General features: G+C 66.1%; 49 protein-coding genes (1 of these 49 running past the window's edge). 21 read left to right on the forward strand and 28 right to left on the reverse strand.

Annotated features, from left to right (window positions below; all coding sequences use genetic code 11):
- Positions 1-122 precede the first annotated feature (122 nt).
- From pssA to PVZ72_RS14875, 4 genes are all read right to left on the reverse strand, one after another.
- A complete protein-coding gene (gene pssA, locus PVZ72_RS14860) occupies positions 123-977 on the reverse strand; it encodes a CDP-diacylglycerol--serine O-phosphatidyltransferase (RefSeq protein WP_271653739.1) in 855 nt (284 codons plus the stop codon).
- Positions 978-1,141: 164 nt separating this feature from the next.
- Positions 1,142-2,158, reverse strand: coding sequence for a ketol-acid reductoisomerase (ilvC, locus tag PVZ72_RS14865; RefSeq protein WP_273862350.1), 1,017 nt, complete (start codon positions 2,156-2,158; stop codon positions 1,142-1,144).
- 26 nt (positions 2,159-2,184) lie between these two features.
- The gene (gene ilvN, locus PVZ72_RS14870) at positions 2,185-2,676 is read right to left on the reverse strand and encodes an acetolactate synthase small subunit (RefSeq protein ID WP_007159690.1); all 492 of its coding nucleotides are present in this window, start codon (positions 2,674-2,676) and stop codon (positions 2,185-2,187) included.
- 2 nt (positions 2,677-2,678) lie between these two features.
- The gene (locus PVZ72_RS14875; RefSeq protein ID WP_133861908.1) at positions 2,679-4,403 is read right to left on the reverse strand and encodes an acetolactate synthase 3 large subunit; all 1,725 of its coding nucleotides are present in this window, start codon (positions 4,401-4,403) and stop codon (positions 2,679-2,681) included.
- A 398-nt stretch (positions 4,404-4,801) separates the two neighbouring features.
- On the opposite strand from PVZ72_RS14875, the gene PVZ72_RS14880 reads away from it, so the two are divergent.
- On the forward strand, positions 4,802-5,266 hold the full coding sequence (locus tag PVZ72_RS14880; RefSeq protein WP_133861909.1) for a DUF4124 domain-containing protein: 465 nt from the start codon (positions 4,802-4,804) through the stop codon (positions 5,264-5,266).
- A gap of 1 nt (position 5,267) precedes the next feature.
- Here the strand turns inward: PVZ72_RS14880 and PVZ72_RS14885 are convergent, their stop codons facing one another.
- Genes PVZ72_RS14885 through mrcB form a run of 3 tightly spaced genes read right to left on the reverse strand, consistent with a single transcriptional unit; the run spans position 5,268 to position 8,721 of the window.
- Positions 5,268-5,594: a YqcC family protein gene (locus tag PVZ72_RS14885; RefSeq protein ID WP_133861910.1), complete on the reverse strand. Its 327-nt coding sequence runs from the start codon at positions 5,592-5,594 to the stop codon at positions 5,268-5,270.
- Complete coding sequence (locus PVZ72_RS14890) at positions 5,594-6,343, reverse strand: tetratricopeptide repeat protein (protein WP_273862456.1); 750 nt, start codon at positions 6,341-6,343, stop codon at positions 5,594-5,596. The genes PVZ72_RS14885 and PVZ72_RS14890 overlap by 1 nt, the downstream gene beginning before the upstream one ends.
- Before the next feature lie 35 nt (positions 6,344-6,378).
- Positions 6,379-8,721, reverse strand: a complete 2,343-nt coding sequence (gene mrcB / locus PVZ72_RS14895; RefSeq protein WP_273862351.1) for a penicillin-binding protein 1B — start codon at positions 8,719-8,721, stop codon at positions 6,379-6,381.
- Between the two features lie 153 nt (positions 8,722-8,874).
- Here mrcB and PVZ72_RS14900 point away from each other — a divergent pair, with 153 nt between their 5' ends.
- Both PVZ72_RS14900 and PVZ72_RS14905 read left to right on the forward strand, forming a co-directional pair.
- Entirely contained in the window at positions 8,875-10,422 is a 1,548-nt protein-coding gene (locus tag PVZ72_RS14900; RefSeq protein WP_273862352.1) for a bifunctional aminoglycoside phosphotransferase/ATP-binding protein, read from the forward strand.
- Positions 10,423-10,552: 130 nt separating this feature from the next.
- Entirely contained in the window at positions 10,553-11,365 is an 813-nt protein-coding gene (locus tag PVZ72_RS14905; protein ID WP_273862353.1) for a cyclic nucleotide-binding domain-containing protein, read from the forward strand.
- A 177-nt stretch (positions 11,366-11,542) separates the two neighbouring features.
- Here the strand turns inward: PVZ72_RS14905 and deoA are convergent, their stop codons facing one another.
- The 6 genes from deoA to PVZ72_RS14935 form a co-directional block, all read right to left on the reverse strand.
- Positions 11,543-12,853, reverse strand: coding sequence for a thymidine phosphorylase (deoA, locus tag PVZ72_RS14910; protein ID WP_273862354.1), 1,311 nt, complete (start codon positions 12,851-12,853; stop codon positions 11,543-11,545).
- An 11-nt stretch (positions 12,854-12,864) separates the two neighbouring features.
- The gene (locus PVZ72_RS14915) at positions 12,865-13,278 is read right to left on the reverse strand and encodes a cytidine deaminase (protein ID WP_273862355.1); all 414 of its coding nucleotides are present in this window, start codon (positions 13,276-13,278) and stop codon (positions 12,865-12,867) included.
- A gap of 13 nt (positions 13,279-13,291) precedes the next feature.
- Positions 13,292-14,227 carry a nucleoside-specific channel-forming protein Tsx gene (locus tag PVZ72_RS14920; protein ID WP_252977211.1) on the reverse strand — a complete coding sequence of 312 codons (936 nt, stop codon included), beginning with the start codon at positions 14,225-14,227 and terminating at the stop codon, positions 13,292-13,294.
- 151 nt (positions 14,228-14,378) lie between these two features.
- Entirely contained in the window at positions 14,379-15,641 is a 1,263-nt protein-coding gene (locus PVZ72_RS14925) for a NupC/NupG family nucleoside CNT transporter (protein ID WP_187980479.1), read from the reverse strand.
- A gap of 105 nt (positions 15,642-15,746) precedes the next feature.
- Positions 15,747-16,454 carry a DNA/RNA nuclease SfsA gene (gene sfsA, locus PVZ72_RS14930; protein ID WP_187980480.1) on the reverse strand — a complete coding sequence of 236 codons (708 nt, stop codon included), beginning with the start codon at positions 16,452-16,454 and terminating at the stop codon, positions 15,747-15,749.
- Positions 16,451-17,626: a pyridoxal phosphate-dependent aminotransferase gene (locus PVZ72_RS14935; RefSeq protein ID WP_273862356.1), complete on the reverse strand. Its 1,176-nt coding sequence runs from the start codon at positions 17,624-17,626 to the stop codon at positions 16,451-16,453. The genes sfsA and PVZ72_RS14935 overlap by 4 nt, the downstream gene beginning before the upstream one ends.
- Before the next feature lie 291 nt (positions 17,627-17,917).
- On the opposite strand from PVZ72_RS14935, the gene dksA reads away from it, so the two are divergent.
- On the forward strand, positions 17,918-18,361 hold the full coding sequence (gene dksA, locus PVZ72_RS14940) for an RNA polymerase-binding protein DksA (protein WP_007159704.1): 444 nt from the start codon (positions 17,918-17,920) through the stop codon (positions 18,359-18,361).
- A gap of 84 nt (positions 18,362-18,445) precedes the next feature.
- The gene (gene gluQRS / locus PVZ72_RS14945) at positions 18,446-19,336 is read left to right on the forward strand and encodes a tRNA glutamyl-Q(34) synthetase GluQRS (RefSeq protein WP_187980482.1); all 891 of its coding nucleotides are present in this window, start codon (positions 18,446-18,448) and stop codon (positions 19,334-19,336) included.
- Here the strand turns inward: gluQRS and PVZ72_RS14950 are convergent.
- A complete protein-coding gene (locus PVZ72_RS14950; RefSeq protein ID WP_273862357.1) occupies positions 19,333-19,749 on the reverse strand; it encodes a VOC family protein in 417 nt (138 codons plus the stop codon). The genes gluQRS and PVZ72_RS14950 overlap by 4 nt on opposite strands.
- Before the next feature lie 104 nt (positions 19,750-19,853).
- Between PVZ72_RS14950 and PVZ72_RS14955 the strand changes: the two genes are divergently transcribed.
- The 9 genes from PVZ72_RS14955 to acs all read left to right on the forward strand — a co-directional run bounded on the left by PVZ72_RS14955 (position 19,854) and on the right by acs (position 32,783).
- Positions 19,854-20,030, forward strand: a complete 177-nt coding sequence (locus PVZ72_RS14955; RefSeq protein WP_007159707.1) for a hypothetical protein — start codon at positions 19,854-19,856, stop codon at positions 20,028-20,030.
- A complete protein-coding gene (locus PVZ72_RS14960) occupies positions 20,014-22,962 on the forward strand; it encodes a sensor histidine kinase (protein WP_133861921.1) in 2,949 nt (982 codons plus the stop codon). The genes PVZ72_RS14955 and PVZ72_RS14960 overlap by 17 nt, the downstream gene beginning before the upstream one ends.
- A 115-nt stretch (positions 22,963-23,077) precedes the next feature.
- Positions 23,078-24,493 carry a sigma-54-dependent transcriptional regulator gene (locus PVZ72_RS14965; RefSeq protein ID WP_133861922.1) on the forward strand — a complete coding sequence of 472 codons (1,416 nt, stop codon included), beginning with the start codon at positions 23,078-23,080 and terminating at the stop codon, positions 24,491-24,493.
- Between the two features lie 698 nt (positions 24,494-25,191).
- Positions 25,192-26,583, forward strand: coding sequence for a polynucleotide adenylyltransferase PcnB (locus tag PVZ72_RS14970; RefSeq protein ID WP_273862358.1), 1,392 nt, complete (start codon positions 25,192-25,194; stop codon positions 26,581-26,583).
- Complete coding sequence (gene folK / locus PVZ72_RS14975) at positions 26,580-27,083, forward strand: 2-amino-4-hydroxy-6-hydroxymethyldihydropteridine diphosphokinase (protein ID WP_187980486.1); 504 nt, start codon at positions 26,580-26,582, stop codon at positions 27,081-27,083. The genes PVZ72_RS14970 and folK overlap by 4 nt, the downstream gene beginning before the upstream one ends.
- Before the next feature lie 129 nt (positions 27,084-27,212).
- Complete coding sequence (gene panB, locus PVZ72_RS14980; protein ID WP_273862359.1) at positions 27,213-28,013, forward strand: 3-methyl-2-oxobutanoate hydroxymethyltransferase; 801 nt, start codon at positions 27,213-27,215, stop codon at positions 28,011-28,013.
- Positions 28,010-28,867 carry a pantoate--beta-alanine ligase gene (gene panC, locus PVZ72_RS14985; protein ID WP_187980488.1) on the forward strand — a complete coding sequence of 286 codons (858 nt, stop codon included), beginning with the start codon at positions 28,010-28,012 and terminating at the stop codon, positions 28,865-28,867. The genes panB and panC overlap by 4 nt, the downstream gene beginning before the upstream one ends.
- 181 nt (positions 28,868-29,048) lie before the next feature.
- Positions 29,049-30,713: a glucose-6-phosphate isomerase gene (gene pgi / locus PVZ72_RS14990; protein WP_133861927.1), complete on the forward strand. Its 1,665-nt coding sequence runs from the start codon at positions 29,049-29,051 to the stop codon at positions 30,711-30,713.
- Positions 30,714-30,839: 126 nt separating this feature from the next.
- Positions 30,840-32,783, forward strand: coding sequence for an acetate--CoA ligase (gene acs, locus PVZ72_RS14995; RefSeq protein WP_273862360.1), 1,944 nt, complete (start codon positions 30,840-30,842; stop codon positions 32,781-32,783).
- Between the two features lie 53 nt (positions 32,784-32,836).
- On the opposite strand, the gene PVZ72_RS15000 is transcribed toward acs, so the two are convergent.
- Both PVZ72_RS15000 and PVZ72_RS15005 read right to left on the reverse strand, forming a co-directional pair.
- Positions 32,837-33,289: a PA2169 family four-helix-bundle protein gene (locus tag PVZ72_RS15000; protein WP_133861929.1), complete on the reverse strand. Its 453-nt coding sequence runs from the start codon at positions 33,287-33,289 to the stop codon at positions 32,837-32,839.
- 77 nt (positions 33,290-33,366) lie between these two features.
- The gene (locus PVZ72_RS15005; protein ID WP_017640375.1) at positions 33,367-33,726 is read right to left on the reverse strand and encodes a BON domain-containing protein; all 360 of its coding nucleotides are present in this window, start codon (positions 33,724-33,726) and stop codon (positions 33,367-33,369) included.
- 367 nt (positions 33,727-34,093) lie between these two features.
- On the opposite strand from PVZ72_RS15005, the gene PVZ72_RS15010 reads away from it, so the two are divergent.
- The 3 genes from PVZ72_RS15010 (at position 34,094) to PVZ72_RS15020 (ending at position 39,339) form a co-directional block, all read left to right on the forward strand.
- Complete coding sequence (locus tag PVZ72_RS15010) at positions 34,094-37,600, forward strand: bifunctional diguanylate cyclase/phosphodiesterase (protein ID WP_273862361.1); 3,507 nt, start codon at positions 34,094-34,096, stop codon at positions 37,598-37,600.
- Between the two features lie 87 nt (positions 37,601-37,687).
- The gene (locus PVZ72_RS15015) at positions 37,688-37,879 is read left to right on the forward strand and encodes a hypothetical protein (protein WP_273862362.1); all 192 of its coding nucleotides are present in this window, start codon (positions 37,688-37,690) and stop codon (positions 37,877-37,879) included.
- A 200-nt stretch (positions 37,880-38,079) separates the two neighbouring features.
- Positions 38,080-39,339 (forward strand): cation:proton antiporter, encoded by a 1,260-nt coding sequence (locus PVZ72_RS15020; RefSeq protein ID WP_133861932.1) that lies wholly within the window; start codon positions 38,080-38,082, stop codon positions 39,337-39,339.
- A gap of 54 nt (positions 39,340-39,393) precedes the next feature.
- On the opposite strand, the gene speD is transcribed toward PVZ72_RS15020, so the two are convergent.
- Together speD and PVZ72_RS15030 are read right to left on the reverse strand one after the other, a co-directional pair.
- Positions 39,394-40,188, reverse strand: coding sequence for an adenosylmethionine decarboxylase (gene speD / locus PVZ72_RS15025; protein WP_007159721.1), 795 nt, complete (start codon positions 40,186-40,188; stop codon positions 39,394-39,396).
- 265 nt (positions 40,189-40,453) lie between these two features.
- Positions 40,454-40,876 carry an OsmC family protein gene (locus PVZ72_RS15030; RefSeq protein ID WP_158891526.1) on the reverse strand — a complete coding sequence of 141 codons (423 nt, stop codon included), beginning with the start codon at positions 40,874-40,876 and terminating at the stop codon, positions 40,454-40,456.
- A gap of 209 nt (positions 40,877-41,085) precedes the next feature.
- On the opposite strand from PVZ72_RS15030, the gene crp reads away from it, so the two are divergent.
- Positions 41,086-41,730 (forward strand): cAMP-activated global transcriptional regulator CRP, encoded by a 645-nt coding sequence (crp, locus tag PVZ72_RS15035; protein ID WP_017640369.1) that lies wholly within the window; start codon positions 41,086-41,088, stop codon positions 41,728-41,730.
- A 58-nt stretch (positions 41,731-41,788) separates the two neighbouring features.
- Here the strand turns inward: crp and PVZ72_RS15040 are convergent, their stop codons facing one another.
- The 7 genes from PVZ72_RS15040 to rpe form a co-directional block, all read right to left on the reverse strand.
- Positions 41,789-43,570 carry a BCCT family transporter gene (locus PVZ72_RS15040; protein WP_273862363.1) on the reverse strand — a complete coding sequence of 594 codons (1,782 nt, stop codon included), beginning with the start codon at positions 43,568-43,570 and terminating at the stop codon, positions 41,789-41,791.
- 270 nt (positions 43,571-43,840) lie between these two features.
- Complete coding sequence (gene trpC / locus PVZ72_RS15045) at positions 43,841-44,668, reverse strand: indole-3-glycerol phosphate synthase TrpC (RefSeq protein WP_187980491.1); 828 nt, start codon at positions 44,666-44,668, stop codon at positions 43,841-43,843.
- A complete protein-coding gene (gene trpD / locus PVZ72_RS15050; RefSeq protein ID WP_187980492.1) occupies positions 44,665-45,714 on the reverse strand; it encodes an anthranilate phosphoribosyltransferase in 1,050 nt (349 codons plus the stop codon). Before trpD ends, trpC begins: the two co-directional genes overlap by 4 nt.
- On the reverse strand, positions 45,715-46,308 hold the full coding sequence (locus tag PVZ72_RS15055; RefSeq protein WP_158891520.1) for an anthranilate synthase component II: 594 nt from the start codon (positions 46,306-46,308) through the stop codon (positions 45,715-45,717).
- A 10-nt stretch (positions 46,309-46,318) separates the two neighbouring features.
- Positions 46,319-47,797, reverse strand: coding sequence for an anthranilate synthase component I (gene trpE, locus PVZ72_RS15060; protein ID WP_273805779.1), 1,479 nt, complete (start codon positions 47,795-47,797; stop codon positions 46,319-46,321).
- A 243-nt stretch (positions 47,798-48,040) separates the two neighbouring features.
- Positions 48,041-48,721 carry a phosphoglycolate phosphatase gene (locus tag PVZ72_RS15065; protein ID WP_187980499.1) on the reverse strand — a complete coding sequence of 227 codons (681 nt, stop codon included), beginning with the start codon at positions 48,719-48,721 and terminating at the stop codon, positions 48,041-48,043.
- A complete protein-coding gene (rpe, locus tag PVZ72_RS15070) occupies positions 48,718-49,395 on the reverse strand; it encodes a ribulose-phosphate 3-epimerase (protein WP_273862364.1) in 678 nt (225 codons plus the stop codon). Before rpe ends, PVZ72_RS15065 begins: the two co-directional genes overlap by 4 nt.
- A gap of 137 nt (positions 49,396-49,532) precedes the next feature.
- On the opposite strand from rpe, the gene PVZ72_RS15075 reads away from it, so the two are divergent.
- The gene (locus tag PVZ72_RS15075; protein ID WP_273862365.1) at positions 49,533-50,543 is read left to right on the forward strand and encodes a DUF3530 family protein; all 1,011 of its coding nucleotides are present in this window, start codon (positions 49,533-49,535) and stop codon (positions 50,541-50,543) included.
- Here PVZ72_RS15075 and PVZ72_RS15080 read toward each other — a convergent pair.
- From PVZ72_RS15080 to PVZ72_RS15090, 3 genes are read right to left on the reverse strand one after another with little or no spacing between them, the layout of a single operon-like run.
- Entirely contained in the window at positions 50,518-51,282 is a 765-nt protein-coding gene (locus PVZ72_RS15080) for a DnaJ domain-containing protein (RefSeq protein WP_273862366.1), read from the reverse strand. The two genes, PVZ72_RS15075 and PVZ72_RS15080, sit on opposite strands and share 26 nt — an antisense overlap.
- The gene (murU, locus tag PVZ72_RS15085) at positions 51,279-51,944 is read right to left on the reverse strand and encodes an N-acetylmuramate alpha-1-phosphate uridylyltransferase MurU (RefSeq protein ID WP_273862367.1); all 666 of its coding nucleotides are present in this window, start codon (positions 51,942-51,944) and stop codon (positions 51,279-51,281) included. The genes PVZ72_RS15080 and murU overlap by 4 nt, the downstream gene beginning before the upstream one ends.
- Positions 51,941-52,963, reverse strand: coding sequence for an aminoglycoside phosphotransferase family protein (locus PVZ72_RS15090; protein ID WP_273862368.1), 1,023 nt, complete (start codon positions 52,961-52,963; stop codon positions 51,941-51,943). The genes murU and PVZ72_RS15090 overlap by 4 nt, the downstream gene beginning before the upstream one ends.
- Before the next feature lie 119 nt (positions 52,964-53,082).
- Between PVZ72_RS15090 and PVZ72_RS15095 the strand changes: the two genes are divergently transcribed.
- Together PVZ72_RS15095 and PVZ72_RS15100 are read left to right on the forward strand one after the other, a co-directional pair.
- Complete coding sequence (locus tag PVZ72_RS15095; RefSeq protein WP_187980504.1) at positions 53,083-55,887, forward strand: LPS-assembly protein LptD; 2,805 nt, start codon at positions 53,083-53,085, stop codon at positions 55,885-55,887.
- Positions 55,868-56,912, forward strand: partial view of a peptidylprolyl isomerase gene (locus PVZ72_RS15100; protein ID WP_187981267.1) — the 5' portion only. Its footprint extends 251 nt past the window's final position; only the first 1,045 of its 1,296 coding nucleotides appear in the window; its start codon is at positions 55,868-55,870; the stop codon falls past the right edge of the window. Before PVZ72_RS15095 ends, PVZ72_RS15100 begins: the two co-directional genes overlap by 20 nt.

Below are 56,912 nucleotides of genomic sequence, written 5' to 3' on the forward strand. Positions count from 1 at the left end.
GAAGTGGGGCGCATTATAGGGGAGTTTCAGGACAGGTCAACAGGTTATTTTCACAAAGGCCAAAAAAGAAAGGGGGGGGCTGCTTACGCAGCCCCCCCCTTTCCTATAGACCTCTCGTGCGGCTAGCCGCGGCCGACACGGCGATTGCGCCAGAGGGTGGTGAAGGGGCCGGAGACGGCATAGGCCAGGAAGCCCAGCAGCAGCACGCGCGGCGGGTCGGTGAAGACCACGGCGAAGACCAGCACGGCGATCAGGATGACCACGAAGGGCACCCGCCCTTTCAGGCCTAGGGTCTTGAAGCTCCAGTACTTGAAGTTGCTGACCATGAGCATGCCAGCCGCGGCGACCATCAGGGCTACCAGCAGGGACAGCTTGGAGCCCTGGATGCCGAAGTCACTGAAGCACCAGACGGTACCGGCCACCAAGGCAGCCGCGGAAGGACTGGCCAGGCCGATGAAGTAGCGCTTGTCCACCGAACCGATCTGGGTATTGAAGCGCGCCAGACGCAAGGCGGCGCCTGCCACATAGATGAAGGCAACGGCCCAGCCGACATTACCCAGGCCGCTCAGGGCCCACTGGAAGGCCAGGATCGCCGGCGCGACGCCGAAGGCGACCATGTCGGAAAGCGAATCGTACTGCTCGCCGAAGGCGCTCTGGGTGTTGGTCATGCGGGCGACCCGGCCATCCAGGCCATCGAGCACCATGGCAATGAAGATGGCGGCGGCGGCGGCGGAGAAGCCGGCGGAAGCGATCTCGTACTGCCCCTGGATGAAGGCGGTCTGAGCCGCGACACCCTTGATGATCGAATAGAGACCGGCAAAGAGGGCCGCAGTGGTGAAGAGGTTGGGCAGCAGGTACACGCCACGGCGTCTGATCTTGCGACCCTGGGCGTCCTGCGTCTCCTCGATGTGCTCATCCACGGGGATGAGGCCATCGGTGGTGGTATTGGACGGGGTTTCTTCGGGACGCTCGCTCATGGATTTTCCTTGGGCATTACCTGACGGGTTGGACTGACCTCTTGAGGATAGGGTTCAGCCTAACCTCTCATGCTAAGGCATTGCCGGGGTCGTGGGCAGTGCAATAAAAAACGCGGCCGAGGCCGCGTCTTTACCGTTCGTTACAGGGCTGGCGCCCTGCTCGATCAGTTCTTGGTCTTGTCGACGATCTTGTTCGACGCGATCCAGGGCATCATGGCACGCAGCTTCTCGCCGACCTGCTCGATCGGGTGAGCCGCGTTGTTGCGACGGTAGGCGGTCATGGAAGCGTAGTTGGAGGCACCCTCGGCCACGAACATCTTGGCGTACTCGCCATTCTGGATGCGCTTGAGCGCATTCTTCATGGCGGCGCGCGACTCGGCGTTGATCACCTCGGGGCCGGTCACGTACTCGCCGTACTCGGCGTTGTTGGAGATCGAGTAGTTCATGTTGGCGATGCCGCCTTCGTACATGAGGTCGACGATCAGCTTCAGTTCGTGCAGGCACTCGAAGTAGGCCATTTCCGGCGCGTAGCCGGCTTCGACCAGGGTTTCGAAACCGGCCTTGACCAGCTCGACCGCACCACCGCACAGCACGGCCTGCTCACCGAACAGGTCGGTTTCGGTCTCGTCCTTGAAGGTGGTTTCGATGATGCCGGTACGGCCGCCGCCGACGCCACAGGCGTAGGACAGGGCGACGTTCTTGGCATTGCCGGAAGCGTCCTGGTGGACGGCGACCAGATCAGGGATGCCGCCGCCCTTGACGAACTCGGAACGCACGGTGTGACCCGGGGCCTTGGGCGCGATCATGATGACGTCCAGGTCAACGCGGGGCACGACCTGGTTGTAGTGGATGGCGAAACCGTGGGCGAAGGCCAGGGTGGCGCCCTGCTTCAGGTTCGGCTCGACTTCGTCCTTGTACAGCTTGGACTGGAATTCGTCGGGGGTCAGGATCATGACCACGTCGGCGGAGGCGACCGCGTCCTTGACCGGCTTGACGGTCAGGCCATGGGCCTCGGCCTTGGCCACGGTGGCCGAGCCGCTGCGCAGGCCGACGACGACGTCGACGCCGGAGTCCTTCAGGTTGCAGGCGTGGGCGTGGCCCTGGGAGCCGTAGCCGATGATGGCGACCTTCTTGCCCTGGATGATGGAAAGGTCACAGTCTTTGTCGTAGTAAACGCGCATTGCAGGTTCTCCTGGAAAAGGGGGTATCAGATGCTCAGGGCTTTGTCGCCACGGGAAATTCCGGTCACGCCGCTACGCACCACCTCGAGGATGGACGCGGCGCCGATCGCCTGGATGAAGCTGTCGATCTTCTCGCTGGTGCCCGCCAGCTGAATGGTATACACGCTGCTGCCGACATCGACGATCTGGCCGCGAAAGATATCGGTGGTGCGCTTGACCTCGGCGCGCTGGGCGCCGGTGGCCTTGACCTTGATCAGCAGGAGTTCGCGCTCGATGTGGGCGCTCTCGGACAGGTTGACCAGCTTCACCACCTCGATGAGCTTGTTGAGGTTCTTGGTGATCTGCTCGACCGTCTCTTCCTGGCCGATGGTGGTCAGGGTCAGGCGCGACAGGGTCGGATCTTCGGTCGCGGCGACTGTGAGGCTTTCGATGTTGTAGTTGCGCTGGGAAAACAGGCCGACCACGCGGGATAGGGCGCCGGGCTCGTTTTCCAGCAGCAGGGAGATGATGTGTCTCATGTTCAGGTCCGCTCCGTCTTGCTCAGCCACATGTCGCGCATCGCGCCATCCTTGATCTGCATCGGATAGACGTGTTCGGTGTTGTCCACGGCGATGTCGAGGAAGACCAGGCGATTCTTCATGGCGAAGGCCTCGGCCATCATCGGCTTGAGGTCTTCCAGACGCTCGATGCGCATGCCGACGTGGCCATAGGCCTCGGCCAGCTTGACGAAGTCCGGCAGGGATTCCATGTAGGAGTGGGAGTAGCGGCTGCTGTACTGCATGTCCTGCCACTGGCGGACCATGCCCAGGGCACCGTTGTTAAGGCAGACGATCTTCACCGGCAGGTCGTACTGCATGCAGGTGGAGAGTTCCTGGATGTTCATCTGCACGCTGCCTTCACCGGTGACGCAGGCGACGTCGGCGTCCGGGAAGTTGAGCTTGACGCCCATGGCCGCCGGGAAGCCGAAGCCCATGGTGCCGAGGCCGCCGGAGTTGATCCAGCGATTGGGCTTGTCGTAGCGGTAGTACTGGGCGGCGAACATCTGGTGCTGGCCCACGTCCGAGGTGATGTAGGCATCGCCCGCGGTGACATCGTACAGGGTCTCGATGACGGTCTGCGGCTTGATGATGCTGCCGTCGCCCTTGTCGTAGGGGAACATCTCGCGACCGCCACGCCATTCCTCGATCTGCTTCCACCAGGCGGCCTGGCTTTCGGCGTGGGGCTTCTCGCTCAGCTCGCGGACCACGGCGACCATCTCGGTGAGGACGCTGTCGACCGGACCGACGATGGGCACGTCGGCCTTGATGGTCTTGGAGATCGACGCCGGGTCGATGTCGACGTGGATGATCTTGGCGTTCGGGCAGAAGCGCGTGGCGCCGTTGATGACGCGGTCATCGAAGCGTGCGCCCACGGCGAGGATGACGTCGCTGTGGTGCATGGCCAGGTTGGCCGGGTAGCTGCCGTGCATGCCGAGCATGCCGAGGAACTGGCGATCGCTGCCCGGATAGCCGCCGAGCCCCATCAGGGTATTGGTGACCGGCAGGTTGAGCAGGCGCGCCAGCTCGGTGAGGGCCGCGGAGGCGCCGCCGAGGATGACCCCGCCACCGGCGTAGAGAACCGGGCGCTTGGCCGCCACCAGCATTTCGATGGCCTTGCGGATCTGCCCGGAATGACCGCGCTGCGCCGGATTGTAGGAGCGCAGCTTGATCTTCTTCGGATAGACGTATTCGAATTTCTTGGTCGGATCGCCCATGTCCTTGGGGATGTCGACCACCACCGGACCGGGACGGCCGGACTCGGCGAGGTAGAAGGCCTTCTTGAGGACTTCGGGGATCTCGGAGGGATGCTTGATGATGAAGCTGTGCTTCACGATCGGCCGGGAGATGCCGACCATGTCGGTTTCCTGGAAGGCGTCGGTGCCCACCATGTTGCTCGGCACCTGCCCGGACAGGACCACCATGGGAATGGAGTCCATGTAGGCGGTGGCGATGCCGGTGATGGCATTGGTCGCACCGGGGCCGGAGGTCACCAGGACCACGCCGGCCTTGCCGGTGGCGCGGGCATAGCCGTCAGCCATGTGGGTGGCGGCCTGTTCGTGACGAACCAGGATGTGGTTCAGCGCCGGTTCCTTGAACAGGGCGTCGTAGATGTGCAGCAGGGCACCGCCCGGGTACCCGTAGATGTGTTTCACGCCCTCGTCGCGCAAGAAGCGGACGACCATCTCAGCGCCAGTTAATAGCTCCACGTATCACCTCATTCCACGCATGGCGAGCGCCCATTGGTGGACGCTCAAGGTTCGGTTGACTGCAAGGCAGAGCATGGGCGACGGTGGTCACCGACGATTCAGCTGCCTAGAAAGCCTTGTTGGAAGATTCCGATGAATGCTGGAGCTTCCACCCGACGCGAGGTAACGCGGTGCAGGGTATTTGACTGTGGCGGCGCGGGTAGGCACCTCATGGTCTGCCGAGCAGTCAGCTTTGGGCCGACTCGCTACAGCGAACTTTGGATTGTTCGCATTCGACCGGTGCAAGTCAAGCCGAAAGGTGCAACCGGGCGCAATCGGTCGTCGGCGATCAGCCGTGATGAAAAGGTCGACGTCTCCTCTTATAGTGAAGTCCTGTCCTCTCCCCTTCCAGGATTCCCATGCGCTCGATCTTCTGGCTTTCCGCCCTGGCTTTCGCCTGCAGCCTGTCCGCCCAGGCCGCGCAGGTCTACAAGTGGACCGACGACAAGGGTGTCACCCATTTCAGTGCCCAGCCGCCCGAGGGCCAGAAGGCCAACGAGGTGGACGTGAAGACGGCGCCGCAGATCAATGGCGGTGGCACTGCGCCCACCTACAAGATGCCCAACGGCGCCCAGCAGCCGTCGGTGTCCAACGATGCCCAGCAGCAGGAGCTGGATCGCCAGGTGAAGGCGCAGGTGCGCGAGGAGCAGAACAAGCTCAAGGAGCAGTGCGACCAGGCGCGCCAGAATCTGGCGCAGCTGCGCAACAATCCACGCATCCTGGTGCAGTCCGGTCGTGGCGAGACGCGGCGGCTGAGCGAAGAGGAGCGTCAGCAGCGGCTGGCCGAGACCCAGCTGTCCATCGAGCAGAACTGCGGCAAGTAGCTCAGGGGCCTTCGATGATGCGGTCGAATTCGGCCAGGGACGCGAGCAGGGGCAGGACCGGATCGAGATTGCCCTGGTAGACCATTTCGGCCATCGGCCGGATGCCCGAGCGCGCCGGCAGGACCGCATCGCTTTCGATGATCAGCTTCATCCGTGGCACGAAGATCCACTGCAGCCACTGGGCGAAGCTCAGGGTATCGACGCAGAAGGGCTCCTGGCTGGCCAGGGCCTCGGCGCTGGGCGCCTGCGCCGACCACCAGCCGAGCAGGCGCAATTCACGCTCGATCTGCAGCAGCTGATCGGCCAGGGCGGGCAGGCGCTCGTCCATCAGGTACCCACCTGCGCCTTCTGCCGGGCCAGGGCGGCCCCGGAGGCATCGCCCTGGGCTTCACGGGCCTGGGCGATCAACTGCCAGAGACTGGCCTGCAGGGCCGGACGACCATTGGCGTAGGTCAGGGCGCGACGGGCCAGTTGCTCGCCCTGGGCCGGATCGTTTTGCGCCAGGCGCACCTGGGCCAGGCGATAGAGCACCTGGGGCTCGCGCGGGGCGATGCGCATGGCGCGCTCCAGGCTCGAGGAGGCGCCGTTGAGATCGCCACCACCCTGCTGTTGCTGGGCAGTGGTCAGCAGGGCCAGCACCGGACCGTCGAGCTGCTCGTCGGCAGCCAGGCCGCCGCCCGTGGAAGTGCTGGCGGAGGGGATGCCAGTCGGCGCGCTGCTGGCAGCGGCGGCGCCCTGAGTGGCGGGCGGATAGACCGGCTGCGAATAGCTGGGCTGCACCGGCGCCTGGGCGGGCGGCGTGCCGGGGCTGGACGAGGTGATCAGCGGCGCCGAGGCCGCCGGCGCGGCATAGGTCTCCAGGGGCGCGGAACTGCCGCCCGGCACCATGACGGTCACCCCAGCATCGGCCGGTGCGCTGGGCGCTGCGGCCACCGGGGCCTGGCGCTGCGCCGGCAGGGGCCGGTTGTTGCCCTGGCGATAGAGTTCGCCGTTGGACACCGGACCGCCGGAATCGACCACGGGGATGGCGCCACGCTGCGGCGCGGCGCAACCGGCGAGGAGAACACCGGCGATCATCACCGGCCAGACTGCTTTCGTCACCTTGGGACCTCTCAATTCAACCAACCCTTGACCCAATCCATGACCGGACTGCCGCTGTTGCCGTTACCGCCGGTGGCGGGTGCGGCCGGCGCGCCACAGGAGGCGCCCGCTGGCGGTTCACTGCCGCGAATATAAGGCATCTGCACGGCATTGGGACACGAGGGATCCGTGCCGCGGCCGGTGGTGGCATCGACCCAGGCCTGGGTGATGTTGTCCGGCACCGGCATATCCAGGGAGACCGGATCGGCGCGGCGCATGAAGTTGCTCCAGACCTGCAGGGCGCCTGTGGCACCGGTCAGCGGTGTCTTGCCGTTGTCGTCGCGACCCAGCCAGACCACCGCCAGCAGATCCTGGCTGAAGCCGGAGAACCAGCTGTCGCGGGAATCGTTGGTGGTACCGGTCTTGCCCGCCAGGTTCACGCTGGTGGGGATCTGGTTGTAGACCGAGCGGCCGGTGCCCTCGCGCATGACACGCTGCATGGCGTACTGCACCAGGTAGATGGCGCCGGTATCGAAGCGCTGCTCGATCTGGAACGGATAGCGCTTGAGCGGCTCGCCATTGGCGTCGAGCACGCTGCGGATGCTGCGCAGCGGGGTATTGAAGCCGCCGTTGGCCAGCGTCTGGTACATGGTCGCCACTTCCATGGGCGTCAGGGCGCCGGCACCGAGCAGGGTCGCCGGATAAGGCGGCAGGGCGCGACTCACGCCCAGGCGCTCGACGGTCTTGAGCACCTCGGGTAGCCCCAGGTCCAGGCCCAGGCGCGCCGTGGAGAGGTTGTAGGAATGCGCCAGCCCCTGATAGAGGAAGATGGTGCCGTGCGCCTTGTGCTCGTAGTTCTGCGGCCGCCAGACCTGGCCGTCGGCGCCTTTCACCGAGAAGGGCTCGTCCTGGATCAGGGTGGTCAGGGTGTACCTGCTGGGGCGTTCCAGGGCGGTGAGATAGACCGCCGGCTTGATCAGCGAACCGACCTGGCGCACCGCATCGAGGGCGCGGTTGTAGCCGGCGAAGCGCGGATCGCGGCCACCCAGCAGCGCCTGGACCTCACCGGTTTCCGGATTGGTCACCACCATGGCCGACTCGACGTTTTCCGCGCCCTTGCGACCATCGATGCGCTTCAAAGCCTCGGCCATGGCCGCTTCGGCCTTGGTCTGCAGGATGGGGTCGAAGCTGGTGAAGATGCGCAGCCCTTCCTCGGTGAGGTCTTCGTCGCGGTAGTCCTGCTTGAGCTGACGCTTGACCAGGTCGACGAAGGCCGGGAAGGAACTGTTGGTCAGGCTGCCGGCCTTGGTGATGCCCAGCGGGCGGGCTTTGGCGGCCTCGGCCTCGGTGGCGCTGACCACGCCCTGCTCGGCCATGAGGTCGAGTACCAGATTGCGGCGGGCCATGGCGCGCTCGGGATAGCGACGCGGGTTGTAGTAGGACGGGCCCTTCACCAGACCGACCAGCAGGGCGACCTGATGCAGTTTCAGTTCGCTGAAGGGCTGGCCGAAGAAGTACTGGGCGGCCAGACCGAAGCCGTGGATGGCGCGCGAGCCATCCTGACCGAGGAATACCTCGTTGAGATAGGCCTCGAGGATTTCCTGCTTGCTGTAGTGCAGCTCCAGCAGCAGCGCCATCAGGGCTTCGGTGCCCTTGCGGGTGATGCTGCGCTCGTTGGTGAGATAGAAGTTCTTGACCAGCTGCTGGGTCAGGGTACTGCCACCCTGGCGCACCTGGCCGCTGGTGGCGTTGACCCAGACGGCGCGCGCGATGGACTTGGGCGAGACGCCGTGGTGATGCCAGAACTCGCGGTCCTCGACGGCCACCAGGCCATCGACCAGGTGCGGTGGCGCCTGGTCGAGCTTGATGAGGATGCGATCCTCGTTATGCGCCGGATAGATGCCGCCGATCATCAGCGGTTCCAGGCGGGCCACGGCCAGGTTGCTGCCATCCAGGGCGCTAACGCCGGAGACGGTGCCGCCGGCGAAGCGCACGCGGATCGCCCGGGCCGGTTCGACGCCTTCGTAGAACTGGAAGCCGCGGGTGTTCAGCTCGACCGTGGAGGCGCCCACGGAGACGCTGCCGGGGCCGTCCACGGTCTTCTCGCGGCGATAGCCGAGGGCATCGAGTTCGGTGAGGAAGTCGTCACGGCTGAGCTTGACGCCATTGAACAATTCCAGCGGCCGGGCATAGACCTTGGCCGGGATGGTCCAGCGCTTGCCGGAGAATTTTTCCTGGACCACGGCATCCAGATAGATGCATACGCCAGCCAGGGCTACCAGCGCGACCAGACCAAGCTTGACTGCCCAGCCGGACAGACGGCGCCAGTCAAAGGTCTTGCGCTTGCGGGAACGAGAGGATCGGGGTCGCTTCATGGCGGCGCATTATACGCACTTGCCCGTTGGCCGACAGCGGCCCACAAGCGCTTCGTCAGCTGGGGTTCAAGGATGCCCCTTCCCGGTGTCTTGGCTTGCGTGGACCGCCCTGGCAGCGATAATGCCGCCATCCATTTCCTACAAGGACCGCCCGTGAGCCAGCTCCTGATTTCCGCCCTGCAGAACCCGGCGCTCTATCCCCATCCCACCTCGGCGTTCCGGGTGATCGAAACCCATATTTCCTGGGTCGTGCTGACCGGCGAGGTCGCCTACAAGATCAAGAAGCCGGTGAACTTCGGCTTCCTCGACTTCACCGACCTGGAGGCCCGCGGTCACTTCTGCCGTGAGGAGCTGCGCCTCAATCAGCGCCTGACCCGCGATCTCTACCGGGACGTGGTGGCCATCACCGGCAGCGAAGGCGCTCCCGAGCTGGATGGCAGCGGTCCGGTGATCGAATACGCCCTGCGCATGCGCGAATTCCCCCAGAGCCAGCTGCTCAGCGAAGTGCAGCAACGCGGCGAACTGACCGAGGCCCACATCGATGCCCTGGCCGCCCAGATCGCCCGCTTCCACCTGGCAGCGCCCCTGGTGGCAACCGAGCATCCGCTGTGCACCCCGGACGCCGCCATGGCGCCGGTGCGGCAGAATTTCGAGCAGATCCGCGCCATGCTCGGCGAGGCGGCCGACCTCAAGCAGCTCGATCAGCTGGAAGCCTGGGCCGAAGCCAGCTACGCCCGCCTGCTGCCGCTGTTCGAGACCCGCTGCCGAGACGGCTTCATCCGCGAATGCCACGGCGACATCCACCTGGCCAACGCCACCCTGCTCGACGGCGAGGTGGTGCTGTTCGACTGCATCGAGTTCAACGAGCCCTTCCGCCTGACCGACACCATGGGCGATGCCGGCTTCCTGGCCATGGACCTGGAAGACCGGGGTCTCAAGGCGCTGAGCAACAGATTCGTCAACGCCTACTTCGAGGCGACCGGCGACTATGCCGGTCTTGCCCTGCTCGACTTCTACAAGGCCTATCGCGCCATGGTGCGCGCCAAGATCGCCCTGTTCCGCCTGGGCCAGGCCGAGGAGCCGGCGCTGCGGGCCGAGATCCTCGCCAGCTATCGCAGCTACACGGCCCTGGCCGAGGGCTACACCCAGGTGCCTCAGCCTTTCGCGGCGGTGATGCATGGCGTCTCGGGCATCGGCAAGAGCACCGTGGCCCTGGCCCTGGTCGAGGCGCTCGGCGCCATTCGGCTGAGATCCGATGTCGAGCGCCAGCGCCTCTATGTCGACAGCGACGAAGCCACCCGTTACAGCGCCGCAGCCGGCGAAGCCACCTATGCGCGACTGCACGAGATCGGCGCCCAGGTGCTGGCGGCCGGCTATCCGCTGGTGCTCGACGCCACCTATCTCAAGCAGGCCCAGCGCGCCGCGGCCCAGGCCCTGGCCGAAGCCCAGGCCGCCCCCCTGCTGATCATCGACTGCCAGGCGGACGACGAACTCATCGCCCGCTGGCTGCAGGAGCGCCAGGCCGAGGGGACCGACCCTTCCGAAGCCACCCTCGCGGTGGTGGCAGCCCAGCGCCAGGCGCAGGATCCGCTCGAACCCGCCGAGCAGGATCGGGCGCTGGTGGTGGAGCTGGAGCGCGCGGGACAGCTGGAGGCCCTGCCGGCTCGACTGCTGCGCCGCCTGGGTCGTGCGTCGGTCTGACCGCGACCTCCTGGGAGGCAGAACAAGCGTTCCGTCACAGCTCGTGGAGTTGTGGATTTACGGTCGCCGACGAGCGGCTTATCGTGCGACCCACGTCACAACCTCTGCGTAACAAGAAGGAATTGGCACCATGTACCTCATCGGCGATCAGCCTCCCTATGTCGATCAGCTGCGTCAGGCGCTGCAGGCCATTCCGGCGCTGCTGGTCAGTGGTGTGGCGCCGAGTCGGCAGCCGCTGCAGCTGAGTCCCGCCGCCCTGCTGCAGGACTGGATGCGCAATGACGAGGTCTATCTGATCCAGCGCGGCCCGCTGCGGGTGGTGCTGGATCAGCGGGCGCTGTTCCAGCTCGGCGAGGGCGATCTGATCGGCCTGGGGCGCACCCTGGACCTGCCGATCCTCAACTACGAGAGCGAGGCCGACGTGCGGGTGCTGCCCTACGACCGCGAGACCTTTCTCGCGGCGGCCACCGCCACGCCGGTCCAGCGCGATGCCCTGCTGAAGTACATGCTGGGCCAGCAGTCGCTGCTGGCCCAGGCGCTGATCCGGCTCAAGCCGCCGGTCACCCAGCCGGCGACCGGCTTCCGTCGCTATGCCGCCGGCGAGGTCATCATCCGCCAGGGCGACTCCGCCGAGCACGTCTTCGTCATCACCGAAGGCCATGCCGAGGCCTGGGTGGATGGCTGCAAGGTCGGCGAGGTCTGCCAGGACGAGATCGTCGGCGCCCTGGCGGTCTTCACCCATACGCCGCGTACCGCCAGCGTCATCGCCAAGACCGTCTGCACCGTGCTGGTGATTCCCCAGGATCAGTTCGTCTCGCTGATGGAGACCACCCCGCGCATCGCCCACAGCCTGATCGAGAACATGGCGCGCCATATCGATACGCTGAACAAGGAAGTCACTCGCCTGCGCACTGCCCCGGAGCGCCCCGCTGGCAGTAATTAAGAAATATTCTCGAATACGCTTGACGATGGAATGAGAATTGTTATTATTCAACTCAGCCGGTCGCGAGATCGGTCGATAACTGGAGGTCCAGCAGTGGTCTTCGGGTTATCTCCTCATCAGGCTAATCACGGTTTTGGACCCGGCTCTGCCGGGTCTTTTTTTGTCCGGAATCTGACGCTAGCGGCGATCCAGTACGACTGGCACAGCATCAGTCGGCCGCTCCTCACCCAGAACATAGGCCGCCTGCAGTTGCCGGGCAGCCCGCGCGGCACGGTGGGCGTCGCCGGCATGGATCAGACCTAGAGGCCGATTCTCGTCGACCCACTCGCCGGGCAATGCCAGATCAGCCAGGCCTACGGCAGGATCCACTTCATCTTCCGGGCGCTGTCGACCGCCACCCAGTTCGACCACCAGCAGACCCAAGGCACGGGTATCGACCTGCTGCACCCAGCCCGGGCGGGCCGGATGGACGGCGCGCACGATCGGAGCCCGAGGGAGATGCTGCCAGGGCCGCTCGGTCAGGTCGGACGGGCCGCCCAGGGCCAGGTTCATCGCCGCGAAACGCGCCAGGGCGGCGCCGCTCTGCCAGGCCTCAAGCACCAGGCGCTCGGCCGCGATGGCATCGTCGGCCAGTCCGGCCAATTGCAGCGTCTCCTCGGCCAGCACCTGGATCACCTGCCAGAGGCGCGCGCTGCGCACCTCGCCGGCCAGCAGGGCGATCGCCTCCTCCACTTCCAGGGCATTGCCGGCGCTGCGCGCCAGGGGCTGGCCCATGTCGGTGACCAGGGCGCGGGTACGGACACCTGCCGCCTCGGCGACCTCGACGATGCTGTCGGCCAGGCGCAGGGCGGCTTCCTGCTCGGCCATGAAGGCGCCGCCGCCGGTCTTGACGTCCATGACCAGCACGTCCAGGCCGGCGGCCAGCTTCTTGGCCAGGATGGAGGCGGTGATCAGGTCCACCGATTCCACCGTGGCGGTGACGTCGCGAATGGCATAGAGGCGGCGATCGGCCGGGGCCAGATCGGCGTCCGGACCGACGATGGCGCAACCCACCTCGGCCACCACCTGGCGAAAGCGCGCGAGGCCAGGACGGATACAATAGCCGGGGATGCTCTCCAGCTTGTCGAGGGTGCCGCCGGTATGGCCCAGGCCGCGCCCGGAGATCATCGGCACATGGCAGCCACAGGCGGCGAGCAGCGGTGCCAGCACCAGGCTGGTGAGATCGCCCACGCCGCCGGTGGAATGCTTGTCCACCACCGGCCCCGGCAGGTCCCAGTGCAGCACCTGGCCGCTGTCGCGCATGGCCAGGGTCAGGGCGGTGCGCTCCGCAGCGGTCATGCCGCGCAGCAGGGTAGCCATGGCGAAGGCGGCGATCTGGCCTTCACTGAGGCTGTCGTCGGCGATGCCGCGGACCAGGCGCTGGAGATCCGCAGCGGACACCTCCAGGCCATCGCGCTTCTGGCGGATCACTTCCTGGGCGAGCCACATGGGCGGACTCCTTAGAAGTCGTCAAAGGCGCCGGGCAGCAGCTCGGCCAGGGTCCAGGTGCGGGTACGGCCGGGTTCGCTGCCGCTGCAGACGATGGTCGCGTCGGGCGCCATCAGCTCCAGCAGCACCTGCCGGCAGGCGCCGCAGGGACTGATCAGGGGGACGCCCGGCGCATGGATGGCCATGGCAGCGAAGCTGCGCGGCGGCAGGCCTCGGCTGATGGCGGCGAACAGGGCGCTGCGCTCGGCGCAGTTGGTCAGGCCGTAGGAGATGTTTTCCACGTTGCAGCCATGGATGACCTCGCCCTCGGCGGTCAGCAGGGCGGCGCCCACGGGAAATTCCGAATGCGGACAGTAGGCGCGCTCGGCTGCAGCGACCGCTTCCGGAAGCAATGCGGCGAGGTGCGCAGGCAGGTTGGTGCTCATGACAGTCTCCAGATCAGAATTGATAACCCACCCCCGCATAGTAGCCCCAGCCGTTGGAGCGACCCTCGAAATCACCCTCGCCAAAGTTCAGCTCGGTACCGTCGCGCCAGTTGCCGCCATTGTGGAAGTGCCGCGCCGCGAACATGAAGCGCAGGTGGGTGAAGGCATAGAGCAGCACGTTGGTGGACACGGTGGCATTGGCCGTACGCCCCGGCTCGTCGCCCAACTGCGAGCCGAAATCGAAGTTGGTGAAGCCGACATAGGTCAGGGAGGCGCCGTTGTCGAACCTGGCCAGCGGCCAGATGTACTTGAGCTGGGCCCGATAGCCGTCCCAGGAATCCTCGTTGGCGGCGCCATAGTTTTCCCACTGGCGGCGGCCGTAGAGGTTGGCGGACAGCAGTACCGGAGTACGGGTCTCGATGTCGGTACCGAAGCCGGCGTAGAGGGTGTTCTGCCGACTGGCCTGGCTGCTGCCGTGATCGTAGATCCAGTCGAAGGCCAGGTACCACTCCTTGAACGGCCCGAAGGCCAGCGAGCGGCCGGTGAGCTGATCGAGGGAAATCCGCGGTTCGTGCTCCATGAACAGGGGCGAACCGCGGTCCCAGACGCCGGAGTCGTGGCTGTTGCCGATGCCAAGCACCTTGGGCACGTCGATGTAGCCATAGAGTTCGAAGGGCCCCTTGCGGCCGAAGTACTCGTACTCCAGATAGACGTCGTCCACGGGCTGCGGGCCGAAGCTGATGTCCTTGCTGCCGATCAGGGTCAGATCCTGGTTGTACCAGGACGATAGATAGGGCGAGCGATTTTCCGTCTGTTGCGCGGCAGGACTGGCGGTCTCGCCCTGGGCGCTGTCGGTCGCGACAGCGGGAGCGGCCAACAGCTGAGTGCTGCAGCAGAGCAGGAGCGATAAGGCGCCGAAGCACACGCGACGGGGGCGGGAAAACGTCATGAGGAGGGTTCCTGAGCAAAAGCCTTGAGAAGCCGCGGACAACGCGTGGCGGCGAAGCCGCAGCACGCCACGGTCATCCGCTGTTACGTTTTGGCGCACCCAGGCCAGCTGTGCACCATAAAGTGGACCCGATGGTCCGATCGACATCGACCTAGAGGCCGATGAAGAAGCCGGCCAGGGCCGCGCTCATCAGGTTGGCCAGGGTGCCGCCAAGCATGGCGCGCAGGCCCAGCTGAGCCAGTTCGTGACGCCGCTGCGGGGCGATGCCGCCCAGGCCGCCGAGCTGGATGGCGATGGAGGAGAGGTTGGCGAAGCCGCACAGGGCGAAGGTGACGATGACCTGGGTGTGCGCCGACAGCGGCTGGACGCCAGCCGCCGCCGACTTGACCGGGTCCAGGTAGGTCGAGAGGTCGGCATAGGCGACGAATTCGTTGAGCACCAGCTTCTGGCCGATGAAGCCACCGGCCTGCACCGCCTCGCTCCAGGGCACCCCGATGAGGAAGGCCACCGGCGCCAGCAGATAGCCCAGCACCAGTTGCATGCTCAGTTGCGGCACGCCGAACCAGGCGCCGCACCAGCCGAGGATGCCGTTGAGCAGGGCGATCAGGGCGATGAAGGCCAGCAGCATGGCACCGACCGCCAGGGCGATGCGCAGACCGACCTGGGCGCCTTCGGCGGCCGCATCTATGACGTTGGCCGGACGCTCCTCGCCCTCTCCCAGGGTCTTCATGGCCTGGTCGCGCGGCTGCTCCGTCTCCGGCTCCATCAGCTTGGCCATCAGCAGTCCGCCCGGGGCGGCCATGAAGCTGGCGGCGATCAGGTACTTGAGTTCCACGCCCATGCCGGCGTAGCCCAGCAGCACCGAACCGGCCACCGCGGCGAACCCGCCGACCATGATGGCGAACAGCTCCGAGCGGGTGAGATCGGCGATGAAGGGCCGCACCACCAGCGGCATTTCCGACTGGCCGAGAAACAGCGTCGCGGTGACCGTGGTGGACTCCACCCGACTGGTGCCGAGCAGGGCGTGCAAGGCCCCGCCCACCACACGGATGATCCAGCCCATGATGCCCAGGTAGTAGAGCACCGCGATCAGGCTGCCGAAGAACACGATCAGGGGCAGCACCCGCACGGCGAAGACGAAGCCGCCGTTACCGAAGTACTCGAACATCCTCGGTCCGGCGAGGCCGCCGAAGAGGAATTCGATGCCCTTGTCGGCATAGAGCTGCAGGGAGGAAACGGCCCCGGAGACGCTGCCGAGCACCTGCTGGCCCCAGGGAATGTAGAGGACGAACAGACCGAGCCCCGCCTGCAACAGAAAGGCCGCAAGCACGGTACGCACGCGAATGGCGCGCCGCTGGCGGGAAAAGAGGATGGCGATGGCCACCAGCAACAGCATGCCCAGCACAGAGATCATCAAGAGACTCCTGACAGGATCGCCCGATAGCGGCGATCGATGGGCGATATCCGTAAGCAAGGCGCCTGCCAGATCCTGTCCGGGCGATCAGCTTTTTGTGACCGCTCAGTCAGCGAGACGTAGCGGTCGGTCCAGCTGCAGACCCGCGGGCGAGAGCCGTGCCCCATAAGCCAGCACCTGCACGCCCTGCCGGCGGGCTTCGCCCAGCGCCAGGGCATAGGCGGCATCGATCTCCGCCGCCGGGCGCACCGCCTCGATGCCATCGAGCAGCACGCAATAGAGCAGCACCGCCCGCTCGCCGGCCGCGGCCAGGGCCGCCAGCTCGCGCAGATGGCGGGTCCCGCGGGTGGTCACGGCATCGGGAAAGGCGGCGACCGTGGTGTCGGCAAAACCCAGGGTGACGCTCTTCACCTCCAGATACAGCGGCCCGGCGGGATACTCCAGGCGGAAATCGGCGCGACTGTTCTCCAGGCCGTAGGCCACCTCCCGGCGCAGGGCGGTGAAGCCGGCCAGCTCGGGAATGCCACCCGCCAGCAGGGCCTCTTCCACCAGGCGATTGGCGCGGGCGGTATTGATGCAGGCCAGGCGCCCGTGATCCGTCTCGACCAGTTCCCAGGTGCCGGGCAGCTTGCGCTTGGGACCACTGGCCCGGCTGAACCAGACCCGGGCGCCCGCCGGCTGACAGTGAAGCATGGACCCGGTATTGGGGCAGTGCAGGGTCAGCACCTCACCGCTGGCGGTCTCGATGTCGGCGAGAAAACGCTTGTAGCGGCGCAGCAGGCGACCCTCCTCCAGGGGCGGATCGAATCTCACCGGGCCCTCCAGCGCTGCAGGCCCTGGGCGATGCGGGCGACGGCCTCTTCCAGGCGCGGCAGCGACTGGGTGTAGGCGAAGCGCACATGGGTGTCGGCACGGTGGCGACCGAAGTCCAGGCCGGGGGTGATGGCCACGTGTTCGGTCTCCAGCAGGAACTGGCAGAAGGCATAGGCGTCGCCGCCAAAGGCGGAGATGTCGGCATAGAGATAGAAGGCGCCCTGAGGCTCGACGGCGATTTCGAAGCCCAGGCCACGCAGCGCCGGCAGCAGGTAGTCGCGCCGGCGAGCGAATTCGGTGCGCCGCTCTTCGAAGATGGCCATGGCCTCTGGGGTAAAACAGGCCAGGGCCGCCTGCTGAGCCACGGTGGAGGCGCTGATGTAGAGATTCTGCGCCAGTTTTTCCAGCTCCGGCACGGCGGCGGGCGGCGCCACCAGCCAGCCGAGGCGCCAACCGGTCATGCCGAAGTACTTGGAGAAGCTGTTGAGCACAAAGGCCGAATCGTCCACCTCCAGCACGCTGGGGGCGTCCAGGCCGTAGGTCAGGCCGTGGTAGATCTCGTCCACCACCAGGTGACCACCCCGCGCCCTGAGGGCGGCCGACAGCCCGGCGAGTTCATCGCGATCGAGCAGGGTGCCGGTCGGATTGGCCGGCGAGGCCACCAGGGCGCCGACGCTGGCCGGTTGCCAGTGCCGCTCGACCAGCTCGGGCGTGAGCTGGTAGCGGGTGTCGGCACCGACCGGGATCAGCTGAGCCGCGCCTTCCACCAGGCGCAGGAAGTGCCTGTTGCAGGGATAGCCGGGATCGGCCAGCAGCCAGTGCCGCCCGGGATCGACCAGCAGGGCGCTGGCCAGCAGCAGGGCGCCCGAGCCACCGGGGGTGATCAGCACCCGCTCCGGATCCAGGTCGATGCCGTAGCGCTCGCCATAGAAGGCGGCGATGGCGCGGCGCAACTCCGGCAGGCCGCGGGCCGCGGTATAGCGGGTCTGACCGGCTGCCAGCGCGGCCTGGCCAGCGGCGACCACCGGGGCGGCGGTGGTGAAATCGGGCTCGCCGATCTCCAGGTGGATGACGTCGTGCCCGGCGGCCTGGAGCTGATTTGCGCGCTCCAGCAGGGCCATCACATGGAAGGGCTCGATGGCCTGGCTGCGTGCGCTGTAGGAATAGGACATGGACGGGGTCCGAACTTGTGGCGAAGGCGGGATTCTAACCAAGGCTTCGCAGACCGGCACCCGCCGCGTCGGCACGGAGCGGGAGGCCAGTAGTAGCGCCCCCTGGAAGCTTCTGGTAAGTTCGCCGGCTTGCATCCGCAGGGCGACTGGCCAGTCGAGAACATATTCAGCCTGGCGTCGGCATTGCGCGGGACGTCATCGGCAGCCACAGACCCCGGGCGTTCCAACATGGAGAGGCCTGGAAACGCATCCAGCCTGTGGACAGGATCAGCGAAAGTGAGAGGGTCAATCATGCCCAGCGAAGCAAATCAGCAGAACAATCATCTGGCCCGTGGCTACGAACCCTACCAGCCTGCCAAGGGCGAGGAATACATGAGTGAGCGCATGCGCGCCCACTTCACCGGCATTCTGAACAAGTGGAAGCAGGAACTGCGCGAAGAAGTCGATCGCACCGTGCACCACATGAAGGAAGAAGCGGCCAACTTCGCCGACCCGGCCGACCGCGCGACCCAGGAAGAGGAATTCAGCCTGGAACTGCGTGCCCGCGATCGCGAGCGCAAGCTGATCAAGAAGATCGACGAGACGCTGCAGCTGATCGAAGACAACGAATACGGCTGGTGCGACTCCTGCGGCGTGGAAATCGGTATCCGCCGTCTGGAAGCCCGTCCGACCGCCAGTCTGTGCATCGATTGCAAGACCCTGGCCGAGATCCGCGAGAAGCAGACCGGGACCTGAGTCCTGCTGCCTCACCGACGAGGGCGCTACGGCGCCCTTTGTTCTGTTCAGATTTCGGTTTTTCCGGCATTCACAGGATGAGCTATGGCCAGGCGCCCCTATGTCGGCCGTTTCGCCCCCACGCCCAGCGGCTATCTGCACTTCGGCTCGCTGGTCGCCGCCCTCGCCTCCTACCTGGATGCCCGCGCCGCGGGCGGGCGCTGGCTGGTGCGCATGGAAGACCTGGATCCGCCACGCGAGGTCCCGGGCGCCCAGGCGGCCATTCTCACTACCCTGGAGGCCTATGGCTTCGAATGGGACGGCCCGGTGCTGCGCCAGAGCGAACGCCTGGACGCCTATCGCGCAGTCATCGCGCAGTGGCTGGCCAGCGGGTTGGCCTATGCCTGCGACTGCTCGCGCAAGCAGCTCGAAGGCAGTGGTGGGATATACCCCGGCTACTGCCGCAATCGCGGCCTGCCGGCGACGGACGCCGCCATCCGCATCCGCGCCCCTGAGCTGGACTACCGCTTCGTCGACCGGGTGCAGGGCGAATTCCGCCAGCACCTGGGACGCGAGGTGGGCGACTTCGTCATCCAGCGTCGCGACGGCCTGATCGCCTACCAGCTGGCGGTGGTGATGGACGATGCCCTGCAGGGAGTCACCGACGTGGTGCGGGGTGCCGACCTGCTGGACTCCACGCCGCGCCAGCTCTATCTGCAGGAATTGCTCGGCCATCCGGCGCCGTGCTATCTGCACGTGCCGCTGCTGATCCAGCCCGACGGCCACAAGCTGGGCAAAAGTTACCGCTCGCCGCCGCTGCCAGCCGAACAGGCCGGCGCCCTGCTGGTACGCGCCCTGCGCGCCCTGGGCCAGCCGACCCAGCCGGCGCTGGCCCAGGAGTCCCCGACCCGGGTGCTGGCCTGGGGCGTCGCCCACTGGGACGCCACGCTGATCCCGCGGGTGCCCCACCTGGCCGAAGCCCAGCTGCCGGACTAGTAGTTGGGCCAGAGTCCGGGCGTGACCAGTTCCAGCAGGTGCCCGTCCGGATCGCGGAAATACAGGCTGATCGCGCCCCGTGGCCACTGGGTACGTTCCTCGATGGCGACCTCGGCGACTGCCAGGTGCCCGACCCAGGCGTCCAGTTCATCCGCCGCGATCGCCAGGGCCAGGTGCTGACAGCCCTGGGCGCCGTGAGGGGGGATGCAGCCGCCCGGCAACCTGACGGGTTGCTCGGTAGTGCCCCGCTGGAACAGCAACAGGACGCTGGCGCCCACCGCATAGGCGGCCAGGCGGTCGTCGGCGAACAGCGGCGCCAGGCCCAGCACCTCGCCATAGAAGCGCCGGGCCCTCGGCAGATCGGCGACATAGAGCGCGGTTTCCAGCACGGCGGCGAGGCGGGGTCTGGTCATTGGCGAACTCCAGCGGGCAAGTAAGCCTTCACGGTAGAAGCCTCCCTCTCCGGGGTACAGCGCTTTTGCTTTACCATGGCGCCATCGCCGTTCGGGAACCGCGCATGTACATCTACCGGCTGGTCCTGCTCCTCGTGGTAGGCATCTATCTGTTCTCCCCCGCCATCATGGATTGGTGGATCGCTCCCAGCGGCGCCTGGTATCGGCCCTACCTGCTGTGGCTCATTCTCATCGTGGTGACCTTCATCCTGCAGAGCCAGCGCGATGCCGACGAGCTTTAGTCTGTCCCAACTGGTCCTGATCAGCGCCGGTTACCTGCTGATCTTCTTTGGCGTCGCCTGGATGACCGAGAAGGGCTGGGTGCCGCGCCGGCTGGTGCGCCATCCGCTGATCTACACCCTGTCGCTGGGTGTCTATGCCAGCGCCTGGGCCTTCTATGGCACCGTGGGCCTGGCCTACGACTACGGCTACGGTTTTCTCGCCTATTACCTGGGGCTGTGCGGCGCCTTTCTGCTGGCGCCGGTATTGCTCTACCCCATCCTGCGCCTGACCCGTGCCTACCAGCTGGCGTCCCTGGCCGATCTCTTCGCCTTCCGCTTCCGCAGCACCTGGGCCGGCGCCCTGACCAGTCTGGGCATGCTGATCGCTGTGCTGCCACTGCTGGCGCTGCAGATCCAGGCGGTGGCCACCAGCACCGGCATCCTGGTGCAGGCCCGCGCCCAGGACGCCCCGGCGCTGGGCTTCTGCCTGTTGATCACCCTGTTCGCCATGCTCTTCGGCGCGCGCCAGATCAACTCCAAGGAGCGCCACGAGGGCCTGGTGGTGGCCATCGCCTTCGAATCCCTGGTCAAGCTGCTGGCCCTGGGCATCGTCGGCGGCGTCACCCTCTATACCGTGTTCGGCGGCCCCAACGGCCTGGAGACCTGGCTGCAGCAGAACCAGAGCGCCCTCTCCACCCTGCACACCCCGCTGCAGGAAGGCCCCTGGCGGATCCTGCTGCTGGTGTTCTTCGCTGCGGCCATCGTCACCCCGCACATGTACCACATGGCCTTTACCGAGAATCTCAGTCCCCAGGCGCTGGTCAGCGCCAGCTGGGGCCTGCCGCTGTTCCTGCTGCTGATCAGCCTGGCAGTACCGCCGATTCTCTGGGGTGGCCTGGCGCTGGGTTCGCCGACGCCGCCGGAGTACTTCACCCTGGGCGTGGGCCTGGCGCTGGACAATCCGCTGCTGGCGCTGGTGGCCTTCGTCGGCGGCCTGTCGGCGGCCAGCGGCCTGATCATCGTGGTGACCATGGCGCTGTCGGGCATGCTGCTCAACCACATCGTGCTGCCGCTCTACCAGCCGCCCACCGACGGCAACATCTATCGCTGGCTGCGCATGACCCGGCGCCTGCTGATCGCCGCCATCATCCTCGGCAGCTACGGCTTCTATCGCCTGCTGCAGGGCCATGGCGATCTCTCCAGCCTGGGCATCGTCTCCTTTGTCGCCACCGTGCAGTTCCTGCCCGGCGCGCTGTCGGTGCTCTACTGGCAGACGGCCAATCGCAAGGGCTTCATCGCCGGCCTGCTATGCGGCCTGGGCCTGTGGTTCCTGAGCATGCTCATGCCGCTGGTGGCCGACATCAATCCGCTGCACATCGGCGTCTTCAGCTATCGCATCAGCGCCAGCAACTGGCACCTCGCCGCCGTGGCCTCGCTGACCGTCAACGTGCTGGTGTTCGCCCTGGTCTCGCTGTTCACCGAAGCCAGCGAAGAAGAGAAGAGCGCCGCCGAGGCCTGCGCGGTGGACAACGTCCGCCGGCCGCAGCGCCGCGAACTGGCGGCCAGCTCGCCCCAGGACTTCGCGGCCCAGCTGGCCAAGCCGCTGGGCGCCAAGACCGCGCAAAAGGAAGTCGAGCGCGCCCTGGCCGACCTGCTGCTGCCCTATGACGAACGCCGCCCCTATGCCCTGCGCCGGCTGCGCGATCGCATCGAGGCCAACCTCTCGGGCCTGATGGGCCCGCGGGTCGCCCAGGACATCGTCGAGACCTTTCTGCCGTTCAAGGCGGAAAGCGAGGCCTATGCCACCGAAGACATCCACTTCATCGAGAATCGCCTGGAAGACTACCAGTCGCGCCTGACCGGTCTCGCCGCCGAGCTGGACGCCCTGCGCCGCTATCACCGCCAGACCTTGCAGGAGTTGCCCATGGGCGTCTGCTCCCTGGCCCGGGACCGCGAGATCCTCATGTGGAACCGCGCCATGGAAGAACTCACCGGCATCGATGGCGCCCGGGTAGTGGGCTCGCGCCTGAGCGCCCTGCCCGATCCCTGGCAGGACCTGTTCGAGCGCTTTCTCGCCGAACCGGCGCAGCAGCACCTCTACAAGCAGCGCCTGCCCCAGGAACACGAGCAGCGCTGGCTCAACCTGCACAAGGCGACCATCGACGAACCCCTGGCGGTGGGCAGCAACGGCACGGTGCTGGTGGTGGAAGACATCAGCGAGACGCAACTGCTGGAAGACCGCCTGATCCACTCCGAGCGCCTGGCCTCCATCGGCCGGCTGGCCGCGGGCGTCGCCCACGAGATCGGCAACCCGGTCACCGGCATCGCCTGCCTGGCGCAGAATCTGCGCGAGGAGCGCGAGGCGGACGAAGAGATCGACGAGATCAGCAGCCAGATCATCGAGCAGACCCGCCGCATCACCCGCATCGTCCAGTCGCTGATGAGTTTCGCCCACGCCGGCGGCCGCCAGCAGGCCCACGAACCGGTGTGCGTGGCCGAGGCGGCGCAGGAGGCCATCGCCCTGCTCTCGCTCAATCGGCAGAGCGTGGACGTCGACTTCTTCAATCTCTGCGACCCGGAACACCTGGTGCAGGGCGATCCCCAGCGCCTGGTGCAGGTGATGATCAACCTGCTGTCCAACGCCCGCGACGCCTCGCCGGCCGGCGCGCCGATTCGGGTGCGCAGCGAGGCCCATGGCCAGACCGTGACCCTGAGCGTCGAAGACGAAGGCAGCGGCATTCCCAAGGCCATCGTCAGTCGGCTGTTCGAACCCTTCTTCACCACCAAGGATCCGGGCAAGGGGACAGGGCTTGGCTTGGCGCTGGTCTATTCCATCGTAGAAGAGCATTATGGTCAGATAATGATCGATAGTCCTACCGACCCCGTGACCGGCCAGGGCACCCGCATTCGGGTACTGCTGCCGCGCTATCTCGGGTTGCCGGAGGCGCCGTGACGGACCCATCCGCCTGCTGGATGGATCTGCTAAAGCATTCGGAAGTCCAGACGACCGCGACAACACACGCTGCCTGGCGTGGGTCGTCTTGCCTTCCCGTAAGAGAGCGCACTTGATGGCCCATATCCTGATTGTCGAAGACGAGAAGATCATCCGTTCGGCGCTGCGCCGCCTGCTCGAGCGCAACCAGTTCCGCGTCAGCGAAGCCGGCTCCGTCCAGGAAGCCCAGGATCTCTACGACGTTTCCAGCTTCGATCTCGTCATCAGCGATCTGCGCCTGCCCGGCGCCCCGGGTACCGAGATGATCGATCTCGCCAAGGGCAAGCCGGTGCTGATCATGACCAGCTACGCCAGCCTTCGCTCGGCAGTCGATTCCATGAAGCAGGGTGCGGTGGACTACATAGCCAAGCCCTTCGATCACGACGAGATGCTGCAGGCCGTGGCGCGCATCCTGGTGGAACGCGAGCAGCGCCCGCCGATGGTCGCCGAGGAAAGCGTCACGCCGGCGCCGGCCACCGGCGAGATCGGCATCATCGGCAACTGCGCGCCGATGCAGGACCTCTTCGGCAAGATCCGCAAGGTCGCGCCCACCGATTCCACCGTGCTGATCCAGGGTGAATCCGGTACCGGCAAGGAACTGGTGGCGCGGGCACTGCACAATCTGTCGCGGCGGGCCAAGGCGCCGCTGATCTCGGTCAACTGCGCGGCCATTCCCGAGACCCTGATCGAATCCGAACTCTTCGGCCACGAGAAGGGCGCCTTCACCGGCGCCAGTGCCAGCCGTACCGGCCTGGTGGAAGCGGCTGATGGCGGCACCCTGTTTCTCGACGAGATCGGCGAATTGCCGCTGGAAGCTCAGGCACGCCTCTTGCGCGTGCTGCAGGAAGGCGAGATTCGCCGGGTCGGCTCGGTGCAGTCGCAAAAGGTCGATGTTCGCCTGATCGCCGCGACCCACCGGGATCTCAAGGGCCTGGCCAAGATCGGCCAGTTTCGCGAAGACCTCTTCTATCGCCTCAATGTCATCTCCCTGCGTCTGCCCGCCCTGCGCGAACGCGGCGGCGACGTCATGGAGATCGCCCGGGTGTTCCTCGCTCGCCAGTCGGCGCGCATGAGTCGTCCAGGCCTGAAGCTCGGCGCCGAGGCCGAGGCCGCCATTCGCCACTACAGCTGGCCGGGCAACGTGCGCGAACTGGAGAACGCCATCGAGCGCTCGGTGATTCTCAGCGAAGGCCAGGAAATCAATGCCGATCAGTTGGGCATCGACGTCGAGCTCGGCGAACTGGAGCTGGCCGACAGCTACCTGGATCCGCTGCCCAGCTCGGGACTGGGTAACGGCAATGGCGCCCACGAACCCACCGAGGACCTGTCGCTGGAAGACTACTTCCAGCACTTCGTGCTCGAGCATCAGGACCACATGACCGAGACCGAGCTGGCGCGCAAGCTGGGCGTCAGCCGCAAGTGCCTGTGGGAACGTCGTCAGCGCCTGGGCATCCCGCGGCGCAAGGCCAGCGCCAGCAGCGACGCCTCCTGATCCATACCGGGACGTGACAGCCCTGCACGTCCCGCGGTAACACCTCTCCAGTCTCTCCCCCATCCTTTGCAATGTGTTACCGCCGTAACAGCCGGCGGGTTCAGCGGTAACGAAAATTTGCCTGTAGCCCCTGAGCAAAAAGGCTACATTTTTCGCAAATCATTGAAAATAAAGGATTTTATAAAACTGGCACGGCATCTGCTTTATGTTCTCGTACAAGAACAATAAGAACGTACCCCAGCCATAACAAAAACAAGACGTAGCGACTCCAGCACAACAAGAACAAGCAGGCGGAGGCGTAGCTAACTGATCATTTTGGAGAAGAGTCGTCTAACGGGATGGTCCGCGCGATGTCAGGCCAGAGAACAACAAAACTGCCCCGAGGCAGCACCCGTACCAGGCAGAGCAGGAATGATCCTGACGGCATCAGCTTCCAAAGTAATCCGTTTGCTCTTGGCTCTAGACTTCAGAGCCTTTCCGGCGGCAGGTAACCGCACGGAACAGACCACACAAGAAAAACAAGAGGTCTGGATAAACAATAAAAACAAAGCACGTACCACTTTGGGGGGGAGCTTCGGCTCCCCCAGTGCCTTTGACAGCCTCCCCTCCCTCGTTCAAGATCCCCTCCTTATCTATTGCGCAACGGTTCCCGCTGTGGGCCAGATTGCGTATAGCCGTCTCTCCGAACAGAAACTCGCATGCTGAAGAAGCTCATCCAGACTCTGCGCTCGCCCCTGCGGCGTACTCCGCCCGCGCCTGCCTTGCCCATCGAACTGCCCCGCAGTCAGCATGCTCTGGAACGAGAGCGCATCAGCCGCTACGCCCTGAGCGTCGTCGAGCGGCTGGAAAAGGCGGGTTATCAGGCCTACCTGGTGGGCGGTTGCGTCCGGGACCTGCTGCTGGGCTTCGAGCCCAAGGACTTCGATGTCGCCACCAGTGCCACGCCCGAACAGGTGCGGGCCGAATTCCGCAATGCACGGGTCATCGGTCGGCGTTTCAAGCTGGTCCACGTGCATTTCGGCCGCGAGATCATCGAGGTCGCGACCTTCCGCGCCAACCATCCCACCGGCGATGCCGAGGACGAGGCCCAGGGCTCGCGCCATGAAAGCGGCCGGATCCTGCGCGACAACATCTATGGCAACCAGGAACAGGATGCCCAGCGGCGCGACTTCACCATCAACGCGCTCTACTACGACGCCAGCGGCGAACGCATCCTCGACTATGCCAATGGCACCCAGGACATCCGCCTGCGGCAGATCCGCCTGATCGGCGATCCGGAGCAGCGCTACCAGGAAGACCCGGTGCGGATGCTGCGCGCCGTGCGCTTCGCCGCCAAGCTGGACTTCCAGATCGAGACCGCTACCGCCGAGCCCATCAGTCGTCTGGCGCCACTGCTGCGGGACATTCCCGCACCGCGCCTGTTCGACGAGGTCATCAAGCTGCTGCTCGGCGGCAAGGCCGAACGTACCTTCGAGCTGCTCTGCCAGTACGGCCTGTTCGCCCCGCTGTTCCCGGCCAGCGGCGAAGCCCTGGAACGCGACCCGGAATACGCCGGCAGCCTGATTCGCCAGGCCCTGGCCAATACCGATACCCGCATCCGTGAAGGCAAGCCGGTCACTCCGGCCTTCCTGTTCGCCGCCCTGCTCTGGCCGGCCCTGCCCGAGCGTGTCCGGCATCACCAGGACCTCGGTCTGGCGCCGATTCCGGCCATGCAGGAAGCCGCCCACGACCTCACCGCGCAGCAGTGCCAACGCACCGCCGTCCCCAAGCGCTTCACCCTGCCGATGCGCGAGATCTGGGACATGCAGGAACGCCTGCCGCGCCGTCAGGGCAAGCGCGCCGATCAACTGCTGGAAAATCCGCGCTTCCGTGCCGGCTACGATTTTCTCCTGCTGCGCGAGAGCGCGGGCGAAGAGACCGGCGGCCTGGGCGACTGGTGGACGCGCTACCAGGAGGTCGGTGACAGCCAGCGGCGCGAGATGATCAAGAACCTCAGCCGGGACGAAGGCGCGCCGGCCAAGCGTCGCCGCCGGGGCGGCAGCAGTCGCAAGCGGCGCACCTCGGATGCGCCCACCGCCGGCGACGAATGATGGAACGGGTCTATCTCGGCCTGGGCAGTAACCTGGCCGAGCCACGGCGGCAGCTGGACGCCGCCCTGGAGGCCCTGGACAGCCTGCCCGAGAGTCGGCTGGTGGCGGTCTCCGCCTTCTATGCCAGCGACCCCCTGGGTCCGCCCGACCAGCCGCGCTACGTCAATGCCGTCGCCGCGCTGGATACCGCCCTCGCCCCCCTGGCGCTGCTCGACGCCACCCAGGCCATCGAGCAGCAGCAGGGCCGCGTGCGCAAGGACGAACGCTGGGGTCCGCGCACCCTGGACATCGACATCCTGCTGTTCGGCGAACGGCTGATCGACGAGCCACGCCTGCAGGTGCCGCACTATCACCTCCAGGCCCGCGCCTTCGTGCTCTATCCGCTGGCCGAGCTGGCCCCCTCTCTGCATCTGCCCGACGGCCGCCGCTTGCCGGACCTGCTGTCCGCCTGTCCTTTCGAAGGCCTGGAACGGCTGCTACCGTCCTCACCCAGCCGGTAACACAGCCGTAACACCGAGCATTGACTTGTGCCGGACGCGCCGGGACTATAGCAGCCGTTTGCGCGCGGCAACCCCGCGCCTGCGGCGCCCAGACAACAACCATAGCGCCGTCCCACGAGGACCCCTTGCATGCCTGATATCAGCCTCACGACCCTTCAGGGGCTCAAGCAGCGCGGCGAAAAGATCGCCATGCTGACCGCCTACGATGCCACCTTCGCCCAGGCCGCCAGTCAGGCCGGCGTGGAGATGCTGCTGATCGGCGATTCCCTCGGCATGGTGCTGCAGGGTCACGACAGCACCCTGCCGGTGACCCTCGACGACATGGTCTACCACACCGCCTGCGTCAAGCGCGGCCATGCGGGTGCCTTCATCGTCGCCGACCTGTCGTTCATGACCTATGCCACCCTGGAGCAGACCCTGACCAGCGCCGGTCGCCTGATGCAGGCGGGCGCGCAGATGGTCAAGCTCGAGGGCGATGCCTGGCTGGCCGAGCCGATTCGCCGCCTGGCCGCCAATGGCGTGCCGGTCTGCGCCCACCTGGGCCTGACGCCCCAGTCGGTCAACGTCTTCGGTGGCTTCAAGGTGCAGGGCCGCGATCCGCTCCGCGCGCAGCAGCTGCGCGAGGCCGCGCGCGAGCTGGAAGAAGCCGGCGCGGCCATGCTGCTGCTGGAATGCGTGCCCTCGGCGCTGGCCGAGGAAATCACCCGGGCCGCCCGGGTGCCGGTGATCGGCATCGGCGCCGGTGCCGCCACCGATGGCCAGGTGCTGGTGCTGCACGACATGCTCGGTCTGGCCCTGCGCGGGCGCACGCCGAAATTCGTCCGCAACTTCATGGCCGGTCAGGACAGCATCCAGGCTGCCCTGGCGGCCTACGTCGCCGCCGTCAAGGACGGCAGCTTTCCCGCTCCCGAACACGGATTCTCCGCATGAAAACGGTCCATAGCGTCCGCGAACTGCGCGCCGCCGTCGCCGCCGCGCGCCGCCAGGGCCTGCGCATCGGCCTGGTGCCCACCATGGGCAATCTGCACGCCGGCCATATCGCGCTGGTGGAGACTGCCCGGCGTCACGCCGACTTCGTGGTGGCGAGCATCTTCGTCAATCCGTTGCAGTTCGGCCCCGGCGAGGATCTGGACACCTATCCCCGCACCCTGGCGGAAGACAGCCGCCAGTTGAACGAAGCCCATTGCGATCTGCTGTTCGCACCGGCGGTGGCGGAGATGTATCCCAGCGGCATGGACGGCCTGGCTCGGGTAAACGTCCCCCAGGTCTCGGAAGGCCTCTGCGGCGCACGCCGGCCCGGGCATTTCGAGGGCGTGGCGACGGTGGTCACCAAGCTGTTCCAGATGGCGCAACCGGACGTGGCGGTGTTTGGCGAAAAGGACTATCAGCAGCTGGCGGTGATCCGCAAGCTGGTCCAGGACCTGGACATGCCCATCGAGATCGTCGCCCAGCCCACGGTGCGGGCCACCGACGGCCTGGCGCTGTCGTCCCGCAATGGCTATCTCGATGACGGCCAGCGCGCCAGTGCGCCCTGCCTGTACAGCCTGCTCAGGCGGCTCGCCGATCAGCTCGCCGCCGGCGCCGCGGTGGAGGCCACCCTGGCCGCCGGTGTCGCCGAACTGCAAGCTCAGGGGCTTAAGGTGGACTACCTGGAACTGCGTGAGCAGCTGAGTCTGCAACCGGCCGGGCCGGACACCTCGGCACTGGTCCTGCTGGTGGCGGCCTACCTCGGCCAGACCCGCCTGATCGACAACCTGAGCTTTCGCCGCAGGGCCCGAGTGTGACGCAACCGAAGGTTAGCTCACCCGACCCTGACTGAACCCTGGAAGCCCGGAACATACCGGGCTTTTTCATGCTCGAAGCGCGGCGCCACGACCGGCGTCTCGCGGTCACCGACTTTCTCTTGCAAGCCAGCGGCTTGTGGGGCACAACAGCAAACAAGAGCCACCAAGGAAAAGCCTACCCATGGAGTACTATCAACATCCCCTCGACGTGACCCAGCTCGCCTCCTGGAAAGCGCTGCAAGAGCACCGCAAGGCCATGCAGAACTTTCGCATGCGCGACGCCTTCGCCGCCGACCCGCAGCGGTTCACGCAGTTCTCCCTGAACACCAGTGGTCTGTTCCTCGACTATTCCAAGAATCTCATCACCGAGCAGACCCGTGAGCTGCTGGTGAACCTGGCTCGCGAAGCGGGCCTGGAAGGCGCCATCCACACCCTGTTCGACGGCGCCTACGTCAACTCCTCCGAACACCGCCCCGCCCTGCACACCGCCCTGCGCCGCCCGGTGGGCGACAGCGTCCAGATCGACGGCCAGGACATCATGCCCGAGGTGCACCGGGTCCTGAACCAGATGACCCAGCTGGTCACCCGCATCCACAACGGCCTCTGGCGCGGCTACACCGAGAAGCCGATCACCGATGTGGTCAACATCGGCATCGGTGGCTCCTTCCTCGGTCCGCAACTGGTCTCCGAGGCGCTGGTGCCCTTCACCCAGCGCGGCGTGCGTTGCCACTACCTGGCCAACATCGATGGCAGCGAATTCCGCGAGGTGACCTCCAAGCTCGCCGCCGACACCACCCTGTTCATCGTCTCCTCCAAGTCCTTCGGCACCCTGGAGACCCTGAAGAACGCCCAGGCCGCCCGCGCCTGGTGCCTGGCCCAGGGCTGCCCGGAGCCGGAGCTGCACAAGCACTTCATTGCCGTCTCCAGCAACGTCAAGGTGGCGGTGGAATTCGGCATCGCCGAAGAGAACATCTTCCCCATGTGGGACTGGGTCGGCGGCCGCTATTCGCTGTGGTCGGCGATCGGCCTGCCCATCGCCCTGGCCATCGGCATGTCCAATTTCAAGGACCTGCTGGCCGGCGCCTATGCCATGGACCAGCACTTCACCAGCGCCCCCTTCGAAGAGAACATGCCGGTGCTGCTGGGCCTGCTGGGAGTCTGGTACGGCAATTTCTGGGGCGCGACCAGTCATGCCATCCTGCCCTACGACCACCACCTGCGTAACTTCGTGAAGCACCTGCAGCAGCTGGACATGGAGTCCAACGGCAAGAGCGTGCGTCAGGACGGCTCGCCGGTGAGCGTCGAGACCGGCCCGGTGATCTGGGGCGGCGTCGGCTGCAACGGTCAGCACGCCTACCACCAGCTCTTGCACCAGGGCACCCAGCTGATCCCCGGCGACTTCATCGTGCCGGTGGTGAGCCACAACCCGGTGGCCGATCATCAGCAGTGGCTCTATGCCAACTGCCTGTCGCAGAGCCAGGCGCTGATGCTGGGCAAGACCCGCGAAGAAGCCGAGGTCGAACTGCGCGAGAAGGGTCTGGGCGAAGCCGAGATCGCCAAGCTGGCGCCGCACAAGGTGATCCCGGGCAACCGCCCGAGCAACACCCTGGTGCTGGAGCGCATCTCGCCACGGCGCCTGGGGGCGCTGGTGGCCCTGTACGAGCACAAGGTGTTCGTGCAGAGCGTCATCTGGGGCATCAACTGCTTCGACCAGTGGGGCGTCGAGCTGGGCAAGGAGCTGGGCAAGGACGTCTACCAGCACATCATCGGCCGCAGCGAAGGCAAGGCCGACGATGGTTCGACCCAGGGCCTGATCGACTACTTCCGCGGTCGTCACCGCGGCTGATCGATCAAGGTCCGCTCGGAAAAGCGCCGCTCTGCGGCGCTTTTTTCGTTTTATCGCCTCGCTGAACCCCGGCAGGCCATCCGCGGCCTAAACTGGGAGCACAACAACACCAAGAAGGAGCCGGCCATGAGCCAACGCTATCCCGTGCCCGAGAGCCTGACTGCCCGCACCCACCTCGACGAAGCCCGTTATCGCGAGCTCTACCAGCGCTCGGTGGAACAGCCGGAGCGCTTCTGGAGCGAACAGGCCAGCGCGCTGCTCGACTGGTCGCGCACCTGGGACGAAGTCCATAGCGGCGATATGCGCCAGGGCCAGACCCGCTGGTTCAGCGGCGGCCAGCTCAACGTCGCCTACAACTGCATCGATCGCCACCTCGCCGCACGCGGCGATCAGACTGCCATCCTCTGGGAAGGCGACGACCCCGCCGACAGTCAGGCCATTAGCTATCGCCAGTTGCACGAGCACGTCAGCCGCCTGGCCAATGTGCTCAAGGATCGCGGGGTCGGGAAAGGCGACCGCGTCTGTCTCTATATGCCGATGATTCCCGAGGCGGCCTACGCCATGCTCGCCTGCGCGCGCATCGGCGCGGTGCATTCGGTGGTATTCGGCGGCTTCTCGCCCGAGGCGCTGCGCGACCGCATCCTCGATGCCGACTGCCGGGTGGTGATCACTGCCGACGAGGGTGTGCGCGGCGGCAAGCGTGTCCCGCTCAAGGCCAATGTCGACAAGGCCCTGGCCAAATGCCCGGAGGTCCACACCGTGGTCATGGTCGAACGCACCGGCGCCGCCGTGGCCCGCCAGGAGGGACGCGACCTGCCCTACGCCCAGGCGGTGGCCGCTGCTTCGCCCGACTGCCCGGCGGAGCCCATGGACGCCGAGGACCCGCTGTTCATCCTCTATACCTCAGGTTCCACCGGCAAACCCAAGGGCGTGCTGCACACCACCGGGGGCTATCTGCTGGGCGCCACCCTGAGCTTCAAGTACCTCTTCGACTACCACGAGGGTCAGGTCTTCTGGTGCACCGCCGACGTTGGCTGGGTCACCGGCCACAGCTACATCGTCTATGGCCCCCTGGCCAATGGCGCCACCACCCTGATGTTCGAAGGCGTCCCGAGCTATCCCGATGCCAGTCGCCTCTGGCAGGTGGTGGACAAGCACCAGGTCAACATCTTCTATACCGCCCCCACGGCCCTGCGCGCCCTGATGCGCGAAGGCGACGGGCCGGTACAGCGTACCTCGCGCAAGAGCCTGCAGCTGCTGGGCAGCGTCGGCGAGCCGATCAATCCCGAGGCCTGGGAGTGGTATCACCGGGTGGTGGGCGAAGGGCGCTGCCCCATCGTCGACACCTGGTGGCAGACCGAGACCGGCAGCATCCTCATCGCTCCGCCACCCGGCGCCCTGGCGCTGAAACCGGGTTCGGCCACCCTGCCCTTCTTTGGCGTCCAGCCGGTGCTGCTGGACGAGCAGGGCAAGGAGATCGACGGCCCTGGCAGCGGCGTACTGGCGATCAAGTCCAGCTGGCCGAGCCAGATTCGTACCGTCTATGGCGACCACCAGCGCCTGATCGACACCTATTTCAGCGCCTATCCGGGTTACTACTTCACTGGCGACGGCGCACGGCGGGACGAAGACGGCTACTACTGGATCACCGGGCGGGTGGACGACGTGCTCAACGTGTCCGGTCACCGCATCGGCACCGCCGAGGTGGAGAGCGTGCTGACCGAACATGCAGACGTGGCCGAGGCCGCCGTGGTGGGCTGCCCCCACGAGGTCAAGGGTCAGGCGGTCTATGCCTTCGTCACCACCAAGGGCGGGGTGACCCCGAGCGACGAACTCAAGGCCCGCCTGCGCCAGCAGGTGGCCGACGAAATCGGCAGCTTCGCCAAGCCGGAATTCCTGCAGTGGGCACCCGCCCTGCCCAAGACCCGCTCCGGCAAGATCATGAGGCGCATCCTGCGCAAGATCGCCTGCGACGAACTGGACAGCCTGGGCGATACCTCGACCCTGGCCGATCCTTCGGTGGTCGACAGCCTGATCGACGCCCGCCTCAATCGCGCGCCCCAAAACTGAACGCCGGCCCAAAGAAAAGCCCCGCCTAGGCGGGGCTTTTTCTGCGCGCAGCCTTAGTGGGCGGCTTGCATACGGTGCTTCAGGTCACGCATGCGATCATGGGTCGCACGGGCCTTTTCCAGCTGGCTGCGCAGGTTGGCCTGGGCATCCGGGGTGGCGTGTTCGTTGACGGCACGCTCCAGCGCGTGCAGCAGGCGGTCTTCCTGCTCTTCCAGCTCGCTGACGTAGGTGACTTCTTCCTTTTCCTTGCTGGCAAAGGAGGTTTTGACGTCGGTGTAGTACTTGCGGAAGCTGCCGGCGAAGGTGCCTTGTTCGGCGGGCTTTTCACCCGAGGCCGATACCTGGCTGCTCAGGGCGCTGATGATCTCGGCCTTGCTCTGGGCGATCTCGGTGAACAGGGCCTTCAATTCGGGGTTCTTCACTTCGGTGAGGGCGTGCTCGTAGAAATTCTTGCCGTCACGGGCGATCTCGATCAGATCGTTGAGGGTTTCAGTCGTGCTGGTCATGGCAGTTCTCCGGGGCGAAGGACAGGGGGTGATGGCAGCGCGCGGCGCCGCCATCGTGCCGGGTGTACCGGGCGTTCTTACTGGGCGGCTTTCAGCGCGTCAGCCGATACGGCCTTGACGCCCTTGATGGCCTTGGCTTCCTTGATCGCCAGGTCGCGCTGGGCTTCGGTCGCCACGGTGCCGGACAGAGACACGACACCCTTGTTGGTCTCGACCTTGATCGAGGTGCCCTTGATGTGTTCGTCGGCCAGGAAGGAAGCCTTCACCTTGCTGGTGATCCAGGTGTCGGAAGCGGCTTCTTCGGTCTTGTCCATGGTGTTGTTGGCGGCCAGGGTCATGTTCTGGCTGGTGGCAGCAAAGGCACCGCCGGCCAGCGGCAGGCTCAGTACGGAAGCGGTAACGGCAGCGAGGGCAAAAGTACCGAAAGTCTTTTTCATGAGATGACTCCTGTTTTCCTTGGTTGTACTGCGCTCAGGTCCTGGCAGCAGCGACCTAGATGTAGAGCGCAACGGTGGCGCCGAATTCCGAAACTTGTTAAAGACGTTATTTATCAATGACTTATATAAAATAGATAGAGACAGGAAGCGGGCAAAATGCAATTCGCAGGTGGATAGGCCTGGTAATTTGCACGAGGTCAGACGACTCTTGAGCCTGGATGGGAAGAGTGGCCTGTCAGGGCACCTCACCCGATAAAGCCGGACTTATGGAAAAGATTTCCTCGTGACCAGGCCAGAACTGCCATACCTTTATCCGGTCGAAGCCCAATCGAACCCGACACCTGCGATCGGGCCTTGAGGATCCGGCATGCGGCCTCTTTCTCCTGCGCGCATTGCCCTGGTTTATCTGCTGCTGAGTGCCCTCTGGGTCATCGGCAGCGACGGGCTGCTGTATCTGCTGGTCAGCGATCAGGACAGTGTCTATCTGTGGCACACCCTGAAGGGCCTGGCCTTCATGAGTCTGCTGTCGCTGGTGCTCTATGCATTGCTGCGGCGCCAGGTCAGCTATCGCGAAGGCTTCATCGAAGAGCTGCAGAATCAGCGCGCCACCCAGGATTTCGTCCAGCGCCTGACCAACACCGGTGACTGGCAGCTGACGGCCGATGGTCGCCTGCTCTGCTCCGAACGTGCCCTGTTGATGCTGCACCAGCCCAAGGGCAGCGACCCGCTGGATTTCGCCACCATCGCGGCCTGCGCCCGTGCCGATGACCGCGATCATGTGCACAGCATGCTCGAACGCCTGCAGCACATGCAGGGCCCGCTGAATTTCTCCGCGCATTTCGCCGATGGCCAGGACAGCTGGCGCTGGCTCAACTGGCAAAGCGACTTCGACGAAGCCGGCACCACGCGCGGTGCCCTGGTCGACATCACCAGCCACAAGCTGGCCGAGCAGGCGCTGCAGGACAGCCAGAGACGCTATCGCGAACTGGTCCAGCACCTGCCGCTGGTGGTCTTCGCCAGTGATCACCGTGGCCGCTGGCAGTTTCTCAATCCGGCCTGGGAAGCCCTGACCGGCCAACCCGCCAGCCAGCAACTCAACCACCCCCTGGATCAGGCCTTCCACCCCCAGGATGGGGCCCGCCTGCGCCAGCTGGTGGCCGATTTCGCCGCCGGTCAGCGCCTGCACTGGAATGGCGTGGTACGGCTGCGCCTGTCGGTGGAAAGTCATCGCTGGATGCAGATGGAGCTGCGCGCCGGTCTCGATGGCGAGATTCAGGGTACCCTCACCGACATTCATCACGATTACCAGGCGCAGCAGCTGCAACAGGCCCGCAGCGACGTCCTCGACGATCTGCTCACCGGCCTGCCGCTGGCGGAGATCCAGCAGGGCATCGCCCAGCGGCTGGAACGGATCTATCCGGAGATGCGCGTCGCCCTGTTGCTGGACGACCAGGGCGAGCATCTGCGGGTCGCCGCCGCACCGAGCCTGCCACCCGCCTTCCAGGCGGCACTGGAAAGCGTGCCGCGCAGCCACCATGACCAGGGCTGCTGCAGTGCCATCACCACCAATGCCCCGGTGTTCACCATCGATGTCGAACTGGATCCGGCCTGGCAGAAGCTGCTGCCGGCCGCCCAGGCGGCCGGCATTCGCGGCGCCTGGGCCCTGCCCCTGCAGGACGAGCAGCAGCGCGCCGTGGGCGCCCTGGGCGTCTACTATGGAGAAGCGCGGCTGCCCGAGACGGAAACCCAGGCGCTGATCACCGAATTCACCCGCCTCGCAGTGCTGGCCATCCGCCAACAGCGCGTGGTCCAGGCCCAACGCGCGAGCGAGGCGCGTTACCGCGGCATCTTCGAGCAGGCCTACACCGGCATCATGCTCAGCGACCTGGAAGGTCGCTGGCTGAGCGCCAACCACCACTTCTGCCAGATGCTCGGCTACTCGCAACCGGAATTGCTGCAGAAGGACACCGCCTCGGTGACCCATCCGGACGAGCGCGCCCTGGGCGCCACCCTGCGCAAACAACTGGTCGACACCGGCCAGGACCGCTACACCCTGGAAAAGCGCTATCTGCATCGCAGTGGCCAGCCGGTCTGGGCCAATGTCACCACGCGCCTGATCCGCGACGACCAGGGGGTGCCCCAGTATTTCATCAGCACCGCCCAGGACATCACCCTGCGCAAGCAGCAGGAAGAAAGCCTGCGCCAGGCCGCGGCGATGTTCCAGAACAGTCGCGACGGCCTGCTGCTGCTCGACGAGCGCCGCTGGATCCTGGCGGTGAATCCGGCCTTCGCCCGCCTGCTGGGCGCCCAGGAAGGCACCCTGCTCGGCCAGCGGCTGGGACTGCCCGGCGGCGGTCGCCAGGACCAGCGCTTCTACCGTGAACTCTGGCGCGCGGTGCGCCGCGAGGGCCGCTGGGAGGGCGAACTGCTCTGGCCGCGCCTCGACGGCACTACCTTTCCGGCCTGGACCGCCATCGACACCCTCTACCCCCGGGAAACCCGGCAGTACACGGTCACCGTCAGCGATACCACGCGCCTGCGGGAAAGCGAGGCGCGCCTGAGTCACCTGGCGCATCACGATCCCCTGACCGACCTGCCCAATCGCCTGCTGGCGCGCACCCATCTGGAGCATGCCCTGGCCCTGGCCGAGCCCCAGGAATACCTGGTCGCCGTACTGATCCTCGACTTCGATCATTTCCGCACGGTCAACGAAAGCCACGGCCATGCCCTGGGTGACGAACTGCTGGTGGAATTCGCCGCCCGCCTGCGCGCCCTGCTCAGCGAAGACATCACCCTGGCGCGCATCGGTGGCGACGAGTATCTGGTCATCATCGAGCGGATAGACCGGCCCGAATTCGCCGCCCAGATCGCCCAGGCCATGCTCGGCAAGCTGGAGCAGCCCTTTCACCTCGGCGAGCACGACATCTATCTCAACGCCAGCATCGGCATCAGTCTCTTTCCCGACGATGGCGCCACCGCCGATGACCTCATCCGCAATGCCGACACCGCCATGCACCAGGCCAAGGACCAGGGTCGCGACACCTTCCGCTTCTATACCCAGGCCCTCACCGAGCAGTCGCGGCGGCGGCTGAATCTGGAATCGCGGCTGCGCACGGCGCTCAAGCGCGGTGATTTCGTCCTCTACTACCAGCCGCTGATGAGCGTCAGCACGGCCCAGACCATTGGCGTGGAAGCCCTGGTGCGCTGGCGGGATCCGGAGCTGGGGCTGATCCCACCCACCGAATTCATTCCGCTGGCCGAAGAGACCGGACTCATCGTGCCACTGGGCGACTGGATCATCGAAAGCGCCTGCCAGCAGATGCACAGCTGGCTCGCCCAGGGACTGGAGCTGGAGACCCTGGCGATCAACATCTCGCCCCGGCAATTCGCCAAGCGCGACCTGGCCAGCACCATTTCCCGCGCCCTGGCGCGCAGTCGCCTGCCGGCCGAGAACCTGGAACTGGAGATCACCGAAGGGACCCTGATGAACAATGTCGAGGAGGCGCTGCTGTCCCTGGCCACCCTCAAGACCCTGGGGGTGCGCATCGCGGTGGACGACTTCGGCACCGGCTATTCCTCGCTGGCCTACCTGCGCCGCTTCCCCCTGGACAAGCTCAAGATCGACCAGAGCTTCATGCACGAACTGCGCAGCGACAGCGGCACCCACAGCAGCCAGGCCATCGCCGCGGCCATCGTCGCCCTGGGCCAGGGGCTGGATCTCGACGTGCTGGCCGAAGGGGTGGAGACCACCGAGCAGTGGGACATCCTGCGCAAGCTGGGTTGCCAGCAATGCCAGGGTTTCCTGTTCAGTCCGCCACTGCCGCCGGACGAGTTCGAGGCCTGGTATGCCGAACGGCAGAAGGCGCGCGCCTAGCGGCTAAGCGACGAATGTCACGGTATTGCAATCAAAACCGCTCTAGACTCGGGTTTCCACTTTCCGTCTGTCCCCGAGGGTACCAGCATGAAGATCGTGGTTCGTCCCCTGCGCAAGTCCACCACCAGTGCCTGGCAGGTCTGCATCGACAAGCAGGCCATCACCTTCCTCAGCGAAGCCGATGCCCGCAGCTACGTGGCCACGCTGGAGGCGCGCATCGCCGCCCCCCATCCGTTGCCGCTGCGCGAAGCGACCACGGCAATGGCCGTGCCGCTCTAGGCCGGCAGCACCCTGACCGTTCGTCTTCTGGATCACCCTGGCGCCGCCCGTTCAGCGACGGCCCAGGGCGGTTCACGGCTGTTCTTCGGCGAACGATTGGCTAGCCAGCTATCGAAAATGTAACTTTTGCGGCGTCCGCCCCATCCTACCCCTAGGCCCTGCGTTCGCAGGGGCTCGCTGTCTGATGGATCTGGAACGCCATGCTTGAACTCGCTGCTGCCTTCATCTGCTTCACCTCGCTGCTCACCTACCTCAACTATCGCTTCGTCGGCCTGCCGCCCACCATCGGCGTCATGGTCATCGCGCTGATCTTCTCGGTCGGCCTGCAAAGTCTTTCCTGGCTCGGCTTTCCCGGCCTGGAACACCGCATCGGCGAATTGCTCGGGCAGATCGACTTCAACGACCTGCTGATGAACTGGATGCTCGGCTTCCTGCTGTTCGCCGGCGCCCTGCACGTCAATCTCAAGGACCTGCGCGACTACAAATGGGCCATCGGCGGCCTGGCGACCCTCGGGGTGATCATCTCGACGGTGCTGATCGGCTATCTCAGCCACTGGATCTTCGGCTGGCTGGGCTGGCACGTCGACATCCTCTACTGCCTGATCTTCGGTGCCCTGATCTCTCCGACCGATCCCATCGCCGTACTCGGCATCCTGCGCTCGGCCGGCGCGCCCAAGTCGCTGGAAACCACCATCGTCGGGGAGGCGCTGTTCAATGACGGCGTGGCCGTGGTGGTCTATTCGGTGCTGCTGGGGGTGATCCAGCTGGGCGAGGCGCCCACGGTCAACGCGGCGCTCTGGCTGTTTCTCGAAGAAGCCGGTGGCGGCATCCTGTTCGGCCTGCTGATCGGCTTCGCCTGCTACTGGCTGATGCTGAGTATCGAGCAGCATCAGATCGAGGTGATGCTGTCGCTGGCCCTGGTGATCGGCGGCTCGACGCTGGCCAGCCACCTGCACGTCTCGGGTCCCATCGCCATGGTGGTGGCCGGACTGATCATCGGCAACCTGGGACGAACCAAGGCAATGAGCGACTTCACCCGGCGTTACCTGGACGGCTTCTGGGAGTTGATCGACGAGATCCTCAACGCCCTGCTGTTCGCCCTGATCGGCATGGAGCTGCTGGTACTGCCGTTCAGCTGGGCTCACCTGGGCGCGGCGCTGCTGGTGACCCTGGCGATCCTCTTCGCCCGCTGGATCAGCGTGGCACCGGTGGTGCTGCTCAGCCCGCACTGGCGCAACATGACCCGTGGCACGGCGCGCATCCTCACCTGGGGCGCCCTGCGCGGCGGGGTCTCCGTGGCCCTGGCGCTGAGTCTGCCGGCCGGTCCGGAACGGGATCTGATCCTCGCCCTGACCTACATCGTGGTGCTGGTTTCCATCCTCGGCCAGGGCCTGACCATCGGCCGGGTGGTCAAGAGCGTCACCGGTGGCGCCCCGGTCGCGCGCGACGAGCATCACTGATCGCCGGAAACGAGAAACCCCCGCCATGGCGGGGGTTTCTGGGTACCCGAGCGATCAGCGCGGCAGGTTGCGGCCGGAGAATATCTCGCGCATCTCGTGCTTGAGGCGCTGGGTGATCTGCTGACGCTGTTCGGACGAGAGGCTGCGCGAGGCGTCGCCGAACAGATAGTTGTCCAGCTCGAATTCCTTGAGCAGCATCTTGGTGTGGAACAGGTTGTCCTGATACACGTTCACGTCGGTCATCTGGTAGGCCGCGCGAGTGTCCTCGGACAGGTAGTTCTGGATCGAATTGATCTCGTGGTCGATGAAGTGCTTGCGCCCTTCGATGTCGCGGGTGAAACCGCGCACCCGATAGTCCACGGTGACGATATCCGAGTCGAACTGGTGGATCAGGTAGTTCAGGGCCTTGAGCGGGGAGATCACGCCACAGGTGGAAACGTCGATGTCGACGCGGAAGGTGGCGATGCCGTCGTCCGGATGGATCTCCGGATAGGTGTGCACCGTGATGTGGCTCTTGTCCAGATGGCCGAGAATGGTCTCGCGCAGCGGACCGGGCGACTCCTCGATCTGGCTCTCGGTCGGCTCGACCGGTTGCTCGGAGATCAGGATGGTCACGCTGGCGCCCTGGGGATCGTAATCCTGGCGGGCGATATTGAGGATGTTGGCCCCGATGATATCGACCACGTCGGTCAGGATCTGGGTCAGACGCTCGGCGTCGTATTCCTCGTCGATGTACTGGACATAGGCCTGTTGATCTTCCGACGTCTCGGCGTAGCAGATGTCGTAGATGTTGAAGCTCAAGGTCTTGGTCAGGTTGTTGAAACCATGAAGCCTGAGTTTGCTTTTCACGGTGGTAAAGCTCCCGTCGTGCGGTCTCTGACCGCGGTCCTGAGTGCCCGTCAGTTGCGGATTGCGCAAGCTGCGTAGGGCGGCGAACACCTCTTCGCGATGGCGATTGGCTGTACTTGTCGGGGGCTTGCCCCTTAAGAGCGGCGCATTATGCAGATCGGCAGCGGCTGGGGCCAGAGTCTGCCGGGCCCAGGTGATGAATTGATGTCGGCGGGAAGGGGTGACGCGGAGGGCGACGCCTGGACGGGCGTCGCCTGCAAGAGCATCAGGCGAGTTCGACGAGTTCGTAGCTGTGCGTGATCTCGACGCCGGCCCGACCGAGCATGATGGACGCCGAGCAGTACTTTTCCGCCGACAGCTCGATGGCGCGCTTGACCTGGGCTTCCTTGAGACCACGGCCCTTGACCACGAACTTCAGGTGGATACGGGTGAACACCTTGGGCTCGGTGTCGGCGCGGTCGGCTTCGAGGAAGGCTTCGCAGCTTTCCACCGGTTGCCGCGCCTTGCGCAGGATGCTGACCACGTCGTAGCTGGCGCAGCCGCCCAGGCCGATCAGCACGGTTTCCATCGGCCGCACGCCGAGGTTGCGACCACCGCTTTCCGGCGGGCCGTCCATGACTACCACGTGGCCACTGCCGGATTCACCGAGGAACATGGCCTCGCCTGCCCACTGGATGCGCGCTTTCATCGCTTTCGTCCTACTTATATATGCAAATGGTGATCAGCTTAACATGCTGGATGGCGTAAACTGGGGCGCAGTGAAGGGTTATTCAGCTCGCATTTAAGCTGCGCATGTTCTTATCCGGTCTTTGGATTGGAACCGGCGCAGCCTGTGCATGCACCGGTTCGGACCTCGGTGCCCCCGACTCAGGTTAGCTTTCAACCTCAGGAATCAGCATGGCCGCTATCATCCCACCCGCGAAGTTACAGCACATCGACAAGCTGCTAGCGCACTGCTCGCGTCGCCGCTATACCGCAAAAACCACCATCATCTACGCTGGCGACAACAGCGAAAGCCTATTCTTCATCCTCAAGGGTTCGGTGACCATCCTCATCGAAGACGATGAAGGCCGCGAAATGATCATCGCCTATCTCAATGCCGGGGACTTCTTCGGCGAGATGGGGCTGTTCTCCAAGGAAGGCAGCGAGCCCGAGCGCAGTGCCTGGGTGCGTGCCCGTACCGAGTGCGAAGTCGCCGAGATCAGCTACGGTCAGTTCCGCGAACTGAGCCAGCACGATCCGGACATGCTGTTCTCCCTCGGTCGCCAGATGGCCGAGCGCCTGCGCCAGACTACCCGCAAGGTCGGCGACCTGGCCTTCCTCGACGTCACCGGTCGCGTGGCCCGTACCCTGCTCGACCTGTGCAAGCAGCCCGACGCCATGACCCACCCGGATGGCATGCAGATCAAGATCACCCGTCAGGAAATCGGCCGCATCGTCGGTTGCTCCCGCGAGATGGTCGGTCGCGTGTTGAAGTCCCTCGAAGAACAGGGTCTGGTCCACGTCAAGGGCAAGACCATGGTGGTGTTCGGCACCCGCTGAGCCCGCTTAGCGTGCCCCTGCCAGCAGGCGGGGGCCGCTCCCCCCGCCCATCCTGGCTTCAGTTCTCGACCTGCGGCTGGACCTTCGCGACCCGCACCGTGGCTTTCTCGTCGACGGTCTTCTCGTCATTGCCCTTGGCTTTGGGCTCGCCCACGACGAAGTGGAATTCTTCGCCGTGCTTGACCGCGCCATAGAGCACCGCCTTCTCGATCAGCTCGGTACCGCGCAGATGCCGCAGCATCAGCGGATCGCAACGCAGATCGCGATAGAGCGCCAGGCACAGCAGCGCCATCACCACCACGAAGGGTAGCGCGACCACAATAGTCAGATTCTGCAGGCCGTTGAGCGCCGCACCCGGGTTGCCCGGGTCACCGATGGCCAGCATGATCGCCGCCACCGCGCCGGTGAGGGCGCCCCAGAAGATCACCGTTCGCCGCGAAGGCTCGGTAGTGCCACGCTCGGACAGGGTGCCCATCACCAGGGACGCGGCGTCGGCGCCGGACACGAAGAAGATCGCCACCAGCACCATCACCAGCACCGAGGTCACCGAGACCCAGGGATAGCTGGCCAGCAGGTCGTAGAGGGCGAAGTTGCTGTTCACCGCGCCGTCGACCAGGGTGAAGGCACCCAGGCGCATGGCGTCGATGGCCGCGCCGCCGAAGATGACGAACCAGACCACGCTGACCAGACTCGGCACCAGCAGCACGCCGGTGACGAACTGGCGGATGGTGCGACCGCGACTGATGCGGGCGATGAACATGCCGACAAAGGGCGTCCAGGAAATCCACCAGGCCCAGTAGAACACCGTCCAGCTGGACAGCCAGTTGCCCATGGCCTCGCCACCGCTTGCGCTGGTGCGCGCCATCATCTCCGGCAGGAGGTCGATGTAGTCGCCGATGGCGGTGGGCAGCAGATTGAGCATCAGCAGGGTCGGACCGGCGACGAAGACGAACAGCGCCAGGGCCACCGCCAGCACCATGTTGGTGTTGGACAGCCACTGGATGCCCTTCTCGACCCCGGACACCGCGGAGATGACGAAGGCCACCGTCAGCACCGTGATGATGCTGATGTAGAGCATTTTTCCGGGTTGCTCGATCCAGCCATTGTATTCGAGTCCGCCGGCGATCTGCAGGGCGCCCAGACCGAGGGAGGCCGCCGAGCCGAACAGGGTGGCGAAGATCGCCATCATGTCGATGACGCGACCGACGGGGCCATTGGCGTGTTCGCCGATCAGGGGGCGAAAGGCCACCGAGATCAGCTGGCTGCGACCGCGCCGATAGGTGCCATAGGCGATGGCCAGTCCGACCACGGCATAGATGGCCCAGGGATGCAGGGTCCAGTGGAACAGCGTGGTCGCCATGGCCACCTGCAGGGCGGCGCTGCTCTGCCCCGCGGCGCCACCGGGCGGCGGATTGAGATAGTGCGACAGCGGTTCGGCGACGCCAAAGAACATCAGGCCGATCCCCATGCCGGCGCTGAACATCATCGCCACCCAGGAGAGGGTGCGGAATTCCGGCTGCTCGTCGTCGCGCCCCAGGGGGATCCGCCCATAGCGACTGGCGGCCAGCCAGATGACGAAGACCACGAAGCCGGTGGAAGTGAGCACGAACAGCCAGCCGAAGTGGGTGATCACCCAGCCCTGGGCGGTGGAGGCGCTGCTGGCCAGGCTGGCCTGGCTGACGAAGCCCCAGATCACGAAGGCCAGCGCGGCGATGCTGGTGACGCCGAAGACTACCCAGTCGGTGGTGCCGGCGAGTCGCCGATCCCGGCGCGACTCCTCGGTCCGGGAGGGATCGGTGACGCTGATATCAAGTGTTTCGCTTTTTTCTTCCGTTGCCATGGTGCTTGCTTGCCCTGGTTATGGATGGCCTGGTGCGGCGGAGCGCTGTCTTGTCCTGCGACAGCCAGCCGTCTCCGCGCCTCGCCACGGTTCAGCGAGTCGGAGGCCATTAACCGGGTTTATTCCGATGGAAACAAAGCCCTGCGTCGGCAGCGGGCACACGGAGGTCGTTCCCGCCACCCGGGGTGGGCGCGAGTCGACATGGATCACCCTACGGAAAGAAAAAAGCCCCGGGGTTATCCCCGGGGCCTTGTGCGAACGACCGACGCCTCAGGCGTCTCTGAGCGGGAACCGGCGATCCGGGAAGAACAGACGCTGCAGCTCCTGACCCGGCTCGTCGGCGCGCATGAAGGCTTCGCCGACCAGGAAGGCGCGTACCTCGTTGATCTCCATCAGCTCCACGTCGGCGCGATTGAGGATGCCGCTCTCGGTGATCACCAGGCGATCCTGGGGGATACGCGGCAAGAGATCGAGGGTGGCTTCCAGGCTGACCTCGAAGGTGTGCAGGTTGCGGTTGTTGACCCCCACCAGTGGGGTGTCCAGTACCGTCAGGGCGCGCTCCAGCTCGGCGCCGTCATGCACCTCGACCAGTACGTCCAGGCCGACGTCCTTGGCCGTGGCGGCCAGTTCGCCCATCAGGCCGTCGTCCAGCGCGGCGACGATCAGCAGGATGCAGTCGGCGCCGATGGCCCGGGCTTCCACCACCTGGATGGGGTCGACGAGGAAGTCCTTGCGGATCACCGGTAGCTGGCAGGCGGCGCGCGCCTGCTGCAGATAGGCGTTGCCACCCTGGAAGAAGTCCACGTCGGTGAGCACGCTCAGGCAGGTGGCCCCGCCCAGGGCGTAACTGTGGGCGATCTCGGCCGGCACGAAGTGTTCACGGATCACACCCTTGCTCGGCGAGGCCTTCTTCACCTCGGCGATGATCGCTGCCTCCTTGCGCGCCACCTGGGCCTGCAGGGCGCGGGCGAAGCCGCGCGGGGCGTCGGCGGCACGGGCCTGGGCCTCGAGTTCGGCCAGGCTGGTCCGAGCCTTGAGCTGGGCGATCTCCTCGGCCTTGCGGGCCAGGATCTTCTGCAACACGGTTGGCACACTCACGGGCGACCCTCCTCGCGATAGACGGATGTGAAATGGGCGAGCTCGTCCAGCTTTTCCCGGGCCAGGCCGCTGTAGAGCGCATCGTGGGCCAAGAGTACCCCTTCGTGCAGGCTGTGGGCGAGATCCGCGGCGTAGAGCGCCGCGCCGGCGTTGAGCACGATCATGTCGGCGGCCTTTTGCCCGGCTTCGGTCTTGCGTCGGCCGAGGGCGTCGCGGATCAGCGCCAGCGAGGCCTCGGGGCCGTCCACTGTGAGGCCGACCAGGGTCTGGCTCTTGATGCCCAGATCCTCCGGCAGCACCTGGTATTCGCTGATGCTGCCGTCCTTGAGTTCGGCGACCCGGGTCGCCGCGGCCAGGCTGAATTCGTCCAGGCCGTCGCGGGAATGCACCACCAGCACATGGTGGCTGCCCAGGCGCTGCAGCACCTCGGCCAGCGGCCGGCACAGCGCGGCGCTGAACACCCCGACCACCTGGTGCCGGACACCGGCCGGATTGGTCAGGGGACCGAGCATGTTGAACAGGGTGCGCAGCCCCAGCGAGCGGCGCGGCCCGGCGGCGTGACGCATGGCGCTGTGGTGCGACTGGGCGAACATGAAGCCGACGCCCACCTGCTCGACGCAGCGGGCGATCTGCGCCGGAGTCAGCTCCAGGTAGATGCCGGCGGCCTCCAGCAGATCGGCGCTGCCGCTCTTGCCGGACACCGCGCGATTGCCGTGCTTGGCGACCTTGCCGCCCGCCGCCGCGACCACGAACACCGAGGCCGAGGAGACGTTGAAGATATTGGCGCCATCGCCACCGGTACCCACCACGTCGACCACGTGGTCGAGGCTCGGCAGCACCACCGGGGTGGCCAGCTCGCGCATCACGCTGACCGCGCCGCAGATCTCGTCGATGGTCTCGCTCTTGATGCGCATACCCATGAGGAAGGCACCGATCTGCGCCTCGTCGGCGCCACCGGTCATGATCTGGCGCATCACCGCCTGCATCTCGGCGACGTTGAGGTCGAGTTGTCCGCTGATGCGATTCAGGGCCTGCTTGATGTCCATCTAGCGCCGCCCTCCCTGCTGCTGGAGAAAGTTGGCCAGCAGGTCATGGCCATGTTCGGTAAGGATGGATTCGGGGTGGAACTGCACCCCCTCGATCATGAATTCGCGGTGCCGCAGGCCCATGATCTCGTCCATGCTGCCGTCCGGATGCTGGGTCCAGGCGGTGATCTCCAGGCACTCGGGCAGGGTCTCGCGCTTGACCACCAGCGAATGGTAGCGGGTCACGGTGACGGGATTGGGCAGACCGGCGAAGACGCCTTCGCCGTTGTGGTAGACCGGGCTGGTCTTGCCGTGCATCGGCTCGCGGGCCCGGACCACCTCACCGCCAAAGGCCTGGCCCAGGCTCTGGTGCCCCAGGCAGACGCCCAGCACCGGCAACTTGCCGGCGAAGCGCTCCAGGGTGGCCAGGGAGATGCCCGCCTCGTTGGGCGTGCAGGGACCGGGAGAGACGACGATGCGCTCCGGCGCCAGGTCTTCGAGTGCCTCGACCGGCATCTCGTCGTTGCGCACCACCTTGACCTCGGCGCCCAGCTCGCCCAGGTACTGCACCAGGTTGTAGGTGAAGGAATCGTAGTTATCGAGCATCAGCAGCATGGCGGATTCCTCAGACGGACTGTTCGGCAAGGGTGACGGCGCGGAACATGGCGCGACGCTTGTTGAGGGTCTCTTCCCACTCCAGCGCCGGCACCGAGTCGGCGACGATCCCTGCCCCGGCCTGCACGTGCAGCTCGCCGTCCTTGATCACCGCGGTGCGGATGGCGATGGCGGTGTCCATATTGCCGTTCCAGGCCAGGTAACCCACGGCGCCGCCGTAGATGCCCCGCTTGACCGGCTCCAGTTCGTCGATGATCTCCATGGCGCGGATCTTCGGCGCGCCGGACAGGGTGCCGGCCGGCAGGATGGCGCGCAGGGCGTCCATGGCGCTCAGCTCGGGCTTGAGCCGACCGGTCACGTTGCTGACGATGTGCATCACGTTGGAATAACGCTCGATGACCATCTTCTCGGTCAAGGTCACGCTGCCGGTGGTGGAGACCCGGCCCACGTCGTTGCGCCCCAGGTCGATCAGCATCAGGTGCTCGGCCAGCTCCTTGGCATCGGCCAGCAGATCGCGTTCCAAGGCCAGATCGGCTTCTTCGGTGGCGCCACGCGGACGGGTCCCGGCAATGGGACGCACGGTGATCTCGCCGTCCTCCACCCGCACCAGGACCTCGGGCGAACTGCCCACCACATGGAAGTCGCCGAAGTTGAAGAAATACATGTAGGGCGTGGGGTTGAAGCAGCGCAGCGCCCGATAGAGGTCGATGGGCGCCGCCTGGAAGGCGATGGACATGCGCTGCGAAGGCACCACCTGCATGCAGTCGCCGGCCAGGATGTAGTCCTTGATGCGCTGCACCGCGCCTTCGAAATCCTCGCGGCTGAAGCTGGAACGAAAGCTCGGCTCCGGACCGGCCGGGGCGGCGAGATCCAGGCCGCGGCGCGGCACGATGGGCTGGCGCAGGCGGTCGAGGATGTCGGCCAGACGCGCCTGGGCGGCGTCGAAGGCGTCGGCCTCGTCCGGATCGGCCAGCACGATCGCGTGGATCTTGCCCGCCAGGTTGTCGAACACCACCACGGCATCGGACACCATCAGCAGGATGTCGGGCGTACCCAGCGGATCGGGATTGGGGCAGGCCGCCAGGCGCCGCTCGACGTAGCGCACGCTGTCGTAGCCGAAGTAGCCCACCAGGCCACCGTTGAAGCGTGGCAGGCCGTCCAGCGTCGGCACGCGATAGCGCGCCTTGAAGGCTTCGACGAAGGCCAGGGGATCGTCGCAGTGCTCGATCACCTCGACCTCGCGACCGGCATCGCTGACCACCACGCGATGACCATGGACGCGCAGGACACGGCTGCACGGCAGGCCGATGATGGAGTAACGCCCCCATTTCTCGCCGCCCTGCACCGATTCCAGCAGATAGGAATTGGGGCCGTCGGCCAGCTTCAGGTAGATGGACAGCGGGGTGTCGAAGTCGGCCAGGGTTTCGAAGGCCAGGGGAATGCGGTTATAGCCTTGAGCGGCCAGGCGCAGGAAATCGTCGCGGGTCATGATCAGCCTCGTGGCGAGGAAAACGAAAGGTCGGGTGCACAGCGCGCCGGTCAGATACCGGCCAGGACGAAATCAGGCGCGCCAGCGCCAACGGGCCAGGGCCTTGATGACTTTCATCCATGCTCGCGAGGAGCCTGTGCGGGTGACCACCACGATGCGATCTCTTGCTCTTGAGGCGGGGGGTTGAAGGGCCACGTTAGCCTAGCCGGCGCAGCATGGCAACCGGCCGGCCACCTCGGCGTGCTAGATGAACAGCTCGCGCAGATCGTCGACGACCAGATCCGGCTGCTCCAGGGCGATGGACTCGCCATGGTTGTAGCCATAGCTCAGGGCCACGCAGCGCACCCCCGCGGCACGGGCGGCGCGGATGTCGTTGCGCGAATCGCCGATGAACAGGGCCTGGCCGGCCACCACGCCGGCCTGCTGCATGACCCACAGCAGGCCGGCCGGGTCCGGCTTCTGCTGCGGCAGGGTATCGCCGCCGACGATCCAGTCGAAGTCACCCAGGCCCATGTCGGCCAGGAGCGGCGCGACGAAGCGCTCCGGCTTGTTGGTGATCACCGCCAGGCGCACGCCCAGGGTGCGCAGCAGCGCCAGGCTGTCCAGCACCCCCGGATAGACGCGGGTCAGGGCGTGGCTACCGCCATAGAGCTCCATGAACAGCGCCAGGGCCTCGTCGGCGGCGGCAGCGTCCACGGCGTCGTGCTGCATGTCATCGGCCAGGGCGCGACGCACCAGCACCCGGGCGCCGTTGCCGATCCACAGCCGCACCTTGTCCAGCCCCGCCGGCGCGCGGTCCAGGCGTTCGAGCATGGCGTCCACCGCGGCGGCCAGGTCCGGTGCCGAATCCAGCAGGGTGCCGTCGAGGTCGAACATCACCAGGGCCGGCGGATGCCCGCCACCGAGCCGCACCAGGGCGCTCATACCGAGCGGGCCTTGGCCAGCTCGGCGCGCATCGCCTGGATCACCGCGGCGTAGTCCGCCTGGCCGAAGATGGCCGAGCCGGCGACGAAGGTGTCGGCACCCGCGCGCGCGATCTCGCCGATATTCTTGACGTTGACCCCGCCATCGATCTCGAGCCGGATCGGCCGGCCGGAGGCATCGATCAGGGCGCGCGCCTCGCGCAACTTGTCCAGGGTGCCGGGAATGAATTTCTGGCCGCCAAAGCCGGGGTTGACGCTCATCAGCAGCACCATGTCGATCTTGTCCATCACGTACTTGAGCACGCCCAGCGAGGTGGCCGGATTGAACACCAGGCCGGCCCGGCAGCCGCCATCCTTAATCAGCTGCAGCGAGCGATCGATGTGCTCGGAGGCCTCGGGATGGAAGGTGATGTCGGTGGCGCCGGCCTCGATGAAGTCGCCGATGATGCGATCCACCGGCTTGACCATCAGGTGCACGTCGATGGGCGCGGTGACCCCGTAGTTGCGCAACGCCTTGCAGACCATCGGGCCGATGGTGAGGTTGGGCACATAGTGGTTGTCCATCACGTCGAAATGGACCATGTCGGCACCGGCGGCGAGGACCTTGTCGACTTCCTCGCCCAGGCGGGCGAAATCGGCGGACAGGATCGAGGGGGCGATGGCGAAGGGTTGCATGGGATAGCCTCGGCGAAGGTTGAGGACGGCATTGTAACGGAGATCCGTGTGCGGCTCGGGCGTTCCCGCTGCCCCGACGGGGCGAACGGCGGTACGCTCGCCAGGGTCAACCGTGCCCCTGTCGAGGATTCCCGTCGATGTCGTCGCCCGCCCTGCTGCCGCTCTGCCTCCTTCTGCTCGGCCTCGCCGCCCCGGTGCGTGCCGAAGAAGCGCCCACCCCGGCGCCGGAACCGCCTGCGGCTCCCACAGCCCTGGCGCCAGCATTGACGCGAAGTCAGGAGCAGCAGCAGGCGCTGATGCGGCAGCTGCCCGCCGAGCAGCAGAAGACCCTGCAGGCCGGCGACGAGTCCTTTCTTGCCCTGCTGGTGCCCGCCGCCCGGGCCAAGGCCAGCGGGACGGTAGTGCTGGTGCCGGGCGACGGCGAATCGGCCGACTGGCCCAATGTGATAGCCCCCGTACGCCAGGAGCTACCCACTTACGGTTGGCAGACCATCAGCCTGAGCCTGCCCGACCCCTATGACCCGGTGGTGGCGATCGAGCGCGATACCGCCCCGGCGGACACCGACGCCCAGGTCAACAGCGAGCAGACGGCACCGCCGGTGACCGGTGGCAGCGGCACGGCGCCCGCCGCCCCGACCCAGGCCGAAGCCGGCAGCGGCGAACCGGCCCAGGCGGCGGTCGCGCCGGTCGATCCCGAAGCCGCGGCCAATGCCCAGGCCACCCGGGTGCTGGCCCGCATAGCCGCTGGCATCGACCTGGCACTGCAACAGGGCGCCAACCCCATCGTACTGGTCGGCCACGGCACCGGCGCCTATTGGGCCGCGCGCTATCTGGCGGAAAAGGAACCGGCCGAGGTCAAGCAACTGGTGCTCATCGATGGTCGCGAGCCCCAGGGGCTGCCGCCGCGGCTGGACGCCACCATGGGCAAGACCGATCTGCAGATCGCCGACCTGGTACATGCACCCGGACCGGCCGCCCAACGGCGCAAGGAGCGCGCGGCGCAAAAGGCCAACAAGGGCTATCGGCAGATCGACCTGCCGGTGATTCCCGGCGACCGCACCGCGGAGCAGGAGCAGACCGTTCGCCGGCTGCGCGCCTGGCTGGATCGCCTGCCACCGGCCGCTAGCGGAAGCCCCGCCGCCTCTTGATCAGCTGATAGGCGGCATGCAGCTCGGCGGTGCGCTGGGCAGCGGCATAGACCGCCGACTGGCCCGCTCCGGCACCGGCCTTCTTGTCGGGGTGGTGGCGGGAGAGCAGCCGCCGATAGGCCTGCTTGACCGTGGCGGCGTCGGCGTCATCGGTAACGCCGAGCAATTGCAGCGCCTTGCGATACCTCTCCTCGCTGCCGGGCTGGCGCGGCGCCGCCTGCACCGGTGGCTGCAGGGCCAGCACCTGGGCTTCGGCCAGACCCATCGCCTGCCCCCAACCGAGGATCTCGTCGCGGTCCCCAGGGCGCACGCTGCCGCTGATCCAGACCATGCGCCAGCAGGCGCGCAGGATGCCCTCGCTGCGCTCGCTGAGACGCTGCAGGTCGGCCGTCGACGGCAGGGTGCCGCCCTTGCCCTGCTCGAAGGCGGCGATGGCCTTCTTGCGGTCGTCGGCGCCGAGCCCCAGACGCTCGATCTCGCCTTCGGCCTGGCGGATGTGGGCCGTCAGCACCCGACCGCCGCGCTTGGCCAGACGACCGAGCATCTGGAATTGCGCCTGATGTTCGAAGCGCCCGGGGCGCCCCTGCCAGCGTGCCTTCCAGCCCGCCAGGGAAGTCAGCCCCAGCTGGCGTTCGCCGGCATGGGCGAGCAGCGCCACCAGCAGGGCGCCGGGAATGCTGGCCACGGCCCAGCCGGCCAGGAAGCCCAGCACCGTCAGCGGCCAGAACCAGACCTTCAAGAAGCCGTCCCGAACAGCCGCTCCGCTTCCGCCAGCCGCTCCAGGGTGCCCACGTCCACCCAGCGACCGTCCAGCCGCTGGCCCGAGACCTGTCCGGCGGCAATGGCGGGTCGCAACACGTCCACCAGCTTGAAGGCCCCGGCCGTGCGCTCGGCGAACAGCTGCGGATGCAGCACGGCGATGCCGCTGTAGGTGAGCTTTTCCGGGGCATCCAGGGTGATCCCCCCGTCCACCAGACCGAAGTCGCCGGCCGGGTGATGCGGCGGGTTGTCGACCAGCACCAGGTGCGCCAGGCGACCGGCTGGCAAGGCCAGGGTGCCGAAGGCGAAATCGGTGCGGATATCGCCGTTGACCAGCACGAAGGGCGCACTGCCCAGCAGCGGCAGCGCGCGGAAGATGCCGCCCCCGGTCTCCAGCGGCTCACCCTCGGCAGAGAAGCGGATGGTGACCCCTAGTTGGCTGCCATCGCCCAGGGCGGCTTCCAGCTGGGCGCCCAGCCAGGCGTGATTGATCACCAGCTCGGTAATGCCTGCCGCGGCCAGCGCCCGGATGTGATGCTCGATCAGCGGCCGGCCGTTCACCTCGATCAGCGGCTTGGGCAGGCTCAGCGTCAACGGTCGCATCCGCTCGCCCTTGCCCGCCGCCAGGATCATGGCCTTCATGCGTCGACCCGCGCGGCGTGCAGCTCGTCGAGCAAGGCGCCGAGATCGGCCAGCTCCGGTCGCCGCGCCACCACGGTACGGATGTAGGCGAGAAAGCGCGGGGTGTCGGCGACGTAGCGCGGCTTGCCGTCGCGATGCCAGATGCGGGCGAAGATGCCCATCACCTTGAGATGGCGCTGCACGCCCATCAGATCCGAGGCGCGCTGGAAATCGGCGAAGTCGGGCTGCACCGGGATGCCGACGGCACGCGCCTGCTCCCAGTAGCCCAGCAGCCAGCGCTGCACAAGCGGCTCGGGCCAGCTGAGGAAGGCATCCTTGAACAGGCTGGTGATGTCATAGGTCACCGGCCCGATGACCGCATCCTGGAAGTCCAGCACGCCCGGACTGGGCGTGCTCAGCATCAGGTTGCGCGGCATGAAGTCCCGGTGGACCAGCACCTGGGGTTGCGCCAGGGCGCTGTCGATCAATCGGTCGCAGACGGCCTGCCAGCGTTCGAGCTGACTCGCGCTGAAGGTCATGTCCAGTTCGCGACCCACGTACCACTCTGGAAACAGACTCAACTCGCGGGCAAGCAGAGCCCTGTCGTAGAGCGGCAGGCTGCCGTTCGTCGGCTGCTTGCCCTGGAAAGCCAGCAGGGCATCGATGGCCGCCTGGAAATAATCGTCGGCATTGGCCGCATTGATCACCTCCAGATAGGTCAGGGTGCCGAGATCGCTCAGCAGCAGGAATCCCCGCTCCAGATCCTGAGCCAGGATGCGCGGTACATGGACCCCGGCCTCGGCCAGCAGCGCGGCCACCTGGACGAACGGACGGCAGTCCTCCTGCGGCGGCGGCGCATCCATCACGATCAGGCTGCGGCCCTCGCCCGCCCAGCGGAAATAACGGCGAAAACTGGCATCACTGCTGGCCGCGGTCAGGCTACCCTTGGGCACCTCGCCCCAGGCCTGTTCCCGGAAAATTTCCGGTAGAACGGTGGTCAGCCAGTCTTCTATCTGGTTTAAGCGAACATCTTCAGTCATTTACAGCGGATCCCTCGGCCCTAGCCGATGTGCAGGTCATGTTTTATTATCCGCTATCTTTTTGAGCCCATCGAGAGGCCGCGGCCCCTTAATGGCCGGCGTGCAGGACGACTTTAAGGATGGCCGTGAAAACCCCCGCGTTTCGCAGAAAATTTCCCCTCTTGGTAACCGGCAGCCTGCTCGCCATGCAGCCCGTCACCGCCCTTATCGCCGCCCCCGCCGAGCAGTTCAGCTGTAACGCCGGAGCCGGCGGCGGCTGGTCGTGCAACACCCAGGCACCCACCGCGGCCATTCCGCCCCGCCCCAGCAAGGGCGAGACCCAGGGCGTCGCGGCGGAGCCCGCCGCGCGCAAGGGCGATGCTGCCGTGCTGGTCACCGAGAGCAAGGGCCGCGCCCTCAAGTCCCGCAGCGCCGACTACAGCCACCTGGACTGGGTCCCGCGCGATCAGCTGACCCCGGCCCAGTTGGCCGAGACCGGTCCCTACTGCAGCGGTGCCTATGTCGAGCCGCAGCGTCCGGGCATGTACGACGACACCCCGACCGCCAAGGCCCCGACCTATATCTCCGCCAAGGCCTCGCGCTACGAGCAGGAGCAGCAGGTCGCCACCCTGGCCGGTGACGTGGTGCTGCGCCAGGGCGGCATGCAGGTGGAATCCCAGGAAGCCAACCTGCACCAGCTGGAGAATCGCGGCGAGCTCAAGGGCAACGTCAAATTCCGCGACAACGGCCTGCTGATGGTCGGCGACAAGGCCGACATGCAGCTGGACAACGGCCAGGTCCAGGTCGACAACGCCGAATTCGTCATGCACCAGAGCCGCGCCCGTGGCAGCGCGCTCTACGCCAAGCGTGGCGACGACGCCATCATCCGCCTCAAGGATGGCACCTACACCACCTGCGAACCGGGCAGCAACGCCTGGCAGGTCAAGGGCAACACCGTCACCCTGAATCCGGCCACCGGCCTCGGCTACGCGACCAACGCCACGCTGCGGGTCAAGGACATCCCGGTCCTCTATACGCCCTTCATCTACTTCCCGATCGACGACCGTCGGCAGTCCGGTTTCCTGGCGCCCTCGATCAGTACCTCCAGCGACACCGGCTTCGCGATCACCACGCCCTACTACTTCAACCTGGCGCCCAACTATGACGCCACCCTCTATCCGCGCTACATGGCCAAGCACGGCCTGCAGACCGAGGGCGACTTCCGCTACCTGACCCGCAGCAGCGAAGGCGAGGTCTACGGCTCCTACCTCAAGGACACCGACCCGGAGCACGAGGGCGAACCGGAAGCCACCGACAACCGCTGGCTGTACGGCTGGAAGAATCGCAGCGGCCTGGATTCGCGCCTGATGGCCGAGGTGGACTACACCCGCATCAGCGACCCCTACTATTTCCAGGACCTGGACACCGACCTCGGCATCAACAAGCCGACCTACGTCAACCAGCAGGGTCGCCTGACCTACCGCGGCGACACCTTCGTCGCCGGCCTCAACGCCCAGGCCTACCAGCTGGCCACCGTCTCCGACGTGACGCCCTACAACCGCCTGCCGCAGCTGACCCTGAGCGGCGCCCTGCCCTACAACCCGGGCGGTCTGGACTTCACCTACGACACCGAGGCGGTGCGCTTCACCCGCAGCTTCGACGACAACACCTACTTCGACCTGGACGACAACGGCAACCGCACCAACGTGCGCAACCGCCCGGACGTCAACCTGTTCGGCCTGACCCGCGCCGAAGGCAATCGCTACCACGTCGAGCCGGGCATTGCCCGCCCGATGACCGCGTCCTGGGGCTTCCTGACGCCGTCGCTGCGCTATGCCTATACCCGCTACGACCTGGATCTGGACAGCACCGGCCAGAACGACCTGAACTCGCCGCTGGTCGGCGGTAGCCGTCGCGCCGCGGCCGGTTCCAGCGTGACCAGCTTCAACGACAGCCCGACCCGCTCGGTGCCGATCTTCAGCCTCGACAGCGGCCTCTACTTCGACCGCACCTCGAATCTGTTCGGCGAAGGCGGCAAGCAGACCCTGGAACCCCGCGCCAAGTACCTCTACGTACCCAACCGCGACCAGGACGATCTGCCGGTGTTCGATACCGGCGAATACACCTTCAGCTACAGCTCGCTGTGGCGCGACAACCGCTTCACCGGTCGCGACCGCATCGGCGACGCCAACCAGCTGGCCCTGGGTGCCACCAGCCGCTTCATCGAGCCCAACGGCTTCGAGCGCGCCAACGTGAGCTTCGGTCAGCTGTTCTACTTCCGCGACCGCGAAGTGCAGCTGCCCGGCCTGACCAAGGACGACCTGGCCTACGCCCGCAGCCTGGGGCAGAACATCGACAATCCCCAGGCCACCACCTCGCGCTCGCCCTATGCCCTGGCCGGCATGTATCGCTTCAATCGCGACTGGCGCGTGAATGGCGAATTCAACTGGGATCCGACCCTGCACCAGACGGACTCCGGCAGCGTCATGTTCCACTACCAGCCGGAAGCCGAGCCGGGCAAGATCCTCAACGTTGGCTATCGCTATCGTGACAACGTCCGGGTGTTCGATCCGAACTTCGGCCGCTTCACCTACAACAGCGACGACTACAAGGTCGACCAGCACGACATCTCCTTCATCTGGCCGATCGTGCCCCAGTGGTCCGCGATTGCCCGCTGGCAGTTCGACTACAACAAGAGCCGTACCCTCGAAGCCTTCGGTGGCTTCGAATACGACAACTGCTGCTGGAAGCTGCGCCTGATCAGCCGCTACTGGCTCAAGAGCGAAGACGACGTCTTCTACACCGCCCAGAGTTCCGAAGCCGATCGCGGGATCTTCCTGCAGATCGTGCTCAAGGGACTTGGCAACGTCTTCGGCGGCAAGACCGAAGGCTTCCTGGACAGAGGCATTCAAGGCTATCGTGAACGTGAAGACCAAGCTATGTAACGCCCTGCGCCCGCTCGCCCTGGGCGCGGCGCTCGCTCTCTCCCCTCTGGCTCAGGCTGCCGTGGTTCCGCTGGACAAGGTCGTGGCCATCGTCGACAACGACGTGGTCATGCAGAGCCAGCTCGATCAGCGACTCAACGAGGTCAAGCAGAACATCACCCGCCGCGGCGCAGCGGCGCCGCCGGAAAGCGAGCTGCGTCAGCAGGTGCTCGAACGGCTGATCCTGGAAGACATCCAGATGCAGCTGGCCGGGCGCATGGGCGTCAAGATCTCCGACGAGGAGCTCAACCAGGCCGTGGCCACCATCGCCCAGCGCAATGGCCTGAGCGTGGCCGACTTCCGCAAGGCCCTGGCCCGCGATGGCCTCTCCTACGACGCCGCCCGCGAGCAGGTCCGCCGCGAGATGATGATCAGCCGGGTGCGTCAGCGTCAGGTCGGTCAGCGCGTGCAGGTCACCCAGCAGGAGGTGCAGAACTTCCTCGCCTCGGACCTGGGCAAGCTACAGCTGTCCGAAGAGTATCGCCTGGCCAACATCCTGATCCCGGCAGCGGACAACGCTGGCACCGCCGGTCTCGACGCCGCCGCGCGCCAGGCCCAGGACACCTACAACCAGCTGCGTCAGGGCGCCGACTTCAACCAGCTGGCCATCGCCCGCTCGGCCGGTGACAACGCCCTCGACGGTGGCGAGATCGGCTGGCGCAAGGCCGCCCAGCTGCCCCCGCCCTTTGATCGCCTGATCGGCAGTGTCGGCGTCGGCGGCATCACCCAGCCGGTGCGCGTGCCCGGTGGCTTCGTGATCCTCAAGGTGGAAGAGAAGCGCGGAGGCGAGGCCAGCATCGTCGACGAGGTGCACGTCCGGCACATCCTGCTCAAGCCCAATGCCGTGCGCAGCGATGCCGAGACCCAGCGCCTGGCGGCGCGCCTGCGCGAGCGCATCCAGAACGGCGAGAGCTTCGCCACCCTGGCCAAGAGCTTCTCGGAAGACCCGGGCTCGGCGCTCAATGGCGGCGACCTGGGCTGGATCA

Origin of the sequence: Pseudomonas sp. LA5, from assembly GCF_028640825.1 — a bacterium.
Taxonomy (GTDB): Bacteria; Pseudomonadota; Gammaproteobacteria; order Pseudomonadales; family Pseudomonadaceae; genus Chryseomonas; species Chryseomonas aestiva.

Excerpts from the sequence above, each read along its gene's own strand:
- PVZ72_RS15005 (WP_017640375.1), bottom strand. The coding sequence starts at position 33,726 with ATGAAAAAGACTTTCGGTACTTTTGCCCTCGCTGCCGTTACCGCTTCC.
- PVZ72_RS14970 (WP_273862358.1), top strand. The coding sequence starts at position 25,192 with ATGCTGAAGAAGCTCATCCAGACTCTGCGCTCGCCCCTGCGGCGTACT.
- folK (WP_187980486.1), top strand. The coding sequence starts at position 26,580 with ATGATGGAACGGGTCTATCTCGGCCTGGGCAGTAACCTGGCCGAGCCA.
- dksA (WP_007159704.1), top strand. The coding sequence starts at position 17,918 with ATGCCCAGCGAAGCAAATCAGCAGAACAATCATCTGGCCCGTGGCTAC.
- PVZ72_RS14885 (WP_133861910.1), bottom strand. The coding sequence starts at position 5,594 with ATGGACGAGCGCCTGCCCGCCCTGGCCGATCAGCTGCTGCAGATCGAG.
- PVZ72_RS14905 (WP_273862353.1), top strand. The coding sequence starts at position 10,553 with ATGTACCTCATCGGCGATCAGCCTCCCTATGTCGATCAGCTGCGTCAG.
- crp (WP_017640369.1), top strand. The coding sequence starts at position 41,086 with ATGGCCGCTATCATCCCACCCGCGAAGTTACAGCACATCGACAAGCTG.
- PVZ72_RS14935 (WP_273862356.1), bottom strand. The coding sequence starts at position 17,626 with ATGTCCTATTCCTACAGCGCACGCAGCCAGGCCATCGAGCCCTTCCAT.
- PVZ72_RS15010 (WP_273862361.1), top strand. The coding sequence starts at position 34,094 with ATGCGGCCTCTTTCTCCTGCGCGCATTGCCCTGGTTTATCTGCTGCTG.
- PVZ72_RS14890 (WP_273862456.1), bottom strand. The coding sequence starts at position 6,343 with ATGATCGCCGGTGTTCTCCTCGCCGGTTGCGCCGCGCCGCAGCGTGGC.
- trpD (WP_187980492.1), bottom strand. The coding sequence starts at position 45,714 with ATGGACATCAAGCAGGCCCTGAATCGCATCAGCGGACAACTCGACCTC.
- mrcB (WP_273862351.1), bottom strand. The coding sequence starts at position 8,721 with ATGAAGCGACCCCGATCCTCTCGTTCCCGCAAGCGCAAGACCTTTGAC.
- PVZ72_RS14880 (WP_133861909.1), top strand. The coding sequence starts at position 4,802 with ATGCGCTCGATCTTCTGGCTTTCCGCCCTGGCTTTCGCCTGCAGCCTG.
- deoA (WP_273862354.1), bottom strand. The coding sequence starts at position 12,853 with ATGTGGCTCGCCCAGGAAGTGATCCGCCAGAAGCGCGATGGCCTGGAG.
- PVZ72_RS15090 (WP_273862368.1), bottom strand. The coding sequence starts at position 52,963 with ATGACTGAAGATGTTCGCTTAAACCAGATAGAAGACTGGCTGACCACC.
- PVZ72_RS14955 (WP_007159707.1), top strand. The coding sequence starts at position 19,854 with ATGTACATCTACCGGCTGGTCCTGCTCCTCGTGGTAGGCATCTATCTG.
- panB (WP_273862359.1), top strand. The coding sequence starts at position 27,213 with ATGCCTGATATCAGCCTCACGACCCTTCAGGGGCTCAAGCAGCGCGGC.
- murU (WP_273862367.1), bottom strand. The coding sequence starts at position 51,944 with ATGAAGGCCATGATCCTGGCGGCGGGCAAGGGCGAGCGGATGCGACCG.
- PVZ72_RS14950 (WP_273862357.1), bottom strand. The coding sequence starts at position 19,749 with ATGACCAGACCCCGCCTCGCCGCCGTGCTGGAAACCGCGCTCTATGTC.
- PVZ72_RS15020 (WP_133861932.1), top strand. The coding sequence starts at position 38,080 with ATGCTTGAACTCGCTGCTGCCTTCATCTGCTTCACCTCGCTGCTCACC.
- PVZ72_RS14925 (WP_187980479.1), bottom strand. The coding sequence starts at position 15,641 with ATGATCTCTGTGCTGGGCATGCTGTTGCTGGTGGCCATCGCCATCCTC.
- trpE (WP_273805779.1), bottom strand. The coding sequence starts at position 47,797 with ATGACCCGCGACGATTTCCTGCGCCTGGCCGCTCAAGGCTATAACCGC.
- pgi (WP_133861927.1), top strand. The coding sequence starts at position 29,049 with ATGGAGTACTATCAACATCCCCTCGACGTGACCCAGCTCGCCTCCTGG.
- PVZ72_RS15000 (WP_133861929.1), bottom strand. The coding sequence starts at position 33,289 with ATGACCAGCACGACTGAAACCCTCAACGATCTGATCGAGATCGCCCGT.
- acs (WP_273862360.1), top strand. The coding sequence starts at position 30,840 with ATGAGCCAACGCTATCCCGTGCCCGAGAGCCTGACTGCCCGCACCCAC.
- PVZ72_RS14965 (WP_133861922.1), top strand. The coding sequence starts at position 23,078 with ATGGCCCATATCCTGATTGTCGAAGACGAGAAGATCATCCGTTCGGCG.
- rpe (WP_273862364.1), bottom strand. The coding sequence starts at position 49,395 with ATGCAACCCTTCGCCATCGCCCCCTCGATCCTGTCCGCCGATTTCGCC.
- pssA (WP_271653739.1), bottom strand. The coding sequence starts at position 977 with ATGAGCGAGCGTCCCGAAGAAACCCCGTCCAATACCACCACCGATGGC.
- PVZ72_RS15055 (WP_158891520.1), bottom strand. The coding sequence starts at position 46,308 with ATGCTGCTGATGCTCGATAACTACGATTCCTTCACCTACAACCTGGTG.
- PVZ72_RS15065 (WP_187980499.1), bottom strand. The coding sequence starts at position 48,721 with ATGAGCGCCCTGGTGCGGCTCGGTGGCGGGCATCCGCCGGCCCTGGTG.
- PVZ72_RS15095 (WP_187980504.1), top strand. The coding sequence starts at position 53,083 with ATGGCCGTGAAAACCCCCGCGTTTCGCAGAAAATTTCCCCTCTTGGTA.
- PVZ72_RS15015 (WP_273862362.1), top strand. The coding sequence starts at position 37,688 with ATGAAGATCGTGGTTCGTCCCCTGCGCAAGTCCACCACCAGTGCCTGG.
- PVZ72_RS14920 (WP_252977211.1), bottom strand. The coding sequence starts at position 14,227 with ATGACGTTTTCCCGCCCCCGTCGCGTGTGCTTCGGCGCCTTATCGCTC.
- PVZ72_RS15030 (WP_158891526.1), bottom strand. The coding sequence starts at position 40,876 with ATGAAAGCGCGCATCCAGTGGGCAGGCGAGGCCATGTTCCTCGGTGAA.
- PVZ72_RS14915 (WP_273862355.1), bottom strand. The coding sequence starts at position 13,278 with ATGAGCACCAACCTGCCTGCGCACCTCGCCGCATTGCTTCCGGAAGCG.
- PVZ72_RS15040 (WP_273862363.1), bottom strand. The coding sequence starts at position 43,570 with ATGGCAACGGAAGAAAAAAGCGAAACACTTGATATCAGCGTCACCGAT.
- PVZ72_RS14960 (WP_133861921.1), top strand. The coding sequence starts at position 20,014 with ATGCCGACGAGCTTTAGTCTGTCCCAACTGGTCCTGATCAGCGCCGGT.
- ilvN (WP_007159690.1), bottom strand. The coding sequence starts at position 2,676 with ATGAGACACATCATCTCCCTGCTGCTGGAAAACGAGCCCGGCGCCCTA.
- ilvC (WP_273862350.1), bottom strand. The coding sequence starts at position 2,158 with ATGCGCGTTTACTACGACAAAGACTGTGACCTTTCCATCATCCAGGGC.
- PVZ72_RS15075 (WP_273862365.1), top strand. The coding sequence starts at position 49,533 with ATGTCGTCGCCCGCCCTGCTGCCGCTCTGCCTCCTTCTGCTCGGCCTC.
- panC (WP_187980488.1), top strand. The coding sequence starts at position 28,010 with ATGAAAACGGTCCATAGCGTCCGCGAACTGCGCGCCGCCGTCGCCGCC.
- gluQRS (WP_187980482.1), top strand. The coding sequence starts at position 18,446 with ATGGCCAGGCGCCCCTATGTCGGCCGTTTCGCCCCCACGCCCAGCGGC.